Annotated in this window: 54 protein-coding genes and 1 tRNA gene (1 of these 55 running past the window's edge); 25 read left to right on the forward strand and 30 right to left on the reverse strand. The window is 48.8% G+C overall.

Annotation, left to right across the window (positions count from 1 at the left end):
- From EX31_RS02630 to ruvX, 10 genes are all read left to right on the forward strand, one after another.
- Nucleotides 1-342: CfaE/CblD family pilus tip adhesin (locus EX31_RS02630; RefSeq protein WP_304413188.1), on the forward strand; the 342-nt coding region annotated here is incomplete at its 5' end.
- Nucleotides 343-354: 12 nt separating this feature from the next.
- The gene (locus EX31_RS02635) at nt 355-1509 is read left to right on the forward strand and encodes a CfaE/CblD family pilus tip adhesin (RefSeq protein ID WP_037033265.1); all 1155 of its coding nucleotides are present in this window, start codon (nt 355-357) and stop codon (nt 1507-1509) included.
- A 21-nt stretch (nt 1510-1530) separates the two neighbouring features.
- Nucleotides 1531-2274: a fimbria/pilus periplasmic chaperone gene (locus EX31_RS02640; RefSeq protein ID WP_037033266.1), complete on the forward strand. Its 744-nt coding sequence runs from the start codon at nt 1531-1533 to the stop codon at nt 2272-2274.
- Nucleotides 2275-2582: 308 nt separating this feature from the next.
- Nucleotides 2583-3977, forward strand: coding sequence for a sugar porter family MFS transporter (locus EX31_RS02645; protein ID WP_013576822.1), 1395 nt, complete (start codon nt 2583-2585; stop codon nt 3975-3977).
- Between the two features lie 90 nt (nt 3978-4067).
- Nucleotides 4068-4589, forward strand: coding sequence for a SprT family zinc-dependent metalloprotease (locus tag EX31_RS02650; RefSeq protein ID WP_037033267.1), 522 nt, complete (start codon nt 4068-4070; stop codon nt 4587-4589).
- Between the two features lie 93 nt (nt 4590-4682).
- A complete protein-coding gene (gene endA / locus EX31_RS02655; protein ID WP_037033268.1) occupies nt 4683-5396 on the forward strand; it encodes a deoxyribonuclease I in 714 nt (237 codons plus the stop codon).
- 87 nt (nt 5397-5483) lie between these two features.
- Nucleotides 5484-6215, forward strand: a complete 732-nt coding sequence (rsmE, locus tag EX31_RS02660) for a 16S rRNA (uracil(1498)-N(3))-methyltransferase (protein ID WP_037033269.1) — start codon at nt 5484-5486, stop codon at nt 6213-6215.
- 11 nt (nt 6216-6226) lie between these two features.
- Complete coding sequence (gene gshB / locus EX31_RS02665) at nt 6227-7177, forward strand: glutathione synthase (RefSeq protein WP_013576826.1); 951 nt, start codon at nt 6227-6229, stop codon at nt 7175-7177.
- Nucleotides 7178-7305: 128 nt separating this feature from the next.
- The gene (locus tag EX31_RS02670; protein WP_013576827.1) at nt 7306-7869 is read left to right on the forward strand and encodes a YqgE/AlgH family protein; all 564 of its coding nucleotides are present in this window, start codon (nt 7306-7308) and stop codon (nt 7867-7869) included.
- A complete protein-coding gene (ruvX, locus tag EX31_RS02675) occupies nt 7869-8297 on the forward strand; it encodes a Holliday junction resolvase RuvX (protein ID WP_013576828.1) in 429 nt (142 codons plus the stop codon). Before EX31_RS02670 ends, ruvX begins: the two co-directional genes overlap by 1 nt.
- Here ruvX and EX31_RS02680 read toward each other — a convergent pair.
- Nucleotides 8288-9310: a type IV pilus twitching motility protein PilT gene (locus EX31_RS02680; RefSeq protein WP_037033270.1), complete on the reverse strand. Its 1023-nt coding sequence runs from the start codon at nt 9308-9310 to the stop codon at nt 8288-8290. The genes ruvX and EX31_RS02680 overlap by 10 nt on opposite strands.
- A gap of 22 nt (nt 9311-9332) precedes the next feature.
- Here EX31_RS02680 and EX31_RS02685 point away from each other — a divergent pair, with 22 nt between their 5' ends.
- From EX31_RS02685 to hemW, 6 genes are all read left to right on the forward strand, one after another.
- Nucleotides 9333-10052 (forward strand): YggS family pyridoxal phosphate-dependent enzyme, encoded by a 720-nt coding sequence (locus tag EX31_RS02685; protein WP_013576830.1) that lies wholly within the window; start codon nt 9333-9335, stop codon nt 10050-10052.
- Between the two features lie 72 nt (nt 10053-10124).
- Complete coding sequence (proC, locus tag EX31_RS02690) at nt 10125-10946, forward strand: pyrroline-5-carboxylate reductase (protein ID WP_013576831.1); 822 nt, start codon at nt 10125-10127, stop codon at nt 10944-10946.
- 86 nt (nt 10947-11032) lie between these two features.
- A complete protein-coding gene (locus EX31_RS02695; protein WP_013576832.1) occupies nt 11033-11587 on the forward strand; it encodes a YggT family protein in 555 nt (184 codons plus the stop codon).
- Nucleotides 11572-11877, forward strand: coding sequence for a DUF167 family protein YggU (gene yggU / locus EX31_RS02700; RefSeq protein WP_013576833.1), 306 nt, complete (start codon nt 11572-11574; stop codon nt 11875-11877). The genes EX31_RS02695 and yggU overlap by 16 nt, the downstream gene beginning before the upstream one ends.
- A gap of 21 nt (nt 11878-11898) precedes the next feature.
- Complete coding sequence (locus tag EX31_RS02705) at nt 11899-12507, forward strand: XTP/dITP diphosphatase (RefSeq protein WP_037033271.1); 609 nt, start codon at nt 11899-11901, stop codon at nt 12505-12507.
- Nucleotides 12500-13636 (forward strand): radical SAM family heme chaperone HemW, encoded by a 1137-nt coding sequence (hemW, locus tag EX31_RS02710; RefSeq protein ID WP_013576835.1) that lies wholly within the window; start codon nt 12500-12502, stop codon nt 13634-13636. Before EX31_RS02705 ends, hemW begins: the two co-directional genes overlap by 8 nt.
- A gap of 81 nt (nt 13637-13717) precedes the next feature.
- Here hemW and EX31_RS02715 read toward each other — a convergent pair whose 3' ends face one another.
- The 4 genes from EX31_RS02715 to trmB form a co-directional block, all read right to left on the reverse strand.
- On the reverse strand, nt 13718-14452 hold the full coding sequence (locus EX31_RS02715; RefSeq protein ID WP_013576836.1) for a YggN family protein: 735 nt from the start codon (nt 14450-14452) through the stop codon (nt 13718-13720).
- 24 nt (nt 14453-14476) lie between these two features.
- Nucleotides 14477-15403 carry a glutaminase B gene (glsB, locus tag EX31_RS02720; RefSeq protein ID WP_037033273.1) on the reverse strand — a complete coding sequence of 309 codons (927 nt, stop codon included), beginning with the start codon at nt 15401-15403 and terminating at the stop codon, nt 14477-14479.
- Between the two features lie 192 nt (nt 15404-15595).
- Nucleotides 15596-15922 carry a YggL family protein gene (locus tag EX31_RS02725; protein WP_013576838.1) on the reverse strand — a complete coding sequence of 109 codons (327 nt, stop codon included), beginning with the start codon at nt 15920-15922 and terminating at the stop codon, nt 15596-15598.
- Nucleotides 15922-16641 (reverse strand): tRNA (guanosine(46)-N7)-methyltransferase TrmB, encoded by a 720-nt coding sequence (trmB, locus tag EX31_RS02730; protein ID WP_013576839.1) that lies wholly within the window; start codon nt 16639-16641, stop codon nt 15922-15924. Before trmB ends, EX31_RS02725 begins: the two co-directional genes overlap by 1 nt.
- A 244-nt stretch (nt 16642-16885) precedes the next feature.
- Here trmB and mutY point away from each other — a divergent pair, with 244 nt between their 5' ends.
- From mutY to mltC, 3 genes are all read left to right on the forward strand, one after another.
- The gene (gene mutY / locus EX31_RS02735) at nt 16886-17941 is read left to right on the forward strand and encodes an A/G-specific adenine glycosylase (protein ID WP_197060708.1); all 1056 of its coding nucleotides are present in this window, start codon (nt 16886-16888) and stop codon (nt 17939-17941) included.
- Between the two features lie 33 nt (nt 17942-17974).
- Complete coding sequence (locus tag EX31_RS02740; protein ID WP_013576841.1) at nt 17975-18247, forward strand: oxidative damage protection protein; 273 nt, start codon at nt 17975-17977, stop codon at nt 18245-18247.
- Nucleotides 18248-18323: 76 nt separating this feature from the next.
- A complete protein-coding gene (mltC, locus tag EX31_RS02745) occupies nt 18324-19403 on the forward strand; it encodes a membrane-bound lytic murein transglycosylase MltC (protein WP_013576842.1) in 1080 nt (359 codons plus the stop codon).
- A 48-nt stretch (nt 19404-19451) separates the two neighbouring features.
- Here the strand turns inward: mltC and EX31_RS02750 are convergent, their stop codons facing one another.
- The 12 genes from EX31_RS02750 to speF form a co-directional block, all read right to left on the reverse strand.
- On the reverse strand, nt 19452-20585 hold the full coding sequence (locus EX31_RS02750) for a glycosyltransferase family 4 protein (protein ID WP_037033275.1): 1134 nt from the start codon (nt 20583-20585) through the stop codon (nt 19452-19454).
- A gap of 41 nt (nt 20586-20626) precedes the next feature.
- Nucleotides 20627-21631 carry a right-handed parallel beta-helix repeat-containing protein gene (locus EX31_RS02755; protein ID WP_037033277.1) on the reverse strand — a complete coding sequence of 335 codons (1005 nt, stop codon included), beginning with the start codon at nt 21629-21631 and terminating at the stop codon, nt 20627-20629.
- Nucleotide 21632: 1 nt separating this feature from the next.
- Entirely contained in the window at nt 21633-22817 is a 1185-nt protein-coding gene (locus EX31_RS02760) for a glycosyltransferase (protein WP_037033279.1), read from the reverse strand.
- Nucleotides 22814-23395 (reverse strand): acyltransferase, encoded by a 582-nt coding sequence (locus EX31_RS02765; RefSeq protein WP_037033281.1) that lies wholly within the window; start codon nt 23393-23395, stop codon nt 22814-22816. The genes EX31_RS02760 and EX31_RS02765 overlap by 4 nt, the downstream gene beginning before the upstream one ends.
- Nucleotides 23388-24473 (reverse strand): glycosyltransferase, encoded by a 1086-nt coding sequence (locus EX31_RS02770; protein WP_037033283.1) that lies wholly within the window; start codon nt 24471-24473, stop codon nt 23388-23390. Before EX31_RS02770 ends, EX31_RS02765 begins: the two co-directional genes overlap by 8 nt.
- Entirely contained in the window at nt 24460-25683 is a 1224-nt protein-coding gene (locus tag EX31_RS02775) for a hypothetical protein (RefSeq protein ID WP_037033284.1), read from the reverse strand. Before EX31_RS02775 ends, EX31_RS02770 begins: the two co-directional genes overlap by 14 nt.
- A gap of 7 nt (nt 25684-25690) precedes the next feature.
- Nucleotides 25691-26908 (reverse strand): oligosaccharide flippase family protein, encoded by a 1218-nt coding sequence (locus EX31_RS02780; protein WP_037033286.1) that lies wholly within the window; start codon nt 26906-26908, stop codon nt 25691-25693.
- Between the two features lie 103 nt (nt 26909-27011).
- Nucleotides 27012-29162 carry a polysaccharide biosynthesis tyrosine autokinase gene (locus tag EX31_RS02785; RefSeq protein WP_037033288.1) on the reverse strand — a complete coding sequence of 717 codons (2151 nt, stop codon included), beginning with the start codon at nt 29160-29162 and terminating at the stop codon, nt 27012-27014.
- On the reverse strand, nt 29159-29608 hold the full coding sequence (locus EX31_RS02790) for a low molecular weight protein-tyrosine-phosphatase (protein ID WP_081925130.1): 450 nt from the start codon (nt 29606-29608) through the stop codon (nt 29159-29161). The genes EX31_RS02785 and EX31_RS02790 overlap by 4 nt, the downstream gene beginning before the upstream one ends.
- Nucleotides 29609-29614: 6 nt before the next feature.
- Nucleotides 29615-30745 carry a polysaccharide export protein gene (locus tag EX31_RS02795; RefSeq protein ID WP_037033290.1) on the reverse strand — a complete coding sequence of 377 codons (1131 nt, stop codon included), beginning with the start codon at nt 30743-30745 and terminating at the stop codon, nt 29615-29617.
- Between the two features lie 312 nt (nt 30746-31057).
- A complete protein-coding gene (wecA, locus tag EX31_RS02800) occupies nt 31058-32152 on the reverse strand; it encodes a UDP-N-acetylglucosamine--undecaprenyl-phosphate N-acetylglucosaminephosphotransferase (protein ID WP_231576023.1) in 1095 nt (364 codons plus the stop codon).
- Between the two features lie 341 nt (nt 32153-32493).
- Nucleotides 32494-34656 carry an ornithine decarboxylase SpeF gene (speF, locus tag EX31_RS02805; RefSeq protein WP_037033294.1) on the reverse strand — a complete coding sequence of 721 codons (2163 nt, stop codon included), beginning with the start codon at nt 34654-34656 and terminating at the stop codon, nt 32494-32496.
- A gap of 706 nt (nt 34657-35362) precedes the next feature.
- Between speF and EX31_RS02810 the strand changes: the two genes are divergently transcribed.
- Nucleotides 35363-35438 (forward strand) — tRNA-Phe (locus EX31_RS02810).
- A gap of 151 nt (nt 35439-35589) precedes the next feature.
- Here the strand turns inward: EX31_RS02810 and EX31_RS02815 are convergent.
- The 4 genes from EX31_RS02815 to rbsK form a co-directional block, all read right to left on the reverse strand.
- The gene (locus EX31_RS02815; protein WP_197060710.1) at nt 35590-36903 is read right to left on the reverse strand and encodes an MFS transporter; all 1314 of its coding nucleotides are present in this window, start codon (nt 36901-36903) and stop codon (nt 35590-35592) included.
- Nucleotides 36904-36918: 15 nt separating this feature from the next.
- On the reverse strand, nt 36919-37416 hold the full coding sequence (locus EX31_RS02820) for a NanQ anomerase/TabA/YiaL family protein (protein ID WP_037033559.1): 498 nt from the start codon (nt 37414-37416) through the stop codon (nt 36919-36921).
- A 172-nt stretch (nt 37417-37588) separates the two neighbouring features.
- Nucleotides 37589-38518, reverse strand: coding sequence for a dihydrodipicolinate synthase family protein (locus EX31_RS02825; protein ID WP_037033298.1), 930 nt, complete (start codon nt 38516-38518; stop codon nt 37589-37591).
- Nucleotides 38519-38612: 94 nt separating this feature from the next.
- Nucleotides 38613-39827 carry a ribokinase gene (gene rbsK / locus EX31_RS02830; RefSeq protein ID WP_013576858.1) on the reverse strand — a complete coding sequence of 405 codons (1215 nt, stop codon included), beginning with the start codon at nt 39825-39827 and terminating at the stop codon, nt 38613-38615.
- Nucleotides 39828-40122: 295 nt separating this feature from the next.
- Here rbsK and EX31_RS02835 point away from each other — a divergent pair, with 295 nt between their 5' ends.
- From EX31_RS02835 to EX31_RS02845, 3 genes are read left to right on the forward strand one after another with little or no spacing between them, the layout of a single operon-like run.
- The gene (locus tag EX31_RS02835) at nt 40123-40884 is read left to right on the forward strand and encodes an endonuclease/exonuclease/phosphatase family protein (RefSeq protein WP_037033300.1); all 762 of its coding nucleotides are present in this window, start codon (nt 40123-40125) and stop codon (nt 40882-40884) included.
- Entirely contained in the window at nt 40881-42128 is a 1248-nt protein-coding gene (gene clsB, locus EX31_RS02840) for a cardiolipin synthase ClsB (protein WP_037033302.1), read from the forward strand. Before EX31_RS02835 ends, clsB begins: the two co-directional genes overlap by 4 nt.
- A complete protein-coding gene (locus EX31_RS02845; protein ID WP_037033304.1) occupies nt 42128-43090 on the forward strand; it encodes a lysylphosphatidylglycerol synthase domain-containing protein in 963 nt (320 codons plus the stop codon). The genes clsB and EX31_RS02845 overlap by 1 nt, the downstream gene beginning before the upstream one ends.
- An 11-nt stretch (nt 43091-43101) precedes the next feature.
- Here the strand turns inward: EX31_RS02845 and EX31_RS02850 are convergent, their stop codons facing one another.
- Nucleotides 43102-44406: an Nramp family divalent metal transporter gene (locus tag EX31_RS02850; RefSeq protein ID WP_013576862.1), complete on the reverse strand. Its 1305-nt coding sequence runs from the start codon at nt 44404-44406 to the stop codon at nt 43102-43104.
- Between the two features lie 544 nt (nt 44407-44950).
- Here EX31_RS02850 and EX31_RS02855 point away from each other — a divergent pair.
- The gene (locus tag EX31_RS02855) at nt 44951-46558 is read left to right on the forward strand and encodes a methyl-accepting chemotaxis protein (protein WP_013576863.1); all 1608 of its coding nucleotides are present in this window, start codon (nt 44951-44953) and stop codon (nt 46556-46558) included.
- Between the two features lie 9 nt (nt 46559-46567).
- Entirely contained in the window at nt 46568-47581 is a 1014-nt protein-coding gene (locus EX31_RS02860) for a substrate-binding domain-containing protein (RefSeq protein WP_037033306.1), read from the forward strand.
- 87 nt (nt 47582-47668) lie between these two features.
- On the opposite strand, the gene EX31_RS02865 is transcribed toward EX31_RS02860, so the two are convergent.
- The 8 genes from EX31_RS02865 to EX31_RS02900 all read right to left on the reverse strand — a co-directional run.
- Entirely contained in the window at nt 47669-48739 is a 1071-nt protein-coding gene (locus tag EX31_RS02865; protein ID WP_015690360.1) for a GDP-mannose 4,6-dehydratase, read from the reverse strand.
- A 138-nt stretch (nt 48740-48877) separates the two neighbouring features.
- Complete coding sequence (locus tag EX31_RS02870; RefSeq protein ID WP_037033309.1) at nt 48878-50032, reverse strand: glycosyltransferase family 4 protein; 1155 nt, start codon at nt 50030-50032, stop codon at nt 48878-48880.
- A gap of 85 nt (nt 50033-50117) precedes the next feature.
- A complete protein-coding gene (cpsG, locus tag EX31_RS02875; protein WP_037033310.1) occupies nt 50118-51497 on the reverse strand; it encodes a phosphomannomutase CpsG in 1380 nt (459 codons plus the stop codon).
- A 14-nt stretch (nt 51498-51511) separates the two neighbouring features.
- A complete protein-coding gene (locus tag EX31_RS02880) occupies nt 51512-52933 on the reverse strand; it encodes a mannose-1-phosphate guanylyltransferase/mannose-6-phosphate isomerase (protein WP_037033311.1) in 1422 nt (473 codons plus the stop codon).
- Nucleotides 52934-53051: 118 nt separating this feature from the next.
- Nucleotides 53052-54041 carry a glycosyltransferase family 2 protein gene (locus EX31_RS02885; protein ID WP_037033312.1) on the reverse strand — a complete coding sequence of 330 codons (990 nt, stop codon included), beginning with the start codon at nt 54039-54041 and terminating at the stop codon, nt 53052-53054.
- Nucleotides 54042-54049: 8 nt separating this feature from the next.
- Nucleotides 54050-55513 (reverse strand): lipopolysaccharide biosynthesis protein, encoded by a 1464-nt coding sequence (locus tag EX31_RS02890; RefSeq protein ID WP_037033313.1) that lies wholly within the window; start codon nt 55511-55513, stop codon nt 54050-54052.
- Nucleotides 55514-55531: 18 nt separating this feature from the next.
- A complete protein-coding gene (locus EX31_RS02895) occupies nt 55532-56548 on the reverse strand; it encodes a polysaccharide pyruvyl transferase family protein (protein WP_037033314.1) in 1017 nt (338 codons plus the stop codon).
- Nucleotides 56549-56552: 4 nt separating this feature from the next.
- A protein-coding gene (locus tag EX31_RS02900) for a glycosyltransferase (RefSeq protein ID WP_037033315.1) crosses the window boundary here: on the reverse strand, nt 56553-57671 show its 3' portion. 120 nt of this gene lie beyond the right edge of the window; the window shows 1119 of its 1239 coding nt (coding positions 121-1239); its start codon lies off the right edge, out of view; it ends in the stop codon at nt 56553-56555.

Here is a 57671-nt window from a genome sequence, read left to right on the forward strand (position 1 = left end):
AAATTTGACGATCAGCAGCAGGGGACAACCCAGCGCAATAACGGATACTTCTCTATTTATTCTGATCACGGCGACACTAATTTGGATTCAGGACGCATTGATTATTATGTGCGAATGCAGGCACCCGACGGCAAATACGTCAGCGTAATACGCGGTGATGATCTGGTGATTTCTGATATTCAGACCGCTCATATCCGGCCTGTACATCTGCCCGGGATCCCACAGGCAGTATTGTGTGTTCCTGCGCCACTGGAACTCAGCACCAAGACAATGGATATCAACAGTAAACAAGCCGGGAATTATACCGGACATCTGATTGTTAATTTTACACCGCAGCTTTAGGCGATTCTTAAAATGGATAGAAAAGAAACGTACTTTCTCGTCATTCTGTTAATCCTGTTTAGCGCCCTGACAATAACGTCAGCGAAGGCCGAAAGAGTTGAACCTGCGAGTCGGGATACGCCCGTTACTGCTACGTTTGATCGTTCCTCCCCCCCCTCAGAAATCGATATCTGGGTGCAGCAAAGCGGGGGATATGATACGGATAAAGATTCGTTATGGGGCCGAAACACCTGGATTTGTTTATCCAGCTCCAACCCCGTTAATGGTCAATGCAGTACCAATGTCACCGGGGTGGTCAGTGGCAAAACTTCCATTCCCATTCTGTTAACCGAGCAGCGGTCTCATACAACGGCCATTATTAATCTCACCGCTTTTCACTATTTGACGTCCGATATCGGGACATCTTGCTGGCCTGCGGGCAATCTCTGGGGTCCCTATCTGGTCAATGCCGGCATGGAAGTCACCTGTTCAGATGGAAATAAAACCGATAATTCATTACTCAACGTCAATATTTCTGCCAATGAACTGAAGAAACTCCCTGTCGGAGGCATCTGGAAAGCTGAGTTAAAAATGAGCTTAATGCAGTGGGATCCGCGTATTAAACTCGCAGACTGGAACGCCCATATCACTCTCAACGTCACTGACAACAATAATCAGCAAATCTATTTACCCGAATTTGGCGAAGCCGCACCACTGGTGAATCTCAATATGCGTCCGTTGCCCGGCGCAGGCACCCAAAAAATGTCTTTTACTGGCAGAGCAAATATTGATGTCTGCTTATATGATGGTTACAACGCCAACAGTAGTACCTTTATGCTCACCCTTAACGATGACTTCACCGGACAGAGTGACCGTTCAGGACTCAATTTTTCCATCGTCCGCCAGGGGGGGAATGTGAATGAAAAAAGAGATCGCATTGATTACACGATTAATATTCTCAACCCTGATACGAATACCATGCAAACCGTGAGCCGTGCCCGTCAGATAAATTTCACAAAGATACAACAGGCACATATCCGACAGGTACATTTACCGGGCATCCCGGAACCGGTCATTTGTGTGCCTGCGCCGCTTGAGCTCAGTACCGATTATATAGAAGTGAGCAGTAAAAATGCCGGATATTACCGTGGCACACTTCAGCTTAATTTCACCCCGTCTCTTTACTAACTTCACCCGAAGGCGACATATATGCCACGAAGAAATTTTTCCGTCTCAGCCATGCAAGTGCTCCCGTTACTGATGCTGGCGATGCCTGCCCTGTGCTTAGCCAATATCACCGTTTCACCGATGAAAGTAACGCTTAACGAACAACATGCTGCTGCACTGGTCATCAGTTCTAAAAGCGAAACTACCCAGTATATTCAGGGAAAAATCACCGAGGTTCATAACCCCGGCACACCACAGGAAAGTGAAACGCCTGCACCACAGGGCGCACAAAACAGTCTGGTGGTCTCGCCGCTAAAATTTGGTTTGCCCGCCGGTAACAGCCAGCCGGTGAGGATCGTCGGCCTCGGTGAAAGCAACGAAGAAAAAATCTACCGCGTGCATTTTCAGTCAATGACTCCGGAAGAATTCAAAAACCCTGCCAGCAACAAAAATTTCACCAGCGAACTGAACCTGACCATTGTCTGGGGTGTAGTCGTCATGGTGCCGCCAGCAAAACCGGTCACCAGACTGGGTTGGGATCCATCCACTCAGCAAATTACCAATACCGGCAATATCCATCTGCTGGTACAGCGTATTGGCCTGTGCGACAGCGATAAAAAGGAAGCACGGTGCCAGTGGAAAGAGCTGAAGAAAAACGTCTATCCGGGCAAGCCATACACCCCATCGTTACCATTTTCGGCTTCAGCATCGTCTGAAAAAGTCCGAATTGAGTATTTCAACGATTACACTCAAAAGCAGGAAGCGGGAAGTTTTACGGCCAGATGATGGCTAAAATGAAAACGGTTACAGAAAATAACTTGTTATAAATTAATAATTTATTTGTATATGTAAAAGTTTGAAACACTGTATTGATTGATATAAATCAATTTATGAGCTATTACTCTCCGGCGCATCTCCTTCCTGTTACGCTATCCGTTTGAAACCCTTCAGAAACAAGATACCCAGCCACACCTATTAGTGTAAACGATTACAACACTGTGACCGGGTTCACGTTAAGCTGTGTGCAGGGTTAATAACATAACAGCCTAAGCATTATTACAAACTCAAAACGATTGCATTATTTTGGAGACCGGATGAACAACTCAACTTCGACCAAAGGAAAACGCTCGAACAAAAGCGTCACTTTCTTTGTCTGTTTTCTTGCTGCACTTGCCGGACTGCTGTTCGGCTTAGATATCGGCGTCATCGCGGGCGCCCTGCCCTTTATCAGCCATGACTTCCAGATTACTAACCACCAACAGGAATGGGTTGTCAGCTCCATGATGTTTGGTGCCGCCGTCGGTGCTGTCGGCAGTGGCTGGCTGAACTTCCGTCTGGGACGTAAATTCAGCCTGATGATCGGCGCAGTTCTGTTCGTTGTCGGCTCCCTGTGTTCCGCCTTTGCGCCCAACACAGAAGTACTGATTGTTGCCCGCGTTCTGCTGGGTCTGGCTGTCGGTATTGCCTCTTACACCGCACCGATTTACCTGTCAGAAATCGCACCGGAAAAAATCCGCGGCAGCATGATTTCCATGTACCAGTTGATGATCACCATCGGTATTCTGGCCGCATACCTGTCGGATACCGCGTTCAGCTACACCGGCGCATGGCGCTGGATGCTGGGCATCATCACCATTCCGGCATTGCTGTTGCTGGTTGGCGTCTTCTTCCTGCCGGACAGCCCGCGCTGGCTGGCCGCCCGTGGTGATGACGGTAAAGCACGCCGCGTACTGGAAAAACTGCGTGATTCCAGTGAGCAGGCAAAACATGAACTGGATGAAATCCGTGAAAGCCTGAAAGTAAAACAAAGCGGCTGGGGTTTGTTCGTTAATAACAAAAACTTCCGTCGTGCGGTTTACCTCGGCGTTCTGTTGCAGGTCATGCAGCAGTTCACCGGTATGAACGTCATCATGTACTACGCACCAAAAATCTTCGGCATCGCCGGTTTCGCCAGCACCTCTCAACAGATGTGGGGCACGGTGATCGTCGGGCTGGTTAACGTTCTGGCGACGTTCATCGCCATCGGTCTGGTTGACCGCTGGGGCCGTAAACCTACGCTGAAACTGGGCTTCCTGGTGATGGCCGTCGGTATGGGTGTGCTGGGTACTATGCTGCATATCGGTGTCGAATCCGATGCGGCGAAATACTTCTCCATCGCCATGCTGCTGATGTTCATCGTTGGTTTTGCGATGAGTGCCGGTCCGCTGATTTGGGTACTGTGTTCTGAAATTCAGCCGCTGAAAGGCCGCGATTTTGGTATCACCGTGTCTACTGCGACCAACTGGATCGCCAACATGATTGTCGGCGCAACCTTCCTGACCATGCTCGACAGCCTCGGCAATGCCAATACCTTCTGGGTATACGCCGCGCTGAACGTGGTCTTCATCTTCATCACTATTGCGCTGATCCCTGAGACCAAAAACGTCTCTCTGGAACACATCGAACGCAACCTGATGAAAGGTGAAGCCCTGCGCGACATCGGTAAGTAAGTTAGCAATAAATAAGCCTGCCATTCCTCCCCTGCAAAGGGGAGGAATTCCATATTGCATCTCTCCCCCGCCAGATTTATCCTTCGCCAGATGAAAACCTCACGTCTCCCCATCGCCCTGCAACAAGCCGTTATGCGCTGCCTGCGGGAAAAACTCCAGATGGCAAATCAGTTTTTTGGCACCGATTACACGGAGCCGGAAATCAGCTATCAGCAACGCGGCACCAGCGCGGGAAGCGCGTATCTGCAACACTGGCAAATCCGCCTTAATCCGGTATTACTGCTGGAAAATCAGCAACCGTTTATCGATGAAGTGGTGCCACACGAGCTGGCCCATTTGCTGGTATACCGCCGTTTTGGTCGCGCTCCTGCACCGCACGGCAAAGAGTGGCGCTGGATGATGGAGCACGTGCTGGGTGTCTCAGCGAGCAGAACCCACAAGTTCGAAGTGGCATCCGTGCAAAGTAAAACCTATCCGTATTTATGCGCCTGCCGCGACCACCAGTTGACCGTACGTCGCCACAATAAGGTGATGCGCAAGGAGTCGGAATACCGCTGCCGCCATTGCGGCGAACTGTTACGTTTTAACGCTAACGGCATCACTAATTGCTGATTTTTCAATCACTCATTAGCAGCAAAGTCCCATTGTCACATCGCGCCGCATCCGTTACCCTTCCGGCCTTTTAGTCCTGGGTCTTTCAGAAACATGTTTCATAAAACGTTCTTATCTTTTCTGTTTATCAGTGCGCTGACACCGCTGAGCGCCTTCAGCCAGTCCGGCAACGCCATCAATAACTTCAGTCAGGCCAAAGCCGCTGCCGTGAAAATCAATCAGGGCGCGCCAACATTTTACTGCGGCTGCAATATCAGCTGGCAGGGGAAAAAAGGCACGCCGGATCTGCAATCCTGCGGTTACGCGGTACGTAAAAGTGAACAGCGCGCCAGCCGGATCGAATGGGAACATGTGGTTCCCGCGTGGCAGTTCGGCCACCAGATGCAATGCTGGCAGGATGGCGGGCGCAAAAATTGCGCGAAAAGCGCCGACTATCGCAAGGTTGAAACTGACCTGCACAACCTTGAACCGGCCATCGGTGAAGTGAACGGCGACCGCAATAATTTCATGTACAGCCAGTGGAACGGTGGCGAAGGTCAGTATGGCCGCTGTGAAATGAAAATCGACTTCAAAGCCAAAGCCGCCGAGCCGCCAGCCCGCGCCCGTGGGGCCATTGCGCGCACTTACTTCTACATGCGTGACCAGTACAAACTGAATTTATCCCGCCAGCAGACACAGCTGTTTACCGCCTGGGATCGCCAGTATCCGGTCACTTCATGGGAATGTGAACGCGATAACCGCATTGCCAGGGTACAGGGGAATCACAACCCTTACGTTCAGCAGGCTTGCGTGCAAAGAAAAAGCTAACCTACTATAGAGCACAATAGTCAGCGACAGGGCTGGCAACAGTTGCCAAAATAGCCCACTTCACCACTTTAAGGACAGCAGCCACACATGCGCATACCCCGCATTTATCATCCGGAAAACCTGACCGCTCACAGCGAGATTGCGTTGAGCGAAGATGCCGCCAATCACGTCGGACGCGTTCTGCGTATGCAGCCGGGTCAGGCGATTCAGTTATTTGACGGCAGCAACCAGGTCTTCGAAGCCAGCATCACTCAGGTTGATAAGAAAAGTGTGCGTGTCAGCCTGAATCAGGGCGTGCTGGCGGATAATGAATCCCCGCTGAATCTGCATCTTGGTCAGGTGATCTCGCGTGGCGAGAAGATGGAATTCACCATTCAGAAATCTATTGAGCTGGGCGTGAATACGATTACTCCGCTGTTTTCCGAGCGCTGTGGCGTCAAACTTGACGGCGAACGTCTGGAGAAAAAATTGCAGCAATGGCAGAAAATCGCCATTGCCGCCTGCGAACAGTGCGGACGTAACCGTATCCCTGAAATTCGTCCGGCGATGCAGCTCGAAGCCTGGTGCGCCGAACAGGACGACAGCCTGAAGCTGAACCTGCACCCGCGCGCCAGCCACAGCATTAACACCCTGCCGCTGCCGGTAAGCCATGTCCGCCTGCTGATCGGTCCGGAAGGCGGTTTATCCGCTGAAGAAATTGCAATGACCTCCGGCTACGGATTTACTGATATCCTGCTGGGACCCCGTGTTCTGCGTACAGAAACCACAGCACTCACCGCGATTACAGCCTTACAGGTTCGTTTCGGCGATCTGGGTTAAGAGGAAACCAAATGATTAAGCTTGGCATCGTGATGGATCCGATCTCTTCCATCAACATTAAAAAAGACACCAGTTTCGCTATGTTGCTGGAAGCGCAGAGTCGTGGTTACGAACTGCATTACATGGAAATGAATTCCCTGTATCTGCGCGGCGGCGAAGGCCGTGCGACCACCAAAAAACTCAGCGTGAAGCAGGATTACGATGGCTGGTATGAGTTTGGCACAGAGCAGGATATCGCCCTGCAGGAACTGGACGTGATCCTGATGCGTAAGGATCCGCCGTTCGATACCGAATTCATTTATGCCACTTACATCCTCGAACGTGCCGAAGAAAAAGGCACGCTGATCGTCAATAAACCGCAGAGCCTGCGCGACTGTAACGAAAAGCTGTTCACTGCGTGGTTCCCTGAACTGACGCCGGATACGCTGGTTACCCGCAATGCAGCGCAATTGAAAGCATTCCATAAAGAACACACTGACGTGATCCTCAAGCCACTCGATGGCATGGGCGGCGCTTCCATTTTCCGTCTGAAACCTGAAGACGCCAACGTCTCCGTCGTTATCGAAACACTGACCGAACACGGCAGCCGTTTCTGTATGGCACAAAACTACCTGCCAGCCATCAAGGACGGTGACAAACGCGTTCTGGTGGTCGACGGCGAACCGGTGCCTTACTGCCTGGCGCGTATTCCGGCGCAGGGTGAAACCCGCGGTAATCTGGCTGCCGGAGGCCGTGGCGAAGCCCGTCCGCTGAGCGAAAGTGACTGGGCAATTGCCCGTACCGTCGCGCCAATCCTCAAGCAGAAAGGCCTGATTTTTGTCGGTCTGGATATTATCGGCGATCGCCTGACGGAAATTAACGTCACCAGCCCGACCTGTGCACGTGAAATCGAAGCCGCCTTCCCGATTTCCATCACCGGCATGCTGATGGACGCCATCGAGAAACGTCTGGCTTCACGATAAGCACAGATTAAAATCGATAAACGGGTTGTTCAGCATTGCTGGATAACCCGCTTTTTTTGGCGAGCCTGACGTAATAAACTGGCCTGCCTGCACTGATTTCAATTCTGAGGTTAAACATCCTGCATACCATGAATCTACAACATCACTTTCTAATTGCGATGCCTGGCCTGGATGAACCCCAGTTCAAACGTTCGGTCGTGTACATCTGCGAGCACAATGAAGACGGCGCCATGGGGCTGGTGATTAACAAACTGGTCGACGATTTCACCATTGAAAGCGTACTCGACAAACTCGACATCACCCCCGAACCCCGTGACCTGAGTATTCGTCTTGATCGCCCGGTTTTTTCCGGGGGCCCGCTGGCAGACGATCGCGGTTTCATTTTGCATACGCCGCGCGAGGGTTTTGGCTCCAGCATCCGCATCTCTGACTGCACGATGATCACCACCTCGAAAGACGTGCTGGAAACGCTGGGCACGCCCGATCAGCCAAAAGATGTGCTGGTGGCGCTGGGTTATGCCGCATGGGAACAGGGCCAGCTTGAAAAAGAATTACTGGAAAACTCGTGGCTGACCATTGAAGCCAGCAGCGATATTTTGTTCCGCACCCCCATTGCTGACCGCTGGCGCGAAGCAGCGAAAATGATCGGCGTTGACGTCGGACAGCTCGCCACCCATGCGGGGCACGCATAATGGCAAACCGCACGGTTTTTGCTTTCGACTTCGGCACCAAAAGTATCGGTCTGGCTATTGGTCAGGAAGTCACCGGCACCGCCCGTCCGCTGACCTCGTTTAAAGCGCAGGACGGCACACCGGACTGGCAGAAAATTGAAAAACTGCTGAAAGAGTGGCTGCCGGATCTGGTGGTTGTCGGTTTGCCGCTGAACATGGACGGCACAGAACAACCCCTGACCGCCCGTGCGCGCAAATTTGCCAACCGTCTGCATGGCCGTTTTGGCGTTCAGGTTGAACTGCACGACGAACGCCTGAGTACCGTAGAAGCCCGCGCTGATTTGTTCGATCGCGGCGGTTTCCGTGCGCTGGATAAAGGCAGCGTGGATGCCGCTTCCGCCGTCATTATCCTGGAAAGCTGGTTCGAGAAACAGTGGAGTCAGTCCTGATCTTCCGCCAGTAATCCCGCACGTTGCCGTTGCTGACGGCTTTGTGCGAACGTCTGCATGCCGGCCTGCGCGCCGGTTTGCAGGATATCCGCCAGTTGATGAGTTTTCCCTTCACGGATTAAATTGCACACCGCCGGTGTGGAAGTCAGCACTTCAAAAAGCGCTACCCTTCCCGCTTTTCTCCCGTCCTTTTCTTCAGTCACCGCCAGTTTTTGCGCGATCACGGCCCGCAGGCTGCCCGCCAGTTGCGCGCGGACAAACACTTTTTCTTCTGCCGGAAACACATCAACCAGCCGGTCAATGGCCTGTGTGGCGTTGCGCGTATGCAGTGTCGCGAGAACCAGATGTCCGGTTTCTGCCGCCGTCAGCGCCAGCCGGATACTGTCAGTGTCACGCAGTTCGCCCAGTAACAATACATCCGGATCTTCACGCAGAGCACCGCGCACCGCTTCGCCAAATGAACGCGTATGCAGCCCGAGTTCGCGCTGCTGAATCAGACATTGCCTGCCAGTATGGATAAGCTCGATGGGGTCTTCCAGCGTAATAATATGGCGCTTCGCATGGCGGTTGAGATGATCAATCAGCGCCGCCAGCGTGGTGGATTTCCCGCTGCCCGTCGCACCGGTGACCAAAATCAGGCCGTCTTCCTGCATAATGACGTGCTGCAAGATATCCGGCACCCTCAATGCAGCCAGCTCGGGGCAACGGGCAGGCACCGGTCTCAGCGCCGCAGACAACCCGTGCAGTTGCTGAAAGATATTGAGCCGCATCCGCACGCCATCACCCAATGTCAGCGCTTTATCCACCTGTCCGGCCAGCTGCAAAGTATGTTGTTCAGTGGCATCCAGCCACCCATGGATCAGCCCCAGCATCTGCGAAGCCTCCACCACCGGCAGATCTTCACAGCGACATAATTCCCCGTCAATGCGCAACACAGGCGGATAGCCGGTACAAAGGTGCAGATCGGAGGCATTTTGCTTTACACTACGTCCCACTAATCCATCAATATCCATGTTGAAATCCTCCTGAGTCCCTATGAGCCTTAGTCAGCAAAACGCTATTGAGCAGAACTTACAGAATGTCCGCGAGAAAATCGCAGCCGCTGCACAACATTGCGGCAGGTCTCCAGAAGAAATTACCTTGCTTGCAGTCAGCAAAACAAAACCTGCGAGCGCTGTCGAAGAAGCGATTGCCGCCGGGCAGTTAGCGTTCGGCGAAAACTACGTGCAGGAAGGCGTGGATAAGATTGCCCACTTTGCCGGACATCAGCCTGCGCTGACCTGGCATTTCATCGGGCCATTGCAGTCGAATAAAAGCCGCCTGGTGGCGGAGAATTTCGACTGGTGCCATACCATCGACCGCCTGAAAATCGCCCAGCGGCTGAACGAACAACGTCCGGCCGGTTTAGCGCCTTTACAGGTGCTGATTCAGGTCAACATCAGCGATGAGGCCAGTAAGTCCGGCATTGCAGTGGGCGATATCGCAGAACTGGCCCGACAGATTATGGCGATGCCCCGCCTGATACTGCGCGGCCTGATGGCGATTCCGGCAGTGGAAACGGATCACGCGCGACAGCTTGAGGTCTTCGGCAAGATGCGGGATGCGCTGAAAGATTTACAAAATATTTGTCCGCAGGCCGATACGCTGTCGATGGGTATGACCGATGATATGCCTGCGGCAATTGCGGCTGGCAGCACGATGGTTCGCATCGGGACCGCCATTTTCGGTGCCCGTGATTACAGCATAAAACAGTAACCTTTATCTTTGGGTTTACTGCTTTACTCTTGATAGGCTCAATTCAGCCCCCATTAAAAGCAAGGAGCATGAATGCAACATCGCAAAATCAGTTTTATCGGCGCCGGTAATATGGCGGGCGCAATTATTTCCGGCCTGGTCGAAAGCGGCTATCCGGCAAATCTCATCAGCGTTTGTGCCCCTTCCACCACGCATCGCGATGCGCTGGCTGATAAATATGGCGTGCAAAGCAGCAGCGATAACAGCGGCTGTGCAAAGGAGGCGGATGTCGTTGTTTTGTCGGTAAAACCGCAAATGATGGCCGATGTGTGTAAAGCACTGCAAAAAGACGTGGATTTTAGCGACAAGCTGGTACTGTCGATTGCCGCAGGCGTCAGTGTGGCGCGCTTCTGCGAGTTGCTGGGCGATAATCTGAACATCGTGCGTATCATGCCGAACACGCCATCTCTGGTCGGGAAAGGCATGAGTGGCCTGTACGCACCTTCTCAGGTTTCTCAGGCAGACCGTGATTACAGCGGTGAACTGATGACCGCCGTCGGCAAAATTTGCTGGGTCGATACCGAAGAAGGTATCAACCACGTAATTGCCGCCGCAGGCAGCGCCCCGGCGTATTTCTTCCTGTTTATGGAAGCAATGCAGGCTGAAGCGCAACGTCTGGGTTTCAGCGCTGAAACCGCACGGATGCTGGTTGAGCAAGCCGCCAGCGGCGCCAGTGCTTTAGTCGCCGCCAGTCCGGACACGCCATTGTCACAACTTCGTGAGAATGTGACGTCCAAAGGCGGCACGACGTTTGAAGCTCTGAAGGTTTTCACCGACCGTAAATTACCGGAGATTGTCTCCGAGGCCATGCAGGCCGCCATTACCCGCGCGCAGGAAATGGAAAAACTGTTCTAATAAGAGCAAATAATAAAATAACACTGCCCAAAATCATTCGTGTTGCCTCAAGACGACACGCGAAGGATGAAGGGCATAGGAGAATTATGTTAACGCTGACGTTTCTGGTTAAAACCCTCATAGATCTCTACGTGATGGTTCTGCTACTGCGCATCTGGATGCAATGGGCTCGTACAGATTTTTATAACCCGTTTTCACAGTTCGTGGTGAAAATTACTCAGCCAATTATCGGACCACTTCGCCGGATTATTCCGCCGCTGGGCCCGATTGACAGCGCGAGTTTGCTGCTGGCGTTTATCCTTTGCACCATCAAATTCCCGCTGCTGTTGCTTATTCAAAGCGGCGCTATTTTCTTTGGTCTGAGCAGCCTGCTGATTGGCCTGATAGGGCTGGTTAAAGCCGCCGGTTATCTGGTGTTCTGGCTGGTGATTATCCGCTCGCTGATGAGCTGGGTGAGCCAGGGCCGCGGGCCGATGGATTACCTGCTGATGCAACTGACTGAGCCGCTGATGGCGCCAATCCGTCGTATTCTTCCGGCAATGGGCGGCATCGATTTCTCGGCGATGGTGGTGATCCTTATCCTCTATATGCTGAATTATCTGGGGATGGATCTGCTGGGTGCGTTGTGGTTCCAGCTTTAAGCCCGGCGTTCTGGCAATCTGATGCGCTGGTTTTGCGGCTGGTTATCCAGCCCAAAGCCAGCCGCGACAGCCTGGTGGGTTTGCATGGCGACGAACTGAAAGTCGCCATCACCGCCCCGCCGGTTGATGGTCAGGCGAACACACATCTGGTGAAATTTCTCGCGAAACAGTTTAAAGTCGCCAAAAGTCAGGTCAGCATTGAAAAGGGCGAACTGGGCCGCCATAAACAAGTCCGCATTACACATCCGCAAAATATCCCGACTGAGGTCGCGGTACTGCTCGCAGAATAACGTTTACGTCAGGACTCTCCCATGCAGAAAGTCGTATTAGCTACCGGCAACGCCGGTAAAGTGCGTGAGCTCGCACATCTTCTGGCCAGTTTCGGGCTGGACGTGGTCGCGCAAACGGAACTCGGTGTTGAATCTGCCGAAGAAACCGGGCTGACGTTCATTGAGAACGCCATCCTGAAGGCCCGCCATGCGGCAGCGGTCACCGGTTTGCCAGCCGTTGCTGATGATTCAGGTCTGGCGGTGGATTTTCTCGGCGGCGCGCCGGGGATTTACTCCGCACGCTACGCAGGCGTTGATGCCAGCGATCAGCAAAACCTCGATAAACTGCTGGTGGCGCTGAAAGACGTGCCACAGGGTCAGCGCGATGCGCAGTTCCATTGTGTGCTGGTGTATATGCGCCACGCTGAAGACCCGACGCCGCTGGTGTGTCACGGCAGTTGGGCTGGTGAGATTACCTTTGCCGAAGCAGGCGAAGGCGGCTTCGGTTATGACCCGATTTTTTATGTTCCTGAGCTGGGCAAGACCGCCGCAGAACTGACCCGTGAAGAAAAAAGTGCGGTCTCGCACCGTGGACAGGCACTGAAACTATTGCTTGCCGCGATGAAAGAGGCTGTACAGAAGAATGCGTAAGTTACCGCCGCTGAGTCTCTACATCCATATTCCGTGGTGCGTACAAAAATGCCCTTACTGCGACTTCAACTCGCACGCGTTAAAGGGTGAAGTGCCGCATGACGATTATGTCGCGCATCTGCTGGCTGATCTGGATGCAGACCTGCATCTGGTGGGCGGACGCAGTGTGGGGACGATTTTTATCGGCGGCGGAACCCCAAGTCTGCTGAGCAGCGAAGCGATGCAGAATCTGCTCGACGGCGTGCGTGCGCGGTTGCCGCTCGATGCTAATGCTGAAATCACCATGGAAGCTAATCCGGGTACCGTCGAAGCAGACCGCTTCAGCGGCTATCAGCGCGCCGGTGTGAACCGTATCTCCATTGGCGTGCAAAGTTTCGATGCGCAGAAACTGGAGCGTCTGGGGCGTATTCATGGCCCTGACGAAGCCACGCGCGCGGCGCATCTGGCGACCGGCCTGAACCTGCGCAGCTTCAATCTGGATCTGATGCACGGCTTGCCGGATCAGACGCTGGAAGAAGCGCTGGACGATTTGCGTCAGGCTATTGCACTCAACCCGCCGCATTTGTCGTGGTATCAGCTGACTATTGAGCCGAACACAATGTACGCCTCACGTCCGCCGACCCTGCCGGATGACGATGCACTGTGGGATATTTTCGAGCAAGGCGATCAGTTGCTGACTGCGGCTGGTTATCAGCAGTATGAAACCTCGGCGTATGCCAAACCGGGCTACCAGTGTCAGCACAATCTGAACTACTGGCGCTTCGGGGATTATCTCGGCATCGGTTGCGGCGCGCATGGCAAACTGACGCAGCCCGACGGGCAAATCCTGCGTACCGTAAAAACCAAACATCCTCGCGGCTATATGCAGGGACGTTATATGGACAAACAGCATCCGGTCGAAACCGAAGATTTGCCGTTTGAATTCTTCATGAACCGCTTCCGCCTGCTGGAAGCCGCGCCGCGTGAAGAGTTTGGTCTGTATACCGGGCTGGATGAGTCGGTGATACGCGCACAGCTTGACGAAGCGATCACCAAAGAATATCTGGTGGAAACCGCCACGCACTGGCAGATCACCGGCAAAGGAAAATTATTCCTCAACTCACTGCTGGAGCTGTTTTTGGGGGAGTAAGGTGCAGTTCACAAAGGACGGTTCGTTTTCCCACAAAAAAACCGCGTAATCGCGGTTTTTTTGTGTCCGTCATTTAGCCGGTTACTTTTTCAAATCCGCCAGCAAGGCTTTGTGCTGAGTATCCAGATTCGTCACACGCTTACAGACGTCATCGCCAAAGGCTTTGAACTCTTTTTCCTGCTTGTTCCACTCTTCCTGAATGGCTTGCTGCAGCCCGCCAAGATTACCCATCATCGCCTGCAACGGATTCCCACCGCTGGTAGCCTGTTTGAGGCCCATTTCGTTGATGCTGTCCTGCATCACGCCGCCCATGGTTTGTTCCATCAGCTTCTGACCGTTTTGCTTAACCTGATCCACCGCTTTATGGTGGAAGGTCAGACCGTCGGCGCGGTGCTCAATGATCAGGTTCATTTGTTGCTTCAGTTGCTTGTCGAGCGTGACCAGACGGTTACGCACGTTGCTGTCGGTGCCCAGTTTCTCGACGATCACCCGATCTACCGCCACGCGGCCTTTTTCGAGATGCGCCGTCGCACCCTGATCAATCCACGGCAGGTCGCGGCGCAAACCGGCCTGATAATCGATCGCTTCCTGACGCTGTCTGGCGCTCAGGGTCATGTCTTTACCGTTGAGGGTCACGTTACCATTTGGCGTGATCAGCAAATCACCGCTGTTGCCGACTACCTGAACGGTCTGCGGCTTAATGATCACATCATCTTTAGGCTGTACGGCACACTGATAGTCCGCCTGTGCGCTCCACGCACTGAGAGCCAGCAACGCAGCAAGTCCGGTTTTTACCACTCCACTTTTTACTAACATGTACTCTCCCTTAAGACAGCAAACTCAAAAAATTGAACGGCCAATACGTTGCGCCAGTAGTTCTAAGGCAGCAATACCTGCCAAAGAGTTCCCTGCCGCATCAAGTTCCGGCGACCATACCGCGATACACATCTCACCCGGCACCAGGGCAATAATACCGCCACCGACACCGGATTTGCCCGGCATCCCGACGCGATAGGCGAACTCACCCGCACCATCGTACATACCGCTGGTCACCATCATCGCATTAATCTGCCGTGCCTGACGGGCATCAATGAGCGGTGTCTCGCTACCCAGCGGATGCCCTTTATTGGCCAGATAAACAAACGTCCGCGCCAGTTCTTCACAACTCATGCGCAATGCGCAGTAGTGAAAATAGGTGTGCAAAACGGTGATGACGTCGTTGTCGAAATTACCGAAAGACTTCATCAGATACGCAATCGCCGCATTGCGGTCGGAGTGCTCAAACTCGGAACGCGCAACGTGCCGATCGTAGTTGAGATCTGCCGATCCGGCCAGCTGACGCACCACTTCCAGCATTCTCTGCTTCGGTGCCGAAAGCCGGGTTTGCAGCATATCGCAGACCACCAGCGCGCCCGGATTGATGAACGGGTTACGCGGTTTACCCTGTTCCAGCTCAAGCTGTACCAGAGAATTGAATGGCTGACCGGACGGCTCTTTGCCGACACGCTGCCAGATTTCGCTTTCCTGATAACGGGTCAGCGCCAGCGTCAGGCTGAGAACTTTTGAGATCGACTGGATCGAGAAACGAATATCGGCATCACCGGCACGAAAGATCTCCCCTTTCGTGGTACACACGGCGATTCCTAAATGATCGGGGCTGACTTCCGCCAGAGCAGGAATGTAACCGGCCACTTTACCCCGACCTATCAGCGGCCTGACCTGCGCAAGAATATCTTCCAGCAAACTGTTATCAAGTTCGGTACCCAACGTCCTGCCTCCAGATGTAACAAAGGTGCCGGAAGGCACCTTTATGAGATTCAGAGATCCTCAGGATCTGCCTAAATCATTCGAGTTGTATCAAGGCGACAACTGAACTTATCCCCGGGAGCTTACAAAAGTAAGTGACCGGGGTAAGTGAAGGCAGTCAACGCAGAGACAATTCGAAGGATGACGGCAGAATCAGTCCCACCAGATATCGAACAACTCTGAAACTTCCACGTCTTCCATTTTATGGTCTTCTAACCATTTTTTGACCAGCGCACGCTGTTCATCAGTGCAATGGCCGATGTCCTGACGGCAAACCAGACCTTCCCATTGCAGATAGCCACTGCCGTCGAAGGCCAGCTTATTTGGCTCGATCACACCGTCAATGAATTTATCCAGTGATTCGTCAATGGTTTCTACCGCGGTACCTTCCGGGAAACGCCATTTTACAGAGAAGCCCAGTTCCTGGAACTCGGCAATGTGTAACTTCTTACGTAAACGACGACTGCGATTTGTAGCCATTATTGCTTCCTCTCAAACATCAGATCCCATACGCCGTGGCCTAAACGCTGGCCACGCATTTCGAACTTGGTCACCGGGCGGGATTCCGGACGCGGGACATAATTGCCCTCCTGCGACAGGTTCACCCAGTTTTCTAAACTGGTCATGACGTCAAGCATGTGCTCCGCATAAGGCTCCCAGTCGGTTGCCATGTGGAATACACCGCCCACTTTCAATTTCTTGCGCAGCTTCTCAACGAACTCCGGCTGCACGATACGGCGCTTATTATGACGCGCTTTGTGCCACGGGTCAGGAAAGAATAGCTGCACCATGTCAAGCGAGCCATCCGGAATCATTTTTTCCAACACTTCGACCGCATCGTGACACATTACGCGCAGGTTACTGACACCCTCTTCATGCGCGGTCGCAAGACAGGCACCGACGCCAGGCGAGTGAACTTCAATGCCGATGAAATTCTGGTCCGGGTTCTGTTTCGCCATCGTGACCAGCGAGGTGCCCATCCCGAAACCGATTTCCAGCACAACCGGTGCCGGGCGACCAAACAAGGCATCAATTGCCAGAGGTTCTGCCTGAAACTCCACGCCCATCACCGGCCAGAAATTGTCCAGCGCGAATTGCTGACCTTTGGTCAGACGGCCCTGACGGCGGACAAAACTACGGATACGGCGCATCGCGCGACCGTTCTCGTCGAACTCCGGTGAAATGACGTCGTTTTTCATGGTGTTTCCACTCCGATTGGCAAGACGCGGTACCCGCGCGCGGATGCCTGTGCTTTGGTCACTGAATATAAGGAAAGGCGCATTATCCAAACTTACTCCCGATTAGCAAGGTTTGACGGCAGGAAATCCGTCAATACAGTGCGGAAAGTTCCGGTTTACAGCCAGACGGGAACTGTGATGTGATCAGCCCCGTCTTTTAACCCTGCCGGACTGTAATTCACCCATGATGGAAACCCCTGGTTTTATGGAAGCAAAAAGTTTTTCGCCGCTGGTGCTCGACTGGTATCAGCGCTATGGCCGCAAAACGCTGCCCTGGCAAATCGCAAAAAACCCCTATAAAGTCTGGCTTTCTGAAGTGATGTTGCAGCAAACGCAGGTAGCGACTGTCATCCCGTATTTTGAACGCTTTATGGAACGTTTCCCGACGGTGTCTGATCTCGCCGCCGCGCCACTCGATGAAGTACTGCATCTGTGGACCGGGCTGGGTTACTACGCCCGCGCACGAAACCTGCATAAAGCGGCGCAAACTATCGTCAGCCAGCACAGCGGCGTATTTCCAACAACCTTTGATGAAATTCTTGCGCTGCCCGGCATTGGCCGTTCCACAGCGGGTGCCGTTTTGTCGCTGGCACTGAATCAGCATTACCCCATTTTGGACGGCAATGTGAAACGCGTGCTGGCCCGCTGCTACGCCGTTGACGGCTGGCCGGGCGAGAAGAAAACCGAAAATAAACTGTGGGCGATCAGTGAAGACGTCACACCTGCCGAAGGGGTCGCGCAGTTTAATCAGGCAATGATGGATCTGGGTGCGATGGTGTGTACCCGCAGTAAGCCGAAATGCGAGCTATGTCCGGTGAAGTCAGGCTGTGAAGCCTATGCACATCACAGCTGGGCAAAATATCCGGGGAAAAAACCCAAGACGACGTTACCGGAAAAAACGGCCTTTATGCTGATGATCCAGCAGGAGGATAAAGTCTGGCTGGAGCAGCGTCCGTCCGTCGGCCTGTGGGGCGGATTGTTCTGCTTCCCGCAATATTCGACCGAAGACGAACTCACGCTGGGGCTGCAAAAATACGGTGTTACGCAAAATGCGTTGCAGCAGCAGACCGCCTTTCGTCACACTTTCAGCCATTTCCATCTGGATATCGTCCCGATGTGGTTAAATCTGCGTTCTCCGGCAGGTTGCATGGATGAAGGTGCGGGTCTCTGGTATAACTTAGCGCAACCACAATCCGTCGGGCTGGCTGCGCCGGTTGAACGTCTGCTGATGCAATTAGCAAAACAGACCGCTGGCAAATAACCGCCCCAAAAGAACGATCGATAAGGAATTAGCATGAGCAGAACGATTTTTTGCACCTTTCTCAAGCGCGATGCCGAAGGGCAAGACTTCCAGCTGTACCCTGGCGAGATTGGCAAACGTATTTTCAATGAAATTTCCAAAGAAGCCTGGTCACAGTGGATGGCCAAACAGACCATGCTGATCAACGAAAAGAAACTCAGCATGATGAACCCGGATGACCGTAAATTGCTGGAACAGGAAATGGTGAATTTTCTGTTTGAAGGTCAGGACGTTCATATCGAAGGCTACACCCCGCCATCAAAATAATCATTTGTAACAATGGTTGAAACATTAAGGCAGGCGCTCCGGGCGCCTGCTTCTTTCAGCAGAAACGGCTTGTAAGATGAAGAAAATTTTAGCTTTGCTGATTATCGCGCCAATGTTGATCTCCTGCTCCGGCAGTAAGAAAAACCAGTTCAACGAAGCTTATGTGAAAGATACCAACGGATTCGATATTTTGATGGGGCAGTTCGCCCATAACATCGAAAACATCTGGGGCATAAATGAAGTGCTGATCGCGGGTCCGAAAGACTACGTGAAATATAGCGATCAGTATTACACCCGCAGCCACATCAACTTTGATGCGGGTACCATCACCCTCGAAACCATTTCAGGCACCGATCCGGCCGCCAGCCTGCGTAAGGCAATTATCAGCACCTTACTGGTGGGCGATGACCCGGGTAACGTTGATCTCTATTCAGACGTCAACGATATCCAGATCAGCCGTGAACCGATGTTATACGGTCAGGTTCTCGACAACACCGGTCAGCCAATCCGCTGGGAAGGCCGCGCAGCCAGCTTTGCCGACTATCTGATCCAGAATAAGCTGATGCGTCGTCAGTCCGGTCTGCACGTGATTTATTCCGTGACGATTCAGATGGTGCCAAACCACCTGAATCAGCGTGCGCATAAATACCTGCCGATGATCCGGGAAGCTTCCGCGAAATATGGTGTCGATCAGTCGCTGATACTGGCGATCATGCAAACAGAATCGGCCTTTAACCCGTATGCGGTCAGTAATGCTGATGCGCTGGGTCTGATGCAGGTTGTGCAGCACACCGCAGGCGTAGATGTGTTCAAATCTGAAGGGAAATGGGGCAAACCGAGTCGCAGCTATCTGTTTGATCCGCAGAACAATATTAATACCGGCACCGCGTATCTGGCGATGTTGCAAAACGTGTATCTGGGGAATATCAGCAACCCGACATCGCGTCGTTATGCGGTGATTACTGCTTATAATGGTGGGGCGGGCAGCGTGTTGCGTGTGTTCTCAAGTAATAAAACTCAGGCGTTTAACATCATCAACAATATGTCACCGGGCGATGTCTACACCACCCTGACGACCAAACATCCGTCCGGGGAATCGCGCCGCTATCTGTATAAAGTGAACAATACTCAGCGCAGCTATCGCCGCGTGGATTAACATTTTGTCAGCAAATAGCCCTGAAGCGGAGGCAGAATAGCCGCCGTTTCAGGGCAAGACTTGTTCGATCGCCTTCAGATAACGGGAAATAACGATCTTTTCATCGAACTCCCTGACCATCTTTTTCCGACTCTCATTGCCCATTTCCAGACGTTGCACATGAGTCATATTAATGAGCCGCTCCATCGCCCGCGTTAAGCAGTCCGTATCTTGCGGCTCACACAGAAAGCCATTTATCCCATCATCTACCGCATCCTGACAGCCAATATTACGGGTGGTAATCAGCGGCTTTCCCATCGCTCCGGCTTCAAGTAATGATTTCGGCACGCCTTCACGATAAAAAGAAGGCAGCACAATACAATCAACCTGCGCGATTTCCTGCTCAACATTATCGGATGTCCCCAGATATAGAATATTACCTTCCTCAATCCAGGCGGCCATACGCTCAGTCTTCACCGCTGCCGGATTGCTAACATCCAGAAATCCCAACAAGCGAAATTCGCAGCGTTGACCATGACGCTTCTTTAGTTTACGTGCGGCTTCAACATAATGCTCAACCCCTTTGGAATAAAGCATGCGTGCAATCAGGGTGAAACGCACGACATCGTCGTCGGGTGCCGGTGTCACATTAAAACGAACCAGATCAACCCCAGAACCCGGTAAACGTTCGGTATGTAAGTAATCAGGCAGCATTTCAGTCAGGAATAATTCGCGGTCACCCTCATTTTGGAAAAATATTTTGGCCGCGTAGCGCTGGCTGAACCGATACAGGTGCTGACAGATTACCCTTACCATCCCTTTGCTCATGAAAACACTGCCCAGTCCGGCGATATTATTAATGGCTGGAATATTCAATACCTTTGCTGCGAGCGTAAAGTAGATATTATTTTTAGGTGTAAAATTCAGAATGACATCCACTTTTTCTTTACGTAACACATACCAGGACGAAAGCAGAGTAATAGAATCTTTAATGATGCTAGTCCCTCCAGAGTCTATTTTCACTGAAACGGTTTTACATCCCAGTTCAGCAAGCCGGTGAGTATATTCATCCACAGGTGAGATGGCTATAACCTGATAGCCACTCTCTAACAGCGCAAGAATAGTATTTTTACGAAAATTATAAAGATACCAACTGGTGTTGGCGGTGATTGCGATGGTGTTTTTCTTATCGATTCCGTTCAAAATTATAGTTCCTTTTTGTGGCAGAAAATAACTTTCAACTCTTATTGCAATACATCCTGATTTATCCTTAAAGATTTCCAGCATGAATCAGAATACTTTTCTATTGCAGGAAGATTGTTACCTGTCGCAGCATTGACATTACAAATGCTGTAATCTCCTTTACTTGCAGATGAACTCCGATTATCAAAAATGTGAAAATTATTATTAACCTGATTTTTCGGAATTGCCGATTTGATGAGAATACCTCTGACAACCTTGTCGAAGATATTACCTTTGATCGTGACGTTATCAGGAACAGTCCCTCCCGCATGCCTCAGGCTTATCACAATAGCAGCCATTCCATGCACGTCAGTGAAATGATTACGACTGATCATAATGTTATAAATGCGCTGAAGCGAAGTGTTAGGTTCCAGATCAATGCTGCCTGGCATTCCTTTACGTGAAATACGGGTAAAGCGATTTCCATCAATAAGGATATCATGCCCGTCAATAATACTAATGCCATTACGGTTACTGAAGTTAACGCCGTCAAAGATGACGTTTCTTATCACAATATGGTGGTTTGAAACAACATTCCCCTGCCCGACATAAACTCCATCGCCACGAAACCCTGTGAGGTTTAAATTTGAAAGCGTAACATCGTGCGCATTGAATATACTGATCAGAGGATTATGTTCTGCGAAGCCATTTTTTTCTGCGCCGCCAATAAAAGAAACCCCCGAAATTTGCACATTACTGACAGCCCTTGTGCTATCGCCCGAAGAAATATTTATCACGCCAACAGTATCCGGTAAGGTAAAAGTCTGTTGAATTTGCGCACCTTTTTCACCGGAAAGCGAGGTATTGCTGTCAATGAAGAGAGGATGACTGAGGAAACAGCCAGGGTGAATTATTTTAATCTGCGTATTTTTTATTTCCCTCTCTTTAAAAAAGTGATAAATGTCAGGCGTAATCAGGCAGTCAATGATGACTGTCTCAGCCCGACATAAAGAGCCGCTCATCAGCACTATCAGTACAACGCAACAAAAACAAAGAGGATGTTGCACCCTAAGCGCTCCTGCGGGAAAGCAAATAATCTTTATAGTGGCTGAAGAAATCAAAGCGAATTCTTTCTAATAACTCAGGTTGATAAAAACGCGCCTTATTAAACGAGTAGTGCGCCATCATTAACATTTCATGACGGTTATTCAGTAATTTCTCAATGTTTTTTGCCAACCCATTGGCATCATCGGGCTTATGCAAATATTCGCTTTGACATAACTCAGGCATTCCTCCGGCAGAACTGGTGATCACGGGGCAGGCTCGCGACATGGCCTCTATCACAGCCCGTGGCAACCCTTCCTGATTACTCGGCTGCACATAGAGATCGACAGTATCAAGAAATGAAAAAATGTCTTTCCCCGGCGTCCTTGGTCCGGAGAAAATAATATTGTCACGCAGGGATAATTCATCAATCATTTTAATATTCTTGAATTTACTTCCCGCACCCGTGATTTCAAGAACGATCGAAAAACCTCTTTTTTTTAGCCGATAAATTGCTTGATAAAGGGTATTAAAACCTTTGTGTGGACTGTCAAGAGAAGCAATCATACCTATTTTGAAAGGCCCGCTGGAAGACGCAGTGATTTTATGCAGCCTTTGATTAAGAGCATAAGCCGAAGTCGGCAATAATTCTACGTTAGAAGCAGACACTACATGATGTCTGTTGGGATAGCGTTTTTGCAAAAAACTGCCTGTCACATAAATAGCACCCCAGGCTTTTTTAATCGCCTGCTTCACTCGCCAGGTTAATACCGGGGCATAGAGTAATCCTTTCAATGAGCCGTATCCGACCATCGCATCCCATGGGCACGCGACCACCTCAACGACATAAGGAATATTCATCTGCCGCGCAAGCTTTGCGGTAATAAGACCTGTTTCGCTGGGTAACCTGATCACAACGCCATCACAGCCCCTGAGAGCCTCTTTAATTGCGATGACATTTTTACGGGAGGGTAATAACACAGACTTCAAAGAGGAATGATTTTCTATTTTTTTGAAAACCATTCCATCACCGCTGGCCAGAGTCCAGTGCGGCGAAAATGAGGAATCACTTTTATAACGGGATAAAACTATTATTTCATCAAAATGATGCAAATACCGGGCAAAAGCAGAATAAGGAAGTTTACCAGGAGAATATACTTTCTCATCGTGATGAATAAAATAGTGGTCATGCGCAAAAACCATTTTCATGGTAATTCCTTAACTTTCATTGCAGGAGATCCAGCATACACCCCCGCAGTCAGGTGTTTTTTGGTAACAGAATTTGCCGCTACCACAACGTCAGAATCAATGACCGAACCCGCGAGGATCCTTACTCCGCATCCCACCCATACATTTGAAGCAATACAAACATTTCTCAGGTCGAGCGACTGATATTTAAAGGGCTGTCCGCACAATTCGTAACGATGTTCAAAGGAGATGATCGAAACAGAATGTGCAAACGATACATCACTGCCCACAGAAATATTTCCGGCAGCATCAATATAAGCGCGTTCATGAAAACTGATATTACTACCCAGTGAGAGGTTTTGCGGATTTTTGAATACGCACCATCGTCCGATATAGACATTCTCTCCGCACGTTTTTACCAGCGTACGAATAAGAATATAACGGATCCCTACCCCGATTCTTCCGGGAAAACCGGAGAAGACATCCAGAAGATAAGCGCGGAAAATTTGCGGTAAAAGAGACGTTATGGCACATAAAACGAGAATAACTCCCCGCCAGCGACGAAAAGACGCACGGCCAGTTTTAATATTTTCAGGCATATAACCTCAATATTTCTGTCGCATTCTGCCCGATTGAAAAACGGCCTGTTATAACATCAGTATTAATTTTTCTCGTTGCTGACTGAGTCATCAATACATCAATCTCTGACGTCCATGCGCAGAGATCGCTGAGTGACTGATGGGAAATACGCTCAGTCACATCAATAAGCCGCGGAACGTGCAAGGACGCGATGACCGGTAATCCGGCAGCCTGAGCTTCAATAGCCGCAAGCCCGAGACCTTCGTGCAGCGACGGGAACAGGAACACATCCATAACATCGCGTAAAATTAACAATGCATCGTTTCTTGCGCCGGTCAGGATAACTTTGTCAGCAAGACCCCGCTCAACGGCTCTTTTGTGTAAGTCTTTTCGCAAACTTCCTTCACCAACAATCAGTAAACACACATCTTGATCCCGGTATTGCGACAGTATTTCAAGCAGGAATTTGTGATTTTTGACGGATTCCATTCGCCCGACGGTTCCCAATACGAACGTGCTTTCAGCAATGCCCAGATCATGTTTAAGGCTGGTGGGAGCAGCAGACACAAGACGATGGAAATCTTTACCACAGGGAATAATATTGACCACAGGCGCCCCTGTTTTATAGTGGCAACGCGCTGAATCTTCACTTACCGCGACGCAACAGGTTGAATAACGCTTAGCCAGGAAAATTTTGAAACTGATTTCAACGCGTTTTATCGGACCAGAATTTTGGTAGTGCAGCGTTCGATCTGAATGAGCATGAGAAATAATCCGTGCTATTCCACACTTTTTAGCAATGTACGCCACGAGACCATTATTGAAGCTGACATGACTATGACAGACGTCATATTTGTTCTTCCTGAAAACGGAGAATAAGGCAGCCAGGTATTTCAGCGGTTTTTTATAAGAAGGAATATGTATTATTTTGCAATCCATAGCTAATAAAGCATCTTCGTAAAACCCTTTATGGGGCTTATCGACGATAAAGGTGTGTTGAATACTTCCTGAGGTTTCTATCGCAAAATCAAAAAGCCAGCTTTCAATCCCACCGATATCCAATTGACCTAACAGGTGTACAACTTTAATTTTCTTCATCTGATGTCCCTGAGGCATAGGTTCTTAAATAAAGGAGTATGGAGAAAATAACCAGTGGCATAATTAGCAATTGTTTTCTGAAAACGGCATCCCCCACGCTTCCAAAAGTATAATCGGTACGGATAGCGTAGAACCCAACCAACGTCATTACGGCAGAATAAATCAGGACACACATAATCGATGACATCAGTCTGGAGTCCAAAATGAGTGTGGTATATTTTATTGTCCTGATAAGCACAAAAACTATAGTCACAATGACACAGAGCGCAGGTAGTAATGTAAACCCTTCATAATTCATCCACTGCGCAGGGTTAGGGGCCATATACATAAAAGCAAAAATCATTGGCCAGTTAATAATCAGCAGAATAGATTTGAAAAATGCGGCCAGCATGAGAATAAAAAAAGCCCCTAACGTGATGAACTTCATTGCCCGGTAATATTCCAGAGTAAAAACAACATACAGAAGTGCCGTTACGGGAGAATAAGGTCGGAGCAGGAAACAATAGCCAGCCAGCATCAGTATCACCACGGCCTTGAATAATCGCATCACTTTCCCCTGCGTCTTACAAAAATCGACTAACGCCAAAGCCAGAAGGATTGTCAGAAAGAGAATGAATATATCTTTACCAAAAACTGAAGAGAAATAATTAAACGTCGGAGAAACAATAATCAGGGATATCAGAACACAGCGAAAATCAACTGAACTCACATTAGAAAACAATCGACTCATTGCCGCGATGCTCATCAATTTAAACATAAAATTGAAAATAACAATATAAAATGGATCTTTGGCAGGCATCAAACTATAAAATATATGAACTGGCACCCCGAAAATAAAGAAAGATCCCGGACCTTCAGTCATGCCGTTCTCATGCATTGCGGCCATTCTCGCCACTGCACCGGATAAAATTTCACTCAGCGAATTATTTGACAGTAAAAAATTATAATATCGTACGGCATCTATTCCTGGGAAAATATTAAAAACATTAATACAATAAAAAGTATAGATAGCAGAAAATAATAATGCCGCAATGACCAAATAATTATACCGGGCCCCAGGAATGGTAATCGCGGGAATGCTCAACGCGGTCAAAGTAAAAATCACCCCGCCTGCTGCATCACGGGCATCAAAAATAAGATGTGTTATACACACAGAAGTGAGCATCATCAAACAAAGGTAAATAACACCACGTTTAAAATTAATATTCACTGTTACCTCACTGGTCGCTTTCTGTCACAGGCCTGAACACAGTTATATACATCAGCAAAGCAACAAAACTATTTGAGAAAAACAATACCCATGGTACAGAAAACACATTCATAAACTTACAGACCAAGAATAATATGACACAATGAATAACCCCACCCGTAAAAGTACAATAAGAAATTGCTTTACTCTTCCCATAAAAAAAACAAGTCGATGCCATAATCAGATAGAACCCCTGCGATAAAAATGCAGGAACCATAATGACTACAAATCGTTTAACGTCCTTATACTCCTCACCCGCCACCAGATTGTATATTCCCTCGGGAATTAACTGTGCCAAAATGGTTACCAGTGTGCTCAGAAAAAAATACCCAACGAAGATCAGCGTAAAGTGTTTACGGCTGATTTTATTATTTTTCAACTGACTGTACAGGTGAGGTGTTAATGCTTTATTCAGGGCCATCAGCACCACAGTAATAATTACGCTTAACTGAAATGATGCAGAGTAATTTCCCAGCGTGGAGCTGGAAAAATAGTTACTGATCATAATCCTGTCCAGTCCTGACCGGGCCAGAAAGCTCATATTATGAATAATGAGTGGAATACCAAAAAGTAGCAATTGTGATGATGTTTTTTTAACGGTATCAAAACAAAAATCGGCCTGCTTCAGACAGTTTTTGTTGGACCATGAAGAAATAAATATTGAAATCAGGAAACCAAGAATAATCGCGTAAACCCTGATTTCATAGCTCACCTTAAAACAGTACAGGAACAATAATGTGATAACGAATGACATTGCTGCATTAAGGACTTGAGCAGTCATGTATTTCTTCGCTTCTTTCCTGGACTGATTAATCGATACTAGGTTTGTATAAATACATTGAAAATATCCCGCAATCGCGGCAAGAATAATTATATCACTCGGATAAAACGCATATACCCCAGCAACGCAAAGGATAAAGGCAACGGATGATATAATGACAGAGGAGAAGAAATAGTCTGCCGAGTTGTAATCTTCTTGCGTATATTCGTACTTAATTATTGCGGCAGATGCGTTTAGTCCAATGAAGACAAAGAAGACCGCGACATAGGCATTAAATAAGGATATTTTCCCATACTGCTCAGGGCCTAAAGCACGTGAGAGAACAGGGAGAAGAAGGAAGGGGAAGATTTTTACAATCAGTTCCCCGCCGACATACATAATACTATCACTGAATATCTTTCTCATTATTTTTCACTAACTGGCATGATAAGCATCGTGATTCAGTCTTGATTGTCAAAAATAAGAATCTCTGTTAACCCCTGCAATATCAAAACTCAGTGGTAAACTCTCATGTTTCAGGCGAATGATATTCATAAATTTCTTTTTTCCCATAGTTATAAAAACCAGAAGGTTTATTAACTACTGCGTTGAGTATCACTCCATTAATATCAATGTTATTTCTGTTAAATACTCTGATTGCGGATTCTATTTCACGCACTGTGCTCTGCTCAAATTTAGCGACCAGCATAGAAATACCTGCGTACCTACCTATAATAACGGCATCGCTTACCGCAAGGACTGGTGGCGCATCAAGTATGACGAAATCATAATTGTCTGAGGCCCAATGAATAAGATCGTGATACTGCTTACGCAGCAAAAGCTCTGAAGGGTTTTTTGACCACTTCCCGCGAGTGATAATATCCAGTCCGGGGATTTTAGTACTCTGAACAGCTTCCTGACACGTGATTGAACCCGTAATCGCATCGGTTAACCCGACGTTCTTAACATCGAAGATCCGATGCGCATATCCTTTTCGCATATCACAGTCAATATATAAGACCCGCTTGTCAGCCTGACTCACCACCACTGCAAGGTTGGAGCTGATGAATGTTTTCCCTACCTCCGGAGTGGCACCGGAGATCATCAACACATTTGAACGAGCTTCCATCATCGAGAAATACAAACTGGTTCTTAAATTCCTCAGAGCTTCTATCGCAATATCTGATGCTTTTTCAAGTGCTAACAAACTAACAGGCCGAGTATCACTCATAGAATGAGAATAGTGATCATTCCTCCACTCTGACAGAGGCACATTTGAAACGACATTAAGACCGATATCTTCAAGTATTTCTGCGGAGTCGATACCCTGCTGTAATGAGACCTGTGCCAGTATAAATCCAACTGATGAAATCAATCCCAGGCAAGCAAAGATAAATATTATCAGGACTTTATCAGGCTTAACCGGTTTTAATCCTGTGACGGCACTGTCGATAATTCTGACAGAGCCAATAGTACTTGCCTGGCTGATTTTAAGTTCTTGCTGCTTATTCAACAACTGCATATAAACGAGCTGACCCGATTGGACATCACGCGTCAATCTGACGACTTCCTGTTGCGTCAGAGGCAAGGTGCTGACTTTTTCATTCAGATTTTTCTTTTCATCTTTCAGAACCTGGATTTTTTCAATCAATGCTAAGTAAGCCGGATGTTGTGTTGTATATAATTTTGAAATTTCGGTTTCTTTAAGGATAAGCTGATTAATCTGACCATCGAGTTGCACCATGCTATCGAGCGTTGATTTTGCTTCCATCGGTAAATCTACGGAATTATTACGACTTCTGAAGGCGTTTAATTTCGTTTCCGCGATCCCGAGATTGTTTTTTACCTGCGGAAGCTGACTCTTAATAAATCCCAGACTTTTCTCCGCTTCTTCCGCTTTTCGGTGAATACTTTGACGAGCATAGCAATCAATAATTGTCTGAAGGATGTTCTTAATTTGTTTACGATCCTTGCCATTGTAGCTAATAGTCAAAATACCGGTATCTTTGCCCTGATCGATGACGTTGACATTAGCTCGTAACTCCTCAATGACCTTAAGTGTTTCAACTTTGGTAACAGAAAACTTATCTCCCTTAAGAGCATGTATTTCGTTCACTTCAATACGAAATTCAGGAGTTTCCAGTATCTTCCCTGCCATTCCTGATACGGTAGTACCGGACGGTGACGTTATCTGATACTCAGCGTCACTGAGAATTTCAAGAGTATAAGAACCTCCGATAACACCTCTGCGTGGCTCAAAGATATCCACCGCGATCCGCGGTACTCCAGGCTGTGAATAACGTCGTATCGCCTCTCCAATGATGGGGAAACTGATAAAACGAACTTCAGTATCCAGATTCAGTTTAGCAACCGTTTCGCCAAGGATTGCCCGGGAGGTAACCAGTTGCATTTCTGTCGCAGAAACAGGCGATTTCGCCGGCAATAATTGCGAGATATTACTCATCATGTCGATTTCGCCTGAGTGATCGACCTGAACTAAAGCGTCAGCATGATAAACCGGAGATGATAAAAAGGCATATAACAAACCGATAAAGACAAAAATAAAGGTAATCACAATAATAATGTATCTTTTATCAATGATAGCGCCCATATTTTTACGTAAATCAAACTCGTCCGGGATACATTTATTTCCTGACTGACCCGTCATTTTTCCAATCATTTTAAACCCTGATAATTTAAAGCAGCTTTCCAGCCAGATACTGACTCTTTTATAAGAGAGAATATATAATCAAATGCTTCCATATCTTTTCCATAAGGATCGGGAATTTCTTTCCGCTGATTCCAGTGGCCCAGCAACATAATTTTCCCTCTGATTTCGGGTAAAGAATGAGTGATGGCATTGATATGCGTCCGCTCCATCACCAGAATAAGATCAAACTCCTTACCCCTTTCTGGTGTGAACGGCTTCGCCTTATGATTTTCCAGTGATATCCCGTGGCGTTCAGCCACCATTTTTGCCATGTGATCAGCCCTTTGTCCGTTAAGCGCAGACAAGCCTGCCGACTGTATATTTTTTTCAGGCAGACATTGTTTCATCAAGGCTTCGGCAATCGGTGAGCGACATATATTCCCCACACACACCACCAGGATAGAATTAAATATCACCTTTTCTTACCAGTTTCGAATATAACGGGCAGTTTCCGTCAGATCATGAACCCCGGTAATGGTTGGCAATAATTGTCCGATAATACGGTTCCATTTAGCCAGCGGAGCTGTCGTCACATAAACAATATCGTAAGGCTCAAGCTGGAATTCGGTTCCCAGCACCAGTGCCGTAGCATCGCTTGCATTCAACTGGTAGATGTTCGCTATTTTCTTTTTAGCATCCCTTTTCAGGGTTCTGATGACAAATACCCCTGTGGCATCCGACGTTAACGGATCCATGCCTTCAGCATTAGAGAGGGCTTCGGTCAGTGTCATGCCGCTACGATCCATGCGTAGTGTCGTTTGCTTTTTCACTTCGCCCATCACGAACACTTTCAGCTCGTCATTTCTCGGGACATAAAGAATATCTCCCGGCTCAAGCAAACGGTTCTGCCGCATATCTCCATGCTTCATTAAAGACTGCAGTGAAATGAGGGATTTCTCGCCATTATGCGACAACACGATATTATTCCAGTCTGCATTTTCACTTAATCCCCCCGCCAGATTAATTGCGTCCATAATGGTCATGGGAACGTTAGTGACAGCTAACTGACCGGATTTTTGCACCTCACCGGTGACATAGACTTTCTGCGAGCGGAACGTCGCAACATTGACATCGACCTGCGGCGATTGAATATATTGGGTGAGCCTGGCGGTAATATCACGACGAATTTCAGAGGTCGTTTTGCCTGCCACGTTGACCATCCCTATGTAAGGGTAAAATATGGCACCTTCGGCGTTAACCCAGTTCCCGGCATCGCCGGCACTTCGATACTGACCGGCAGGTGTCGTCAGTTCAGGATGATCCCATACTGTAATTGTTAATATATCGCCGATGCCAACATAGTACTGGTACTTGTTAACACGTGAATCAAGGTCGCTGTTGACTGTCGCAATGGCAGGGTGGCGAACAAGTGACTCCACCAGTTTAGGCGTGATGGGATAAATATCGACCATTGCATTAATATCCTGATAAGGGCCGTTTTCTTTCACGACATTTTTACCGGAAGTACTTAGACCGATACCAGGCGATAACGTACATCCACAAAGCGATACTACAAATATGATGAGTGGAATAGTAACAATCTTAACTTTCATAACGTTTTAACCGTTTATTTTCATGGGGAGTAGATTTAATGGTGTTGTTTTTTAGCAAAATATCTACAAGGAGTCTGGAGGGATATTGTCACTCAATTTAGGGATCGATAAATATTGCGATAGCATTGAGTATTTTTTCACGCTACCGCCCATGGATGTTGTAGACATCCATTAGAATAATAAAATTGTTAATAAGACCTTTACAAAAAAAATGTAATATCAGCCAGTCTCCGCTTAAAAAAAGCAGAATTTGATCATATCTATAGATCAGTATAAATGCCGACGACAATAACAGATCGTTTATCGTCGTGTTTATTGCACTGACATTTCTATGGTTTTATTATCATTCTCATCTCCCGGGGAGACTTCTGAATATTTTGTATGAATCACCAGCCAGTGACGAACAAAACAATAGGTGACAAAAATCAGGCAGAATAAAAATAAAGACAGCAGTTCATTTACTTTAAGAATGTTTAATCCGATACCAAATGCATTCATCAAAAAAGAGCCAAGAAGAATAATACTGAGAGTTTTTTTATTGGAGAAACCATAATTTATGAGCAAGTGGTGCAGATGCGTTCTGTCTGGCTGGAAAGGAGAATGTCTTCGGATGAGACGCCCAAACATCACCGCAACCAGATCCATCAGTGGGACAGCGATCAACCAGATTGCAGTTGCAGGTGCCATCACGGCGTTATATTCCCCGGTGGCCAGCATGATAGCCCAGATAACCGTAAACCCAAGGAATGTACTCCCCGCATCTCCCATAAAAACTTTCAACCTGGAACAGCTGACATTCAGGAAAATGAAAGGAACAATTGCCGCAATAAAAAGCTGACAGTACAGCGCCATAGGCATTTTCCCTGCCACAGCAAAGCAGATTGCCAATCCCGTAAATGAAAGAATACTTAACCCGCCTAACAGCCCGTCAATTCCGTCTATCATATTGAAAGCATTAACTGATGCCCAGACAGCCAGTAATGAGACAGGGAAACTTAAGATCCCCAACCTAAGCTCGTAATTGTTCCACAAATTGCCGAAAGAGCTAATATATACGCCGTCAGACATAATGATAATTGCACCTGCCGCCTGAACAATCACGCGAAGAAATACTGAAAGAGCATAGCGATCGTCAAGAACACCGATACAAACCAGAAGGAAGCTACTCATCAGAAAAGCATTATTATGCGTAACGAAAGGGAAAAAAAGTAAATTCATTACCACCACCGTGAGATAGATAGCAATGCCGCCTACCAGCGGAATATTACTGCTGTGTTTTTTTCTGTAATCAGGCTTGTCGACCAGTTTTAATTTGATACTTACAGCCCTGGCCGCCAGTAAAAAAATAAAACAAATAATAGGGGTGACAAATAAAAATCCGTACATCCCGTTAACATCCTTTTCCATGGAGTTTTTATTTTAAACAGTTGAAGTAAGCTTGGCAATTTATAGGAATGGAAAGTAAAAAGCAACATCTGGAAACAAGTTTGATTTGAAAGTTGAGAGGAAGAACATGAAAATAACACGTACAACTAATATCACACAAAGCATACAAAAAACGAATTATTTTCTGCAATTAATAACACAAACAAATAATCAAACGAACTAACAAAGACTATTTATATTAATGGCAACACTTGAAAAAACAAAACATTCACAAAGCATATTAATATAATAAATAATGCAGAGGCTATTGCCTCTGCATTATTTGAAAACCAGCAAGTGGATAATTTATTTATTACAGCAAATTACGCAGAAACCACATACCCCATCACGCGTTTCCAGCCGACCGTTTTTTTCTCAATATACACACCCTGCAATTCTGGAGAGAAACCCGGCAGCAGATTGATACCTTCTTCCAGCGCCATAAAATAGCGCTGAACCGCCCCGCCCCACAGTTCGCCCGGCACGACACATAGCACGCCAGGAGGATATGGCAGCGCGCCTTCCGCAGCGATACGGCCTTCGGCATCACCAATTGCCACCAGCTCGATGTTATCGCGGATAAACTCGTTATGCGCATCCTGCGCATTCATCACTACCTTCGGGAAACTCCTCTCACGGAACATCTCTTTCTGTAACTCTTTCACATCAAAGCTGACGTAGAGATTATGCATTTCTTGGCACAGCTGACGGATGGTGTAATTCCGGTAGCGGTCTTCGTTTTTGCGATACACCGTCGGCAGCACTTCGCTGAGCGGCGCATCTTCTTCGATGTATTGCTCAAACCGCACCAACTCTTCCACCAGCAACTGCATTTTGGCCGGTGTTTCCGCCGGGGTAAGCAGGAACAAAATCGAGTTCAGGTCACATTTCTCCGGCACGATGCCATTCTCGCGCAGATAGTTCGCCAGAATGGTCGCCGGTATGCCGAACTCCGTGTATTTACCGCTGGAAGCATCAATGCCCGGCGTAGTCAGCAGCAGCTTGCACGGATCAACAAAATACTGTTTTTCGGCATAACCGTCGAAGGCGTGCCAGCGTTCACCCGGCACAAAATCAAAGAAACGCACATCGTTGGCCATTTCATTGGTTTCATGATCCTGCCAGCGTTTGCCGCCGACGGTTGGGGGAACGAACGGTAAAATCATCGAGCACTGATCAAGCAGCATTTTGCGGGTTTCGATGCCGAGCTTCACGCACTCCATCCACATGTGTTTTCCACTGCCACCGGCATGAATGCGCGCATTGACGTCAAGCGCGGCAAACAACGGATAAAACGGGCTGGTCGAGGCATGCATCATAAACGCATTGTTGAGCTTTTTATGGCTGCAATGACGCTTCTGGCCTTTGATGTGATTGTCTTTTTTGTGGATCTGCGAGGTCTGTGAGAATCCGGCCTGTTGCTTATGTACCGACTGCGTAACGATAATGCCAGGGTCATTTTCGTTAAGCTCCAGCAGCAGCGGCGAGCATTCTTTCATCATCGGGATGAATTGCTCGTAACCGACCCACGCGGAATCAAACAGGATGTAATCACACAGATGACCGATTTTATCGACCACCTGACGCGCGTTGTACACGGTACCGTCATAAGTACCAAGCTGGATAATCGCCAGGCGGAACGGACGTTTTTCAGTCGCGCGATGTGGCGCCACTTCTTTGATTTGTGCTCGCAGATAAGTTTCATCGAAACAAGCCGCATCAATGCCGCCGATAAAACCGAACGGATTACGCGCTGTTTCGAGATAAACCGGCGTAGCGCCCGCCTGCAACAGCGCACCGTGATGGTTTGATTTGTGGTTGTTACGGTCGAACAGCACCAGGTCGTCGCGGGTCAGCAGCGCGTTGGTGACGACTTTATTGGCCGCAGATGTGCCGTTGAGCACGAAATACGTTTTATCCGCGCTGAAGACTTTAGCCGCATACTTTTGAGCATCTTTCGCTGAACCTTCGTGGATCAGTAAATCGCCCAGTTTGACGTCCGCATTACACATGTCGGAGCGAAAAATATTCGGGCCATAGAAATCATAAAACTGGCGCCCTGCCGGATGACGACGGAAAAACTCGCCGCCCTGATGCCCCGGACAGGCGAAAGTGGCATTCTCCATCTCGACATACTTTTTCAGCGTATCGAAAAACGGCGGGAATAAGGCTTCTTCATAAACCTGTGCGGCAGACTCAATCTGCGCGGCATAAAATGCCTGATTGGCGTCCGATAGCGTGATTACGCCTTTCAGCAACGGCAGAAACTCAGGTGAAACCTGCTCCGTCCCCTGCACCGCAACAAACGCGGGAATACCAAATCCCAGCGTTTCAATATCCGCCAGCCTGCCGTGGTTCAGGTCACCGACAGAAATAATGATGGCCGCAACGTCCGCGTAATCGGCGCGACGCAGGTCAACGACCAGACGTGCTGTCTGGAGATAAGGGGCGACGGAAGCGCTTGCTGCAAGTTTTAAGTGTTTCATTCAGACTCTCAAACGGTTAAGTAAGAGGGTGTGCCAGGTGGCACGGCAATGAGCTGGCTCATACGTCATTAAAGGTATAGAGCGCAGAGTCCAGCCCGGCAAATGACGTTGGCTAAAGCGAGATATCGAGTGCAACAGAACAATGCCGGTATGGCAAAGTGGTGACAAATCGGGTTTCAGGCCAGGCCACGTCTGATAGACAACATTAAAATCAGAGAACTGCTCTGTTTTATTCTCTGTTTTTAATAATGCCTGACAGCGAGCAAACGGTAGCCTTACCGCATGAAAGAGACTACAAATGGAGGAAAACTGAAATCGTGGTGTTTACAGCACCCGGAGATCATCATCAGATTGTTTGTGCACTGACGAACAGTGCGATGTGATAAACCAGCCATGCCGCAACCCTCTTGAGCTGTCGCGTGAAAACGGGATCAGAGTTGTTTAATAAATCGGCGCAATAATGGCATCTTTTACCCCCCTGTTCAACCCTGAACATTGCGCGAATTTCTTACAGAATGCGACATAGATTACGCCCGGAATTTCCGCGCTTTTCGGGATTATTGCCGGGTACGAACGGGGTAAGCGGCCTGAACCCTAAGTTAAATCGTCAAATTGTCGTAAAAAGCATCAGTCGGTTGACGAACCCCGCGGTTGTCACAAAAAGCCGTTGACGGCACATGCCCGATACGGTTTAATGCGCCCCGTTGCCCGGATAGCTCAGTCGGTAGAGCAAGGGATTGAAAATCCCTGTGTCCTTGGTTCGATTCCGAGTCCGGGCACCAACATTCCAAACCCTCGCTTATGCGGGGGTTTTTGCTTTCAGAGATACGGACTCTCCATACTGTCTTCAGTGTGTCAAAAGGCGAAACATGGGAAACCCGTACTCATTAAACGCCCCGATAGCCAGGCGTTTAATGAAGTTTACGATTGTCGCTATTTCGACATTGTCACCAAAATAGGCTTTTTCACGAACAACCCGTAGCTTAACGCGCCCAGCATCAGTAAACCGGCACCGAGAAAGAAGACGTTGGTGAACTGCCCGGTTGCATCCAGAATAAGTCCGGTGACAATCGGCGCACAGGCCGCCCCCAGGAAACCACCAAAGTTCTGAATGGCGCCCATCGATGCCACCTGCTCTTTCGGCGCAATGTCTGAGGCCAGCGTCCAGATGACACCCTGCGGCAGTTGCGAGAAGAAGTAGCCAACTGACAGCAGCGCGATACTCAATGCTGTGTTGTGCACAAAAGGAATCGGCGCCACAAAGCAGGCCGCCAGCGCTGCACCGGCCACAATCGGCACCTTACGCGCGGTAATCGTCTTCACACCGCGACGGATAAGACGGTCAGAGATAGCCCCGCCGCACAGCACACCTAAAATCCCCGCCAGGAACGGAATGGCCGCCAGCCAGCCTGTTTGTTTCAGGCTAAAACCCAGCGATTTTTCCAGGTAGCCCGGCAGCCAGGTCAGGTAAACCCAGATGGTGAACATGATAGAAAAGTTGCCGATCACCATAAACCAGGTGGTTTTATGCCTGAACAACGCTCCCCAACTCGCCTTGTTATTGCCGTTAACTTCGGTCACCGACTTCTGCACCAGCTGAGAATTGGCGTGGATCACCTTTTCTTCGCGATCGGTCGGATTGCGGTAGAATTTCAGCCATACCAGCAGCAGCGGGATCCCCGCCAGGCCAATGGCAATAAACATGCCGCGCCAGCCGAGCGTTAACAGCAGCACGGTCAGGATTGGTGGTGCAATGGCATTGGCAATCTGCGAACCGGTATTGATGATGGAGGTCGGCAGCGCACGCTCTTTATCTGAGAACCAGCGGTGAGTAATCTTGATGCCGGAGGTAAAGAACGGTGATTCGGAAATACCCAGCAGCATGCGCAGGGCATAGAACATGGAATAACCATTAACGAAACCTGCCATCACCGTGAAGGTGGACCACAGCCCCACGCCCCACGAGAACATTTTTTTAGGACCGAAACGGTCAACCAACCAGCCCGCAGGCAGGTTTGCCAGCGCATATGGCCACAGGAAAGCAGACAGCAGCAGGCCCATTTCCGTCTGGCTGAAACCAAACTCTTTCGCAATGGTGGTATTAGCAATACTTAAATTGGCACGGTCGAGATAATTAATGACCGCCGCCATTAACAAAATAAAAATAATGCCCCAGCGCAAGCGTGAAACAACAGGAGCAGCCGTTTTAACCAAAGATGTATCGGGAGGAGAGGTAGCGTCTTTCATCATTTTAATTATCCACTATTGGTTATTCATAAATAAGTCATCATTGAACAGACTCAGGTGAATTTTAATCACAGCTTTACGAATAAAAGACTGACTTCGGGTATTACAGCAAGGGCGATGTAAATCTTGCGGAAAGAAAACGGCAAACATGCCGGGTTCCAAACGAATCAGCGATTCATTATTCGTTTCCTGATAAAACACGATGTCATGCTTCTCCGCCCGGTCTTCTGCCACCTTGTGCTCCGCCGCACCGCGCGCCACACCGATGGTTTCTTCTCCCTGCAAGAGAAATTGAATATCTGCAAACCTGAAATGTGACTCAGCCCGCATTTCATGAGCAGGAACGGTATTCATTTCCTGGAGAAGGCAAAACATCTTGTCCGGAATAATATCGAATTTCCCTGGTGTCAGCGTGGTAAAATCAGTTTGAGTAATATACTCAATACCTTTATTAATAATCGGATGGAAAGCGAATTTCTCACGTTCCCAGTCTCTCAGGCAACATACGATCATGTTGAATAATCCTTTTATATTTATATTCAGGGTCGGATTACGGCTAAAAAGGTTATAGATTTGAAACTGACGGCCTGGCAGCATCATCATGTACATTGAATATCCGACCAGGCCATTAATCAGCGGATAAGATGGCAACTCATCCGCATCACTCACTCATTGCTATCTCACCTTATACGGCGGCGATTTTTTTCTGCCACAGCGCCGTGCCGCTGTGAATTTGATCCAGCAATACGGTCAGCCCCCAGAACTTTTCCAGCACATTGTCTTTATTCACACGGCAGAACTCGCTGTCGAAAGTACCCAGACGCTGATGATAAATCTTGGCATTCTTCGGATACCCCAGTGTTTCAGTCACCGCGCCCAGCGACAGGAAAATGGCTAACTCGTCGGCGAGTTGCGGCTGGCTTGCCGCCTTGTGATACAGCCAGCTGTATAGCTCGGGGTGGAAATTGGTGAACACGCCGCTGAATCCTTTAGACCCCGCCTGCATCGCCGGATAAGCAATCGCGGCATTAGCATTAATGATGTTCAACGGCGTATTTGCCACCAGCTTCACGCGGCGGGTAACGGTTGCCAGGTCACAGCTCACGTCTTTCAGTACAACAAAGCGGCCGGTGTTGGCGCAGTAAGTGAGCTCTTCGTCGGTCAGCAGACGGCGATACGGTGCAGGACACTCATATAAACCCAGCGGCATGGATTCAGGCAAGGCACTCAGCAATTTATCCAGCGTGGCAAAGAAGGTCTCACTGCCCTGATTTTTCGGATCGAGATGGTTGGTGACCAGCACCAGCGCGTCGGCTCCGGTTTTCGCCATCGCACTCAGCTCACTGATTTGGTCATTGATATCATCACTGATATGGCCCGAGGCAATCACCGGCACGCGCCCCGCGACGTGCTTCACCACAAAACCGGCCAGCGCAACGCGCTCTTCGAGGGTCAGAAACTGCATTTCGCTCGACTGACACACGGCGAACAACGCATCTACACCTTTCTCAAGATACCAGTCGATCAAACGGGTCAGGCCCGGATAGTCAATCTGGTTGTCTTCGGTGAAAGGGGTCAACATCACCGGCACGATGCCTTCAATACTTTTAGTCATGACTGCTCCTTAAGACGGAATCGATTACGTGGCCGCTAAACTCAATGCATCAAGGCAGCGACCGTCACAAGAAACTACAGAATTACCGCCGCATTTATCGCTGCGCCAGACGTGCTGAAACCTGGGCCTTATCGGGCATGTTTGATGCACCTTCACGCTCGACGGCCAGCGAGGCAAACGCCGCGGCATAGGTCGCCGCCTGAACCAGACTTTGTCCATTGGCAATACTTGAAGCCAGCGCGCCGTTGAAAGCATCGCCTGCACCGGTGGTATCGACGCTCAGCGCCGGGAAGGCCGGAATGTGCTGGAACTGATTACCGTCAAACAGCAACGCGCCGCGCGATCCCATGGTAATAATCACCCGCCTCGCCCCCTGGCTGACGATACGCTGTGCAGCCTCTTTGGCGCTGGCTAAATCCTTCACGTCAATGCCGGAAAGCTGCGATGCCTCAGTTTCATTAGGTGTAATAACGTCAACATATTCAAGACACTCAAGCGCATGGCTAGAGAAAGGGGCCGGGTTGAGAATCACCTTCACGCCCAGCGCTTTGGCCAATTTCATCGCGCTCAGGGTAGCGGCAAAATTGTTTTCGAGCTGTACGAGCAGCACGTCCGAATCTTCCAGTTCGGGGGCAATCGCTGCCACTTCGTCTTCGCTGATGGTTTTATTGGCACCGGAATAAATGGCAATCATGTTCTCGCCGTTTTCCTGCGAGACATAAATGATGGCGTTGCCGGTCGGCTCAGTGTCCGACTGATAAAGGGTAAAGGAGTGGATCTCCGAGGAGGTCAGGTGATCATAAGCAAACTGGCTGAACTGATCCTTACCCACCTTGGAAACGAAATGCACTCTGGCACCCGCACGACTGACCGCCGTGGCCTGATTCGCCCCTTTGCCGCCGGGGCCGAGCGTGCTGCCCAGCGCCAACAGGGATTCTCCGCCTTTTGGAAAACGTTCAACCTTCGCCACGATATCGACGTTAAATGAACCCAGAATGCAAACCTTACCTTTCATGTTCTTTCCTTTCCCCTGTTGTACGCTCTGCTTTCTTTTCTGACTCTGCAGCCGTTGCAACAACACTTCAAAGTTGCCACCGGTGTCAGCAATTAGCTTTGACTGCAAACTCCGCCGTATCACCATTGCACCGCCATGACATCGCTGAACCAATTTTTCAGCCGCCAGGGCATTCAGATCACTGCGAATGGTCTCTCTGGTCACCGCAAACAGGGACGCCAAAACCTCCACTTTTACCCGCTCGTTTTTATCCAGATATTCCAGGATTTGCTGCCGACGTTCTTCAAGAAACATATCCACCCGCCTTCTCTGTATTCAGAATAAGTGCACGAAACTGATTAAAGAGTGATGATCCTCATAGCTTAACCAGCAAAACGGAAGTAAACAAAAATGGGAATTTTTGATTTGGCGAAGTGAGAAGAAAGGAGCAGAAAAGAGCAGAAAAGAGCCATCGAAAGTGAGGGGCTGTCACAAGAGGGCGCGCATTACCCCGGTGCTCGTTTCACCCGGACACACATGACGCCGCCTCTTTTCGTAACAGAAACTATACTTTATTTTCATCAGGATAGTGACGCTGGCAGGATAAAGAATGACCCAACAAAGACCGCAATTTTCATTGAAAGTACTGACGATTAATACTCACAAGGGCTTCACCGCGTTTAATAAACGCTTCATTTTACCCGAGCTGCGCGACGCGGTACGCACCGTCGGTGCCGATATCGTCTGCCTGCAGGAAGTGACGGGCGCACATGATGTGCATTCGTTGCATGTGGAAAGCTGGCCGGACATCCCCCATTACGAGTTTCTTGCTGACACCATGTGGAGCGACTTCGCCTACGGACGCAACGCGGTCTACCCGGAAGGTCATCACGGCAATGCCGTCCTTTCACGCTATCCCATTGAACATTACGAGAATCGCGACGTGTCGGTCGCGGGTAGCGAGAATCGCGGCCTGTTGTACTGCCGTATCGTGCCCCCGCAGCTTGGGTCTCCTGTCCACGTGATTTGCGTACATCTGGGTCTGCGCGAAGCGCACCGCCAGGCGCAGCTCAAGATGCTGGCCGACTGGGTTAACGCTTTCCCGCAGGGAGAACCGGTGCTGGTGGCGGGCGATTTCAACGACTGGCGGCAAAAAGCCAATCGCCCGCTTAAAGTACAGGCGGGACTCGATGAGATTTTCACCCGCGCAAAAGGCCGCCCGGCGCGCACTTTTCCGGTCAGGATGCCGCTTCTGCGTCTTGACAGAATCTATGTGAAAAATGCCAATGCCAGCGCGCCTGCGGTGCTGCCGCTGCGTAACTGGCGTCATCTGTCCGATCATGCCCCGTTAAGCGCGGAGATCAATCTATGAAAACCGCATGGCGGGAAGGCAACCGCATCCAGCTTCTGGAAAATGGCGACGAATATTACCCGGCGGTATTTGACGCTATCGATAACGCTCAGCGTAAAGTGATTCTCGAAACCTTTATCTGGTTTGAGGATGACGTGGGTCGCCAGTTACACGCGGTGCTCCTGCGCGCCGCACAGCGCGGTATCGGGGTTGAAGTGCTGCTCGACGGCTACGGATCGCCTGATTTGAGCGATGATTTCGTCGGCGAACTGACTTCAGCAGGCGTGGTGTTTCGCTATTACGACCCGCGCCCGCCGCTGTTCGGTATGCGAACCAATCTCTTCCGCCGTATGCACCGTAAAATTGTTGTCATCGACAATACAGTGGCGTTTGTCGGCGGGATTAATTACTCCGCCGAGCACATGTCCGATTACGGTCCTGAGGCCAAGCAGGATTACGCCGTACGGGTGGAAGGCCCGGTGGTGGATGACATTTTGCAGTTTGAGCTGGAGAATCTGCCCGGTCACGCGCATACCCACCGATGGTGGCAGCAACGTCGCCGCTATCATGCGGCGGAAAATCGCAATCCCGGCGAGGCGCAGGCGCTGTTTGTCTGGCGCGATAATGACGATCACCGGGATGATATTGAGCGTCACTATCTGAAAATGCTGGCCAGCGCCAGGCGAGAAGTGATTATCGCCAACGCCTATTTCTTTCCTGGTTACCGTCTGCTTCACGCCATGCGCAATGCAGCCCGCCGCGGCGTGCAGGTAAAACTTATCGTGCAGGGCGAGCCGGATATGCCGATTGTAAAAGTCGGTGCAGAGCTGCTGTACAACTATCTGCTGAAAGGCGGTGTGCAGGTGTATGAATATCGCCGTCGTCCGCTGCACGGCAAGGTCGCGCTGATGGATGCTCACTGGGCGACGATCGGCTCCAGTAATCTCGATCCGCTGAGCCTGTCGCTCAATCTTGAAGCCAATCTGATTATCCACGACCGGGCGTTTAACCAGACGCTGCGCGAGAACCTGCACGGTATTATCGCCAGAGACTGCCAGCGCGTGGATCAAACTATGGCCCCGAAACGCACCTGGTGGAACCTGGCGAAAAGCGTGGTGGCGTTTCACTTCCTGCGTAAATTTCCGGCCATGGTCGGCTGGCTACCGGCGCACACGCCAAGGCTTGCCCAGGTAAAGCCGCCCGTACAACCCGAAATTGAAACGCAGGATCGGGTGACGTCAGAGAATTCAGAGGTGAAATCATAATGTCTGCATCACATCCGAAGTGGCGTCTGGCGAAAAAAATACTCACCTGGTTTTTCTTTATCGCCGTGGCTATGCTGCTGGTGGTTTACGCCCGCACGGTCAACTGGGAAGACGTGTGGAAAGTCATTCGCAATTACAACCGCACGCCACTGCTGATATCAGTGGTGCTGGTGATCATCAGCTATCTGCTGTACGGCTGTTACGATCTGCTGGCGCGCGCTTATTGCGGGCACAAACTCGCGGCCCGTCAGGTGATGCTGGTGTCATTTATCTGCTACGCCTTTAACCTCACGCTCAGCACCTGGGTTGGCGGCATCGGCATGCGTTACCGGCTCTACTCCCGTCTGGGTCTGCCCGGCGCCACGATCACCCGCATTTTCTCACTGAGCATTACCACCAACTGGCTTGGCTATATTTTGCTCGGCGGCATTATCTTCACCTTCGGCGTCGTGGAGCTGCCTTCGCACTGGTACATCGACGAAGGCACACTGCGCATTGTGGGCATTGTACTGCTGGCGATGGTGGCCACTTACGTCTGGTTCTGCGCCTATGCTAAACGCCGCCATATGACGGTGAAAGGGCAAAAACTGGTGCTACCGTCGTTTAAATTTGCGCTGGCGCAGATGGTAATTTCCAGCGCCAACTGGATGGCCATGGGGGCGATTATCTGGCTGCTGTTAGGCGAGGATGTGAACTATTTCTTTGTGCTGGGCGTGCTGTTAGTCAGCAGTATCGCCGGGGTGATTGTGCATATTCCGGCGGGGATCGGCGTGCTGGAAGCGGTGTTTATCGCCCTGCTGGCCGGAGAACATACTTCGCAGGGCACGATTATCGCCGCCCTGCTGGCCTACCGTATGCTCTACTACTTCCTGCCGCTGCTGCTGGCGCTGGTGTGCTATTTGATGCTGGAGAGTCGGGCGAAGAAATTGCGGGCGAAGAACCAGAAGGCGATGGCGAAGTAAGCCTTCTGGCATTATTCCAGACCGGGGATATTCACGCCAAATGTTTGCAGCAGCAGGATGATATTGAGCGCCACAATCACCACGGTGCCGATGATGGAAGTCACGACAGTCAGGCGGCTGTTAACAAACTCCCCCATGATGTCGCGACGGCTGGTGAATATCACCAATGCAATCATCGGCGCAGGCAACGCCAGGCTGAGCACCACCTGGCTGTATACCAGCGCGTCGGTGGCATTAACGCCCATTGCTACCACGATAAACGCAGGGATCATGGTGACCAGACGGCGCAACCAGACAGGAATACGAAAACCGACGAAGCCCTGCATGATCATCTGGCCTGCCATAGTGCCTACCACTGAACTGGAAATACCGGAAGCAATCAATGACAGCAGAAAGAAACCTGCCGCCCCCGCCCCTAACAGCGGAGTCAGGGTGTGATAGGCCGTTTCGATTTCCGCCACATCGCTGTGGCCGGCATGGAAGGCACTGGCGGCCATAATCACCATCGCGATATTCACCAATCCGGCGAGGGTCAGCGCGATCACCACTTCAATATTGGAAAAACGCAGCAGTGTACGACGTTCGCCCGGATTCCTGGCATGGGTACGGTGCTGAGTCAGCCCCGAGTGCAGGAAGATCGCATGTGGCATCACGGTGGCTCCGATGATCCCCACGGCAATGGTCAGCGCCTGCGCGTCGGGCAGTTGCGGTGTCACCATGCCCAGACCGGCTGCGGCCCAGTCAACCTGCGCAATAAACATTTCGACCAGATAACACAGCGCAATCACCGCCACTAACCCGCCGATCATCAGCTCAACAGGGCGGAAACCACGCTTTTCCACCATCAAAAGACCGTAGGTAACCAGCGCCGTGATACCCATCCCGGCCAGTAACGGCATATGGAACAGTAACGACAGGGCTAAAGCCCCCCCGAGGAATTCGGCCAGATCGGTCGCCATTGCGGCGATTTCGCTGCCCACCCACATCCCCCAAACCACGGGTCTGGAGAACTGGTCGCGACACATTTCCGCCAGATTTCTGTTGGTGACGATCCCCAGTCTGGCGGAGAGCGCCTGAAACAGCATGGCGATCATATTGGCCATAACAACCACCCACAGGAGCGCGTAGCCATAGCGCGAGCCAGCCTGAATATTGGTCGCAAAATTACCCGGATCCATATAGGCGATCGAGGCGATCACCGCAGGACCCGCAAACAACAGCGGTGTCATCAGGCCGCGTTTGCGGCCGGACATGGCGTTAGCAATCGCCGCATTGGTTCTGTCGGTTAGAGAAGAAGTCTGGCCTGTTCCACGCATACTGCCCCGCCCTGTTCTTGCTTGTTATTTTTGTGTGAATTTTATCCGGCAAAGACGAATATAGCACTGGCTATACTCTATAGTGCAAGCTTAGTTTGAGGGTTATTAAGGGCTTTATGTTTCAAAATATGAAACTTGAATCATTGCCTGAGATTATAAAAATGGAATGATTTTTCTGATGATGAATCCGGCGTGACGGCCACACTGACGGCCCTGTGCCCGCGCCTTTCGTTCAGAGGTTATGCGCAACAGCGCGTGCCAAAATTGGCCGGCATAAAAATCTGACAGACATCACACTTTTCTGACAAACAAACCGGCTGCCCGCCCCCTGCTATCAAGTTTCCTCGCCAGTGTGCCGTTAACTTAATCACTAAAACTCATTCGGTTCACGTGACCAACTTCAGTTTCTTCCCGACAGATTTCTATCCTGTGTTTCCTGACAGGCTACTCCGGTAACGACATTTTACGCACGAGACTGATTGAAATGTTGTCATAACTTAAGGTGCCTGCACCTTTTTAATCGCAATTTCAGGGAGTTACCACTATGTCTTTTAAACACACTACTGTACGCACCCAGCTTACGCTGGGATTTGGCGTTTTAGTCGTCATTGTTCTCGCAGTAGTCCTGCTCTCTATCAACGCGTTAAGCCAGGCCAACAACAGATTCAAAACTCACGTACAGCAGGTTTCCGCCCGTGAGGCGGCTGTGAATTTAATTCTCAGCGGCGTAAAAGACAGTTCATTGAATATTTACGGGCTGGTGCTGGTCAGTGAGGCTGCTGATATCGAAGCAGGTAAAAGACAAGTCGCTGCTGCAGAAGAGAAAACCGCAGCCGCGCTGAACCGGCTTCAGGCGGCAATCAAAGAACACTCAGATGTCACAGATAAGGATCGGCAATTCGTGACCGCGATTTCTAATGCGGAAGAAGGATACCGTCCGGTGGCTAAACATATTGTTGATCTGGCCCTTGAAGAGAAGAAAGCTGAAGCGATTGACCGCATGAATCGCGAGCTACGACCTCAGTTGGCGCTGCTGCTGAATACGACCAATGACTATCTCCAGTACAGTAACGTACGGGCTAAAGAGAGCCTGAATACCGCACAAGATGCGTATCAACAAACCCGCCTCATTTTCATCGTTATCAGCCTGGTCGCACTGAGTCTGGCGGTTATTCTGGGGGGCATTATTATCCGTTCCCTGTTCCGTGCACTGGGTGAAGAACCCCTTGTTTTAGGTCAGGTGGTACAACGTATTGCTGCGGGTGATCTCAGTGAAGTGAAAGGCGCGGAAAATGCACCACAAAACAGCGTCCTGGCAGAGCTTGGCGGAATGCAGGCGAAACTGCATCAGTTAATCAACCAGGTGGCTAATTCCGCTGAAAGCATTGTCAGTGCATCAACCGAAATTACGTTGGGCAATGAGGATCTGAGTCGCCGGACCGAAGCCCAGGCTTCCTCACTGGAACAGACATCAGCAAGCATGGAGGAACTGACCGCGACCGTGAAACACAACGCCGACAATGCCCATCAGGGGAATCTGATGGCCACAAGTGCGTCACAAGTGGCGCAACGCGGTGGCAACGTCGTTGAACGCGTCGTCAGCACCATGCATGAAATCGCCGAAAGCTCAGGCAAAGTGACACAAATCATCACGGTCATTGAAGGCATTGCTTTCCAGACCAATATTCTGGCGCTTAACGCCGCCGTTGAAGCAGCCCGTGCCGGTGAGCAAGGGCGTGGTTTTGCGGTGGTTGCCGGTGAAGTGCGAACGCTGGCACAGCGCAGCGCCAATGCCGCCAAGGAAATTAAAAACCTGATTAGCGAGTCTGTTGAAAGGATTAACGTCGGTTCTAAGCTGGTGGATGAAGCGGGCACCACCATGATGGAAGTGGTGAATGCGGTCAAAGGCGTCAACAGCCTGATGGCTGAGATTACCCTTGCCTCAAGCGAACAACATACCGGCATCGACCAGGTCAATAAAGCCGTGGTCAACATGGACGAAGCGACGCAGCAGAATGCCGCGTTAGTAGAACAAAGTGCGGCAGCAGCAGACAGTTTAAAACAACAGGCCCATATCTTGCTGGAGGGGATTTCTGCATTTGATATTTCACGTGCGGGAAATCTTAATGTCACTGCAACAGCCACCCGCTAAGGTATTTACATGAAAATTTCCTGCGTTTTTGCCGTGGCGACAACCCTGCTGACATCGGCAGCTCTTGCCAGCAGCAATGAGAACATCACGATAGGCCTGATTACTAAAACAGACACCAACCCGTTCTTTTTGAAAATGAAAGAAGGTGCCATGCTGGGGGCCACCGTACACGGGGTCAAACTGCTTACCGCAGCCGGTAAAGAAGACAGCGATTATCCTTCACAGATCATCGCGATTCAGTCCATGGTGGCCTCTGGCGCGACCACGTTGCTCATTACGCCGAGCGATGCTAAGGCCATTGTGCCCGCACTCGATGAGGTCCGGGCGAAAGGCGTGCAGGTTATCGCCCTCGATTCCCCGACGGATCCGATCAGTGCCGTCGATGCCCTCTTCGCCACCGATAACTATAAAGCTGGCGAATTGATTGGCCAGTATGCTCAGGCGGCCATGCCGCTGACGTTCGCGGGGCAACCCCTCAAAATAGCGATGCTGGATTTATCGCCAGGACATCTGGTAGGGGCAAGAAGACACAACGGGTTTATGAAAGGATTGGGGTTAACTGCGGCAGGTGCCGAATCCAGTGAACTGTCCGCCGCACCCGAAATTGTGTGTGCAGGCTATAGCGAAGGGGCAGAGAAACAAGGCTACGAGGTCATGACAAATTGCCTGAAAGCCCATCCGGACATTAATCTGGTTTACACCGTCAACGAACCGGCCGCAGCCGGAGCCTACAAAGCCTTGCAGGAAGCAGGTAAACAAAAGAATGCCATGATTCTCTCTGTTGATGGCGGGTGTGCGGGGGTAAATTACGTACGTGAAGGCAAGATTGCCGCCACGGCCCAGCAGTATCCTTTAACGATGGCGGCGATGGGTGTTGATGCTGCCGTTGCCTATGCCAGACACGGCAAAAAGGTTTCCGGGTATGTCGATACCGGCGTCACGCTTATCGCAGATAAACCCATGCCAGGTCTGGCAAGCAAAGATACTCAGGCAGGGCTGGATGCCTGTTTTGGCGCTAAATAAACAGCTTTCCTGAAGACAAAAAAAAGCCGGAGAATGTCAGCGCATTCTCCGGCTTTTTTCGTACATCGTCAGAAACAGCGACTGGCGTTAGCCGTACAGCTTCAGACGCGCCGCTTTTTTGGCGAAGGCCAGATCCGCCTGCACCATCTCAATCACCAGATCCTGTAATGAGGTTTCAGGTGCCCAGCCTAACTGACGCCGTGCTTTTGACGGATTAACCGAAACCTTGCTGACCTCCGACGGGCGCATATAACGCGGATCGACGGCGACAATCACATCTCCGACTTTCAGCGCTGCCGCGACCGGGCTGATAATCGCCGCAATCACGCCTTTTTCCTCCACGCCTTTGCCGACAAACCGCAGTTTGATCCCCAGTTCAAGGGCCGCAAAAGTCACGAACTGACGCACCGTAAACTGCACGCCCGTTGCAATGACGAAGTCCTCCGGTTTGTCCTGCTGCAGCATCAGCCACTGCATTTTGACGTAATCTCTGGCATGCCCCCAGTCACGTAAAGCATTCAGATTGCCCAGATAAAGGCACTTCTCCAGCCCCTGAGTAATGTTCGCCAGCCCGCGTGTGATTTTACGCGTGACAAAACTTTCGCTGCGCCGCGGCGACTCATGGTTAAACAGAATGCCGTTACAGGCATACATACCGAATGTTTCCCGGTAATTCACGGCGGTCCAGAAATCACTGACTCTGGCGACAGTCTCCGAAGGCGGAAGATTAAACGTCACCATTTCATTGATGGTCATCCCGTTAACCAGCCCGCACAACGCGGAAGATGAAGCATGATAATAACGGGTTGTGCGCTCCAGCCCCTCAGAACGGATAGCCTCCAGCATTCTCAGCGCACTGATCCCGGTTACAGGAAATGTAGAATGCGCGGTAGTTTCACTGGTGATATCCAGATTATAAATTTCATCCGGGCGAATTAACGCCAGCAAACTCCTCAGATCTAAGATTTCACCCCAGCCATAATGATGAATATGGAAATCAGGATTGTTTGCATGTAAATCATCAGTGACAAATTCAGTATCGGGTACCGGGCTGTGCAGGATAATCCCATGGACTGTATAGCCTTTTTTAAGCAAAAGCTCAGTCAGATAAGACCCGTCCTGCCCGGAGATATTGGTAATAAGAGCGACCTTAGACATAGTAAACCCTTAGATTACAATTTAAAAAACGCATCCGGACAGATGCACGATTATAATTGCAAGGTTATGTTGAGTAAGATGAATCGCAGAATAAACAGTCAACGACAGAAAAAAGAACAATATTAAAAAGGATACAAATTAATAAACGATGCGTTTACGTTCATTGAAGTCATGCCATTTTGTTTTGATATACTCATCCAGCTCATCATGAAATCTTTGTGCAGAGAACTTTAAAGCGTTTTCGCGGCAGTCCTTCGGCAGGATAGAGTCTTTAATCGTATCAAAGTGACGCACGGCGTTAATCAGTGATTCCGCCGTTTGCTCTGAGAAAAATACCCCGGTGGCATTACGTTCGCCATAAGGTCTGATGGTCTCCAGAACACCGCCTTTGCCAAAGGCAATAACCGGCGTCCCGCTGGCCTGTGCTTCGACCGGCGTAATGCCAAAATCCTCTTCAGCAGCAAAAACAAACGCCCGGGTGCGCCGCATGTAATCTTGCATCACATCGTCAGGCTGATAACCCAGAATTTCGATATTGCTGCCAGCCCGGGATTTTATTTTCGCCATTTCAGAACCGTCACCGATCACCACCAGTTTCTTATCCGGCATCTGACTGAATGCTTCAACAATCAGGTCGATACGCTTATAAGGCACCATGCGGGAGGCGGTAAAATAGAAGTCTTCTTTATTCTCCTGCAAAGTAAAACGTTCTACATCGACAGGAGGATAAATAACATCCGCATCCCGGCCATAGACCTTCTTGATTCGCCGGGCAATAAACTGGGAATTAGCGATAAAGTGATCCACGCCATTGGCTGTCCGGTAATCCCAAATCCTGATTTTATGCAGGAACCAGCGGGCCAGTTTCCCTTTCAGGCCTTTGTTCAGCCCCGACTCACGCAAATACTGGTGCTGAAAATCCCAGGCATAGCGGATCGGCGAATGCACATAACTGATGTGCAACTGATCAGGGCCGGTCAATACCCCTTTAGCCACCGCATGACTGCTGGAAAGCACAATGTCATGCCCCGTCACATCAAGTTGCTCGATAGCCAGCGGCATTAAAGGCAGATACTGCTGATATTTCTTCTTCGCAAAAGGTAACCGCTGTATAAAAGAGGTCGTCGCTTCTTTTCCATAGAATTTCTTCCGGGATTCATCAGAAAGAAAATCGACAACAGAATAAACATCAGCATTTGGGTATAATTTAATAAACTCTGCAATAACTTTTTCTGACCCTGCAAATGTCACCAACCAGTCAGCAACAATCCCAACACTCACATCATGTGACATAATTTAAACCTTATAAAATGAAAAGTGAGTAATACAAACCCACAGCGAGTTATCATTACTCACTTAAATAAGATATTTTTAATAATTACATACTGCGGAGGATAGAAAGAATTCTTCTGGTTTGTTCCTGCATGAGTTTTGTATTTGCGCGGGATTCAACATTCAACCTTACAACGGGTTCTGTATTAGAACTGCGGAGATTGAAACGCCATTCGTCAAACTCAAGACTGATCCCGTCAGTATGATCGACGTTAACCGCCTCACCTTCATACATGGCTAATACACGGGCAATGGATTCTTTAGGCTGCTGCAAATAGCTGTTAATTTCGCCGGACGCTGGATAGGCCGTGATCCGGTCATTAATCAGTTGCCGCAGAGACTTGCCTTTCAGATGCAATAATTCAGCGACCAGCAGCCAGGGGATCATCCCACTGTCGCAATAATAGAAATCGCGGAAGTAATGATGGGCGCTCATCTCACCGCCATAGACCGCATCTTCCTGACGCATACGCTCTTTAATAAAAGCATGGCCGGTTTTCGACATAACAGGCACGCCGCCCGCACCGGTGACAATATCAATGGTATTCCAGCTCAGACGCGGGTCATGGATAATTCTTGAGTTAGGATATTTTTCGAGGAAGGCATCGGCAAGCAGACCGACGATGTAATACCCTTCGATAAAATTACCGGCATCATCAAAGAGAAAACATCTGTCAAAATCACCGTCAAAAGCGATCCCCATATCTGCGTTGTGCTTAATGATGGCATCCGTCGTGTCCTGACGGCACTCCGGCAATAACGGGTTAGGAATACCGTTCGGGAATGTGCCGTCTGCCTCATGGTGAACTTTGATAAATTCAACCGGCACACCGGCTGCAATAAACCGCTGTTCGATGGCATCAACAACATGGCCCGCCGCACCATTACCGGAGTTAAACACCAGTTTTAAAGGGCGGGTAAAGTTCTCTACATTGATAAAGCTGAGCAGCTTATCAACATACTCATCCAGCACAGAGGCTTTCTCGTAACTGCCGCGCTTAGCCTGATCGACCGGTGGAAAATTATTAGCTTCCGCCAGCGCCTGAATATCACGTAAGCCGGTATCACCGCTGATCGGACGGGAATCTTCACGCACCAGTTTCATGCCGTTGTAGTTCATCGGATTGTGGCTGGCCGTCACTTCAATGCCGCCATCAAGGCACAAATAAGACGTCGCAAAATAGATTTCTTCTGTACCGGTCACGCCGATATCAACAACGTCGGTTCCCGCATCCTGCAAACCTTTCGCCAGCGCAAGTTTTAATGCTTCGCTGGTTAAGCGGACATCGCCCCCCAATACCATTTTATTAGGTTTTAAATATTCCCCGTAAGCACGCCCTATGCGATAGGCAATATCTTCATTTAATTCGACGCCTAATTCACCGCGGATATCGTAAGCTTTAAAGCAAGTTAATGTACCTGACATATTTCATCCCCAAATTAACAGCGACCATAGTGATCTTTTATACGGATAATATCGTCATCTTCCAGATAGGATCCTGACTGAATTTCCAGAAGTTCCAGAGGAATTTTTCCCGGGTTCTCTAACATATGCTGAGCCCCAATAGGGATAAACGTTGATTCATTTTCACTGAGCAGATAATTTTTATCTTCGAGAATAACTCTGGCGGTGCCCGACAGAATGACCCAGTGCTCCGCGCGGTGATGGTGCATTTGTAATGAGAACTGTCCGCCCGGTTTAACGGTGATGCGGTTCACATGATAACGGGGTGCCGTCACAACATTATCGTTACGGCCCCACGGGCGATAGGATTCGCGGTGCAAACGATATTCCCGTCGTTTATTATTTTTTAAATATTCGACGACTTTTTTAACGTCCTGCACCTGGTTTTTATCAATCACTAAAACGGCATCTTTCGTATTTACGATGACCAGATTATCCACACCAATGGCGGCTACCAATTTCTCATCGGTGTTGATATAACAATTGTTCGCATTATGGGTAAATACATCGCCATTGATAGCATTCCCTTCGGCGTTTTTATCATTCACTTCCCAAAGCGCCGACCAGGAACCCACATCATTCCAGCCCGCATCTAACGGAACAACAATCGCATCCGTGGTTTTTTCCATTACGGCATAATCAACCGATTCATCCGGGCAGGAAATAAATGCCGCTTTATCTACACGAATAAAATCTTGCTGCTCATCAGTATGCGAAGTTTCAATCGCTTTCTGACAGGCTTCGAGTATGTCCGGCCTGAATTTCGCCATCTCCTCAAGAAAACGTCTGGCGCGGAACAAAAACATACCGCTGTTCCAGTAATACTCGCCGCTTTCCAGATATTGCAATGCGGTCTCAAGATTCGGTTTCTCGACAAAACGCTGCACCCGAAAAACAGGATCGGCATCACTGCTGAATTCTGTTCCCCGCTGGATATAACCGTAACCGGTTTCAGGGCCTGTTGGCACGATACCGAACGTGACCAGTTTCCCCTGCTCAGCGAACGGAATAGCATTCTGCACGGCCTGATGGAAGGCATCCGGAGACTCGATAACATGGTCGGCAGCAAGCACCAACAGTAAAGGATCAGAACCGTCGTCGATGGCACTGAGCGCAGCCAGCGTAATAGCAGGCGCCGTATTGCGCCCGACAGGCTCAAGAATAATATTGTCGGAGAGCTGGTCTATTTGTCGTAATTGTTCGGCAACAAGAAAACGATGCTCTTCATTACAAATAACCAGCGGTGCAGAAACGTCCAGCCCTTTTAAACGGGTGACCGTTTCCTGCAACATGGAATTATCGCCATGCAGACGAAGAAATTGTTTTGGATAAAGCTCACGAGACATTGGCCACAAACGGCTACCGGTGCCGCCAGCCATGATTACTGGAAGGATCATAGTTTTCGTCTCAAAAATAAAAGAGTTAAATAAGATTAAACCACCGAATACAACCACTCAGTGTGCAGAGGAATAACTTACTAATAATTCAGCAGGGTACAAAGGGATATGAAAAACACTATGCTTTTATTTTAAAAGCAGTCTTAAGCATAAAATAAAACAAATAGGGGGAAACTTTAATTAATGAAATGGCGGAGAGTTTCTTTAAACTGACCGATTTAGATAATTTCGCAACATACGAGAGATCAATAGTGCGCCTGATGCCAATAACATCCTTTAACGGCGCCCCATATCTGACGGCGTTTATAAACACCATTAAAATGACCAGATAACTATGTTTAGCCCATTTTTCTTTATCGGTTTCAGTGATAATAAGTGGCGATACAAGTGACTTCGTCCTGTTAAGGTATTCCAGTCGGTTTAATATTTTAAGGTAAGATTGTTTAGTTAATGACGACGCGTGCTGGATGTAATGATATTTACGCTCATTACCGAAAGCGATACTTGCTCCGTTAACAAACATTTTCATAATCACTTCATAGTCTTCAAAAACGGTCAATGTAGTATCAAACCGAATGCCATCAAACAAGTCGCGTTTAAAGATTTTGTGCCACAAATATCCTGTTACCTTACCCTCCAGCATGGAAAAAACAGCATTTTTGCCCTGTAAGGTAGTATCCGATGCAAAATCATTCGTTTTGCCAACGGAGACTCCCGAAGGTTCCTCAGAAAAATACAGGCACTGCCCCATACTGGTATTATTTTTCGTCAGAACTCCGATCAGGTAACTGACAAAATCAGGTTCAAGATAATCATCTGAATCTAAGAAACAGATAAACTCTCCTGAAGCATTATCAACCAGAGTATTTCTCCCAAAAGAGACCCCTTGATTGATTTTATTATTGATGACTTTGTGCTGGATGTGTTCATATTCTTCAAAAAAAGTGGTGACAATTTTTCGCGATGAGTCTTTCGAACAATCATCCACGATAACTATTTCCACGTTTGAATATGTCTGATCTGCAACTGACTGAAGCGCTTTCCTGAGGAATTTTTCTGAATTATAGACGGGTATTAAGATACTCACTAAGGATGAGTTTTTTTCCATGAGATCATTTATCCTCTCTGAAGAATTTTTCTTGCAAGAGAAAAAATCATTGTTCTCTTACTCACTGAGGAGAAAGTAAAAATCAAAGCAAAATAACACACTGCACCAATACCTATTTTTATCATTAATCCAAACCAGGACTCGCTCAGGACAGCGTATTGTTGTACCGCCACGAGTATCATGCACATCAGAACTGAACAAATAACGGGTGTAATCAACTCTTTTACGTATTGTTTGAAAGTTAAATTCAACAGAGTCAGGGCACACCATGCTGAAATAGGGTAAAGCAACACGGTTCGGATTGAGAAGACGAGAGCGGTAGCGATAAGTCCAAATCTTACAAAGAAATAAAAAGCCACCACATTGGTAATAGCGTAAACCAATGTCAGTCGTGCCTGCCATTCAGGCTTATCTCTGGCAAACATCACTGAATGATTATAATAGCCAATAGAAGTGACAAAACCGACAGCACTGACAATTTGCATAACAGGGACAGAATTCATCCACTTATGCCCTAAAAGTAAAAAAGTAATATCATGGGACAATGTTGCAAGCCCCACAAAAGCAGGCGCAGTGACTAACACCGTTAAATATGTCGCCTGCAAATACTTCTTACCAAACTCGTTGATATCATTTTTATAACGGCTGAATGCAGGCAGTGAAACACGCATTAAGGCCGATGCCAGAACCAGATTCAATGTATTAACAATACGCTTGCCGGCAGAGTAAATCCCCGCTGCTGCACTTCCCAGGAAATAAGTTATGAAGAAAACATCGCTATTCTGATTTGCAAAGTTAGTGACATTGCTCAACGCGACATGCTTTGAAAATCCCAATGATTCCTTCATTGATTCTCTGGAAATTTTCATTCTGGGCTTCCAGGGTGTCGCCACCCACAGAGCTACCAGTGAAATCAAAGACGTCACAACTTGCTGCACAACTAAACTGGCGACGGCGAAGCCATTGTAGGCCATTACTACCCCGACAATACCGCCGATAGAAATCGACGTCATAGAACGTATCGCTAACGGGCGAAACATCATATTATGCGACAGCCAGGCTTCATGAGTACGACTCAGACCACTCACCAGGATAATAACGCCAGTGCCGCGGATCACATTGGCTAACTGCGGCACGTTCATATACGCCTCAATAAAAGGAGCGGCGAAAAAAACAATCAGAAAAGCGGGAACAGATAAAGAAAAACACAAAAAAAGAGCAGAGTTGTAATCGACTTCAGAAGGTGATTTTTTCCTGACAATTGAAGTCGCAATACTATCAAAGAGAACGCTTTTGAAAAATTGAGTCACTAATAAAGAAACACTTAACATGCCATATATACTGGGCGTTAAAATCTTAGCAAGTACAATAAATATGACAAACGTAATGACCTGAGACGCAGTATTATCCAGAATAGACCAGATTGCACCAGAAAGAATACTGGGCCTGCGGGCGTTTTCTTGAGATTTCAAGGTTACATCCTTTACATATCACTTGCATTTTGAAAGTATATCAATACCAGCCAGCAGACGTTCTACATTATTATTAAACTGATTATCCTCACTCAAAAAACCAGGCTGTTTTCTGGCAGCTAAGAGGATATTGGCTGCATTATCGATAAAGCGGTTATCAAGATTTAATTTAGCGGTTTTTTCAATAATTTGAATACCTTTATTAGGGATCCGGTATAAGGCAAGACGTGTCAGGTCATGATAGTGAGGCCACCATTTTTTATTCTTCAGCTCACGCTGTTTTTTAAAATAACTCACGGCATACTCAACGTCAGCATCAGGTAAATGGTATTTCTCGCCATAAACATATAAGCCCTTATCACGCATACACTCACGCAATGAACTGCTACCCAGAACAGTTGGCTTGTAAGGAAGATTTATTGTCTGAGTCCAGTCTAACCATTTGAATGTATTGATCTGTGAAGAAGTAATCAAAGGAACCCAAGGTACACGCATTGCATCTGCAATAATCGCAGCATGCATGGCATCCGCCAGCACCAGTTTGGCATTTCGGATTTTTTGAATAACAGTCTTCGCATCCGACTGTGGATTCACAAACTCAACCCCGGCCTGCTGACAAACCTTTTCCCACTGCCCCGTGACGAGCGCATGGTGATGAGGAACAAAAATCACCCCCTTACGTTCAGCTTCTGAGAGGGGTTTAAACTCGGCAAGCGTGTTTAACAGCGCGGCGCCATCGGTAATAAACTTGTCTTTCGGCAATCCCAAAATTTCAGCACTGAGCGGCCCCCTGACACACAGCGTTTCCCAGGAGTTGTCACCAAAGTTAGCCGGTGGATAGCCATAACCCACCCCGCTGGAGAAGACATACCACTTTTTAGCAGGCGGCATAGCGGAAGTAATAATGGTGCCAATACCGGATACCCTGACGTTCTCATTGTCATCAAAAAAGCCAGGAAGTAGTGCATCCCAAATCCATGCGTTAAGATCATCCCCAAAATTTCCATGCGCAGATTTATAATAGTAAATTTTCAATTTATCACCGGTTAATATTTAATGGCTGGCCGAGTAGAATATTTAACATCCTGGAATAGGATTTATCCTGATCAAATTCGTTATCAATTTTTTGTTTCGCATTACGACAAATATCCGGCAACACACCGGGATTATCGATTATTTCAGAGATGACACCTGCAATGCTGGCAGCATCATTTTCATTGACCAGAAAACCAGACACGCGATCTTCAATAAGCTCAGGGATGCCGCTGTGAAACGTCGATATCACAGGTATACCGATTGCCATTGCTTCCATCAGTGCAACCGGGATCCCTTCCATATCGCCATCTGACGCCGTGACGGAAGGTAGTAAAAACACATCCGAGTTATTTAAATATTCAGAGACAGTTTCTTGCGTCTGCGCACCTAAAAAGGCAATTTTGTCACCCAGCCCAAGATTGGCGACCTGAGATTCAAGTTCTTTGCGCAGGGGCCCGTCCCCGATAATGGTGTAATCAAAGTCAACGTTTTGCTGTTTCAATAACAGGCAGGCATTTATAGCGACTGAGATGCCTTTTTTTTCTGTGAGTCTGGCGATAGATAATAATTTAACGGGGTTATTAAGATTGGTTCTGGGTTTGAATGGGAATCTGTTTACAGCAATACCCATTCTTATCACATGAATATTATTATCATGACCCGACATTGATTTTATTTTATTAGCCCATAACTGACTCACAGGAAAAATAAAATCTGCGCTATCAAATAGCTTTACATAATCCTCATGAAATAAATTTAGAATACGGGCTTGAGAAATATCATTGCCATGGAAAACGGCGGCTAATTTCCCTCTAAGAAAACCCAGATTCCTTAACTGATTAGCCAGAGCAGCTGTGGTGCCAAAATGTGAAATAATGACGTCAGATTCAATTTTTTTTTCATTTCTGGAAAGGATCTGCGGTAGTAGCAATGTTTTTGCGTAATAACCGTATTTTTTAACATTAATACTTTTAATGGCAGAGTAATTAAAGACCGCAGGGGCCAAGGATTTTATTCGTCCAAATACCCTGGCAAATTTTCCATGCGGTTCACTTTCTAGCAGATATTGTGTTTTACTCAACAAGTCGAATTCTTTAATAACTTTGTGTTCTATGCCCGAATC

This window comes from Rahnella sp. WP5 (assembly GCF_000745615.1).
Lineage (GTDB): Bacteria > Pseudomonadota > Gammaproteobacteria > Enterobacterales > Enterobacteriaceae > Rahnella > Rahnella aceris.

What these genes read in the sequence shown, in the direction of transcription:
- EX31_RS02635 (WP_037033265.1), top strand. Translation starts at nt 355, where the DNA reads ATGGATAGAAAAGAAACGTACTTTCTCGTCATTCTGTTAATCCTGTTT.
- EX31_RS02640 (WP_037033266.1), top strand. Translation starts at nt 1,531, where the DNA reads ATGCCACGAAGAAATTTTTCCGTCTCAGCCATGCAAGTGCTCCCGTTA.
- EX31_RS02645 (WP_013576822.1), top strand. Translation starts at nt 2,583, where the DNA reads ATGAACAACTCAACTTCGACCAAAGGAAAACGCTCGAACAAAAGCGTC.
- EX31_RS02650 (WP_037033267.1), top strand. Translation starts at nt 4,068, where the DNA reads ATGAAAACCTCACGTCTCCCCATCGCCCTGCAACAAGCCGTTATGCGC.
- endA (WP_037033268.1), top strand. Translation starts at nt 4,683, where the DNA reads ATGTTTCATAAAACGTTCTTATCTTTTCTGTTTATCAGTGCGCTGACA.
- rsmE (WP_037033269.1), top strand. Translation starts at nt 5,484, where the DNA reads ATGCGCATACCCCGCATTTATCATCCGGAAAACCTGACCGCTCACAGC.
- gshB (WP_013576826.1), top strand. Translation starts at nt 6,227, where the DNA reads ATGATTAAGCTTGGCATCGTGATGGATCCGATCTCTTCCATCAACATT.
- EX31_RS02670 (WP_013576827.1), top strand. Translation starts at nt 7,306, where the DNA reads ATGAATCTACAACATCACTTTCTAATTGCGATGCCTGGCCTGGATGAA.
- ruvX (WP_013576828.1), top strand. Translation starts at nt 7,869, where the DNA reads ATGGCAAACCGCACGGTTTTTGCTTTCGACTTCGGCACCAAAAGTATC.
- EX31_RS02680 (WP_037033270.1), bottom strand. Translation starts at nt 9,310, where the DNA reads ATGGATATTGATGGATTAGTGGGACGTAGTGTAAAGCAAAATGCCTCC.
- EX31_RS02685 (WP_013576830.1), top strand. Translation starts at nt 9,333, where the DNA reads ATGAGCCTTAGTCAGCAAAACGCTATTGAGCAGAACTTACAGAATGTC.
- proC (WP_013576831.1), top strand. Translation starts at nt 10,125, where the DNA reads ATGCAACATCGCAAAATCAGTTTTATCGGCGCCGGTAATATGGCGGGC.
- EX31_RS02695 (WP_013576832.1), top strand. Translation starts at nt 11,033, where the DNA reads ATGTTAACGCTGACGTTTCTGGTTAAAACCCTCATAGATCTCTACGTG.
- EX31_RS02705 (WP_037033271.1), top strand. Translation starts at nt 11,899, where the DNA reads ATGCAGAAAGTCGTATTAGCTACCGGCAACGCCGGTAAAGTGCGTGAG.
- hemW (WP_013576835.1), top strand. Translation starts at nt 12,500, where the DNA reads ATGCGTAAGTTACCGCCGCTGAGTCTCTACATCCATATTCCGTGGTGC.
- EX31_RS02715 (WP_013576836.1), bottom strand. Translation starts at nt 14,452, where the DNA reads ATGTTAGTAAAAAGTGGAGTGGTAAAAACCGGACTTGCTGCGTTGCTG.
- EX31_RS02725 (WP_013576838.1), bottom strand. Translation starts at nt 15,922, where the DNA reads ATGGCTACAAATCGCAGTCGTCGTTTACGTAAGAAGTTACACATTGCC.
- trmB (WP_013576839.1), bottom strand. Translation starts at nt 16,641, where the DNA reads ATGAAAAACGACGTCATTTCACCGGAGTTCGACGAGAACGGTCGCGCG.
- mutY (WP_197060708.1), top strand. Translation starts at nt 16,886, where the DNA reads ATGGAAGCAAAAAGTTTTTCGCCGCTGGTGCTCGACTGGTATCAGCGC.
- EX31_RS02740 (WP_013576841.1), top strand. Translation starts at nt 17,975, where the DNA reads ATGAGCAGAACGATTTTTTGCACCTTTCTCAAGCGCGATGCCGAAGGG.
- mltC (WP_013576842.1), top strand. Translation starts at nt 18,324, where the DNA reads ATGAAGAAAATTTTAGCTTTGCTGATTATCGCGCCAATGTTGATCTCC.
- EX31_RS02760 (WP_037033279.1), bottom strand. Translation starts at nt 22,817, where the DNA reads ATGAAAATGGTTTTTGCGCATGACCACTATTTTATTCATCACGATGAG.
- EX31_RS02765 (WP_037033281.1), bottom strand. Translation starts at nt 23,395, where the DNA reads ATGCCTGAAAATATTAAAACTGGCCGTGCGTCTTTTCGTCGCTGGCGG.
- EX31_RS02770 (WP_037033283.1), bottom strand. Translation starts at nt 24,473, where the DNA reads ATGAAGAAAATTAAAGTTGTACACCTGTTAGGTCAATTGGATATCGGT.
- EX31_RS02780 (WP_037033286.1), bottom strand. Translation starts at nt 26,908, where the DNA reads ATGAGAAAGATATTCAGTGATAGTATTATGTATGTCGGCGGGGAACTG.
- EX31_RS02785 (WP_037033288.1), bottom strand. Translation starts at nt 29,162, where the DNA reads ATGATTGGAAAAATGACGGGTCAGTCAGGAAATAAATGTATCCCGGAC.
- EX31_RS02795 (WP_037033290.1), bottom strand. Translation starts at nt 30,745, where the DNA reads ATGAAAGTTAAGATTGTTACTATTCCACTCATCATATTTGTAGTATCG.
- wecA (WP_231576023.1), bottom strand. Translation starts at nt 32,152, where the DNA reads ATGGAAAAGGATGTTAACGGGATGTACGGATTTTTATTTGTCACCCCT.
- speF (WP_037033294.1), bottom strand. Translation starts at nt 34,656, where the DNA reads ATGAAACACTTAAAACTTGCAGCAAGCGCTTCCGTCGCCCCTTATCTC.
- EX31_RS02815 (WP_197060710.1), bottom strand. Translation starts at nt 36,903, where the DNA reads ATGAAAGACGCTACCTCTCCTCCCGATACATCTTTGGTTAAAACGGCT.
- EX31_RS02820 (WP_037033559.1), bottom strand. Translation starts at nt 37,416, where the DNA reads ATGATCGTATGTTGCCTGAGAGACTGGGAACGTGAGAAATTCGCTTTC.
- EX31_RS02825 (WP_037033298.1), bottom strand. Translation starts at nt 38,518, where the DNA reads ATGACTAAAAGTATTGAAGGCATCGTGCCGGTGATGTTGACCCCTTTC.
- rbsK (WP_013576858.1), bottom strand. Translation starts at nt 39,827, where the DNA reads ATGTTTCTTGAAGAACGTCGGCAGCAAATCCTGGAATATCTGGATAAA.
- EX31_RS02835 (WP_037033300.1), top strand. Translation starts at nt 40,123, where the DNA reads ATGACCCAACAAAGACCGCAATTTTCATTGAAAGTACTGACGATTAAT.
- clsB (WP_037033302.1), top strand. Translation starts at nt 40,881, where the DNA reads ATGAAAACCGCATGGCGGGAAGGCAACCGCATCCAGCTTCTGGAAAAT.
- EX31_RS02845 (WP_037033304.1), top strand. Translation starts at nt 42,128, where the DNA reads ATGTCTGCATCACATCCGAAGTGGCGTCTGGCGAAAAAAATACTCACC.
- EX31_RS02850 (WP_013576862.1), bottom strand. Translation starts at nt 44,406, where the DNA reads ATGCGTGGAACAGGCCAGACTTCTTCTCTAACCGACAGAACCAATGCG.
- EX31_RS02855 (WP_013576863.1), top strand. Translation starts at nt 44,951, where the DNA reads ATGTCTTTTAAACACACTACTGTACGCACCCAGCTTACGCTGGGATTT.
- EX31_RS02860 (WP_037033306.1), top strand. Translation starts at nt 46,568, where the DNA reads ATGAAAATTTCCTGCGTTTTTGCCGTGGCGACAACCCTGCTGACATCG.
- EX31_RS02865 (WP_015690360.1), bottom strand. Translation starts at nt 48,739, where the DNA reads ATGTCTAAGGTCGCTCTTATTACCAATATCTCCGGGCAGGACGGGTCT.
- EX31_RS02870 (WP_037033309.1), bottom strand. Translation starts at nt 50,032, where the DNA reads ATGTCACATGATGTGAGTGTTGGGATTGTTGCTGACTGGTTGGTGACA.
- cpsG (WP_037033310.1), bottom strand. Translation starts at nt 51,497, where the DNA reads ATGTCAGGTACATTAACTTGCTTTAAAGCTTACGATATCCGCGGTGAA.
- EX31_RS02880 (WP_037033311.1), bottom strand. Translation starts at nt 52,933, where the DNA reads ATGATCCTTCCAGTAATCATGGCTGGCGGCACCGGTAGCCGTTTGTGG.
- EX31_RS02885 (WP_037033312.1), bottom strand. Translation starts at nt 54,041, where the DNA reads ATGGAAAAAAACTCATCCTTAGTGAGTATCTTAATACCCGTCTATAAT.